Genomic DNA, 44,188 nt, shown 5'->3' with positions numbered 1-44,188 from the left:
GAGGCCGCCTTTAGCGGGAATCCGATAGAGAGGTTCGTAGTTAACCCAGTACGGGTCAAAGCGTACAAAGCTAATTCTAGATGCAATATTTGCGTACAGAATTAGTAACTATTTTACCCCTACCGTCACATTCGTAAACTTACCATTTTTGGCTCGGCACGCATCAAACCCCACAGCAGTGAATACCGTCTGGCAGTGGACTTCGCACGCTGTATCAGTCAATACGGTTTTATGGTGTTAACTGGCGCTGGGGGTGGCATCATGCAAGCAGGGAATGAAGATGCTGGACGGGAAAATTCCTTCGGATTAAATATTCAGCTACCCTTTGAACAGGGGGCTAACCCCTAGATCATAAATGATGCCAAATTAATCGATTTTAAATATTTCTTTACCAGAAAACTATTTTTTCTGCGGGAAAGTGACGCAGCAGCTTTATTCCCTCGAAGAGCATCCCGAGAGAAAATAAACCCTAGGCCAGAGTTTCCGGACAGTATCCTAAACCCTTAGTAAATTGTTGACGAAAAGCCTCTATATCTTGCTGATCCGGGGTACCATGGGACACGATCGCCACTTGATAACGACGCATGACATCAATAGGAGATTGTCCCGTTTCCAAACTCCAAAAAACCATCTGGAGACGCATTTCCGGTTGATAGGTAATCCCTAACTCATTCATGTAGGCGCGAAAATCACCGTGTTGGCAAGGAGTGAGCATTTGATTAAACTTTACCTTGACCACCCAACCGTTAATCTGATGGATAACCGTCATCACGGAGGAAGGCAGATGAGTCATCGATCGCAGGTATTCGGTGACTCGTAGCGTTAAACTAGCATTAGCAAGAAAATAGAGATAGTCCATAGTGGCCGCCGGGCTATTGGCTAATAGTCACGATTAGTGTTATATCTCTAAGTCTGACGATAAACCGTTCTCGATACCAAGGGGAGAAATCCCCGATTCAGTGAAGTTCGCCTGGGTAGAATTACCCAACTTTTGCGAAGATTTTTATGATGACAATGACGATGACCCCCGATCAATTACTCTCCAGCTACGATTATCACCTTCCTCCGGAGTTAATTGCCCAAAATCCCGCAGAAACCCGAGACAGTTCCCGTCTTTTGGTGGTAGATTCTCCCAATAGTCATAATGTGGCTATTTTTCGGGATTTACCCACTTGGTTAGAGTCGGGGGATTTGCTGGTTTTCAACGATACTCGCGTGATTCCGGCCCGTTTATTTGGACGTAAAACCACGGGCGCCCCCGTAGAAATATTACTATTAGAAGAACAAGATGACCATCTTTGGTTATCTCTGGTGAAACCGGGAAAACGCTTTAAAGTCGGTTCAGAAGTCCTTTTTTATCCGAAAACAGGGCCGACGGAAGACAAAGAAAAATTATGGTTAGCGAAAGTAATCGACCGAGATCTGAACACTGCTGGTCGTCTGCTGCAATTTCAACGTCATCCCGGACGCAGTTTTTGGGATATGTTGGAGGAGTACGGTCATATTCCTTTCCCCCCCTACGTCACCGAATCGGAGGCGGAAGAAGACCGTTATCAAACAGTTTACGCTGATAAACAGGGTTCTGTGGCCGCTCCCACGGCCGGATTACATTTTACTCCCGAATTATTCCATAAGCTCGCCCAGAAGGGTATAGATACCACCTATATCACCCTTCATGTGGGAGTGGGAACCTTTCGCCCCGTGGAAGTGGAAAATATTACAGAACACCTAATGCACCAAGAATTTTTGCAGATTTCCGCCGAAACTGCCGAAAAAATCGCCCAAACAAAGGCTAGAGGTGGCCGGGTTATCGCCGTGGGGACCACGGTAGCTCGCGCCTTGGAAGGGGCAATTAAAGAAACTAAGAGCGAGAAATTAACCGCTTTTCAGGGAAAAACGAATTTATTTGTCTATCCGGGTTATCAATGGCGAGTTATCGACGGCATGATCACTAATTTTCACCTACCCAAGTCCAGTTTGATGATGTTAGTCAGTGCCTTAGTCGGACGGGAAAGACTATTGGCATTGTATCAAGCAGCTATCCAAGAGCGTTTCCGTTTCTATTCCTTCGGTGACGCTATGTTAATCCTACCCAGCGCTTGCAGCAGTAATCGGTAAGTAGTTGGACAAAATTACATCCACACCCCAGAAAGAAGGAGGGCTAGAACTGCGGAAAGGGCAACAGGAAAGGGGAAAAATATGTATAAGCGGCCCGCGCATCTAAATTGGTCTAGGTCGATTATCGAACCACCTCTGGCCTGTTGTCTATCCTAACCAAGAAATGAAAAGAAAAGATATTAAAATCGGTCGCCGCTATTCTGGCAAATCCTGGCAAATATTTGTAATTATTGCCTTTATCGCTGGCACTCCCTTTGCTATTTTTTATCTTATTGCCTTGGCTTATCTCTGGCAAGGAGATCAACTTTTGGCCGCGGGGGAGAAGGAATCGGCTCTGTCTGCCTACCGAACAGTTTTATCTTTTCACGAAAATTCAGTCCAAGCCCATATAAAAATCGCTCAGGTCTTACAAAGTCAAAAACGCTATTCTGAAGCCTTACAAGCATATAATCGTGGCTTTATAGTTAACGATAAACCACCGATGGAACCCTCCCTAAGTAATCATTTAGTAGCTTTGGGAGATATCTTCGCGCAAGAGGAAAAATGGTCGGAGGCGATCGATGCTTACCAAAAAGCAATTATGATTAAACCAACTTTTAAAGGGCAATTTCAGCTAGGAAAAGCCCTCTATAGCTTACAACGTTGGGATGAGGCGGCGAAAGCTCTGCAAGCAGCGGTTTTTCTCGATCCTAGTCAGGGAAAAGCCTATTTTTATCTGGGAAAGGCCTACAGTGAACAGCAACTCTGGCAAGAGGCCAGTTATGCCTATGAGCAAGCTCTAGAATTGATACCTAGTCAGGGTGAAATCTACAAAAAATTAGGAGAAGCCCTAGGAAAACAGGGAAAATGGCAGCAAGCAGAGCAAATATATCGACAGGCTTTAATTTACGCCCCTAAAGATGGGGATATTTATAATTATCTAGGCAAAGCTTTAGCGGAACAGGGAAAACTAGGGGAAGCGATGGCAGTTTTTCAACAGGCACGCCAAATTAGCCCCAAAAATGCTAATATTTACGAAAATCTTTGTTATACCTATATCAATAGCGGTCAGATCGATGAGGGTTTAAATTGGTGTCGGCAAGCCGTAGAAATCGATCCCAATTTATCAGAAGCTAGATTTATTTTACAGGAAATCCAACGGGGGCGATTAATTCACGACAATCCCGAATTATTAAAAATGCCAGAGATAATTCCCAGTGTTAAGAGTGATCCTCTGGTGAATTTAAAACGCTCAATTGTTAAAATTGTCGTGCGCGGCAAAAATAACAATGGGATCGGCACTGGTTGGTTATTAAAACGAGATCAAGATAGAGCTTGGATCGTGACTAACCGTCATGTGGTGACGAATTCCCGTCAAGAAGTCGATGCAGGGGCCCGCATTTTTGTCGAGTATTATAGTCAACCACCCCAGGGAAAAATACGCAAGCGTTCAAAAGCTAAAATTCTCCACATTACCCCCCCTAACGACTGGCTCGATTTAGCAGTATTAGAGGTAAAAAATCCTCCCCCAGATTTAAAACCTTTAGCTTTAGCGCCCCTACCAATTGCCCCTAATCAACCGGTAATCTCGATCGGTAATCCTTTTAATCAAAAAGATTGGACTGTCAGCAAAGGCACGGTTAATGATAATAACGAAAAATCCTTAAGTTTGTCCATGTTTGTCGTTTCTGGACAGTCGGGAAGTCCAGTTTTAAACGATAAAAATCAAGTGGTGGGAGTGATTTCTCAAGCGAGTTTATTTTGTGATAATCCCTCCACTCCTAAACCCCTAGAAAATGCCGTTAGATTGGGCTGCGGTTTCGCAATTCCCATTGACAGAGTGCGAGAAAGGTTAAGGGAGTGGGAATTATGAATTATCAATTATGAATTATGAAGTGGGGAACTTTTTCAGTTATCAGTGAACAGTAATCAGTAATCAGCTTCTGAAAGCAAGGGGCAAAAGAAAGAATCTGGCAATTCTCCTACCTAAAAAGAAGGTTATAAACTAAGTAGATCAAAGCTTTTAGCTTAACAAATTAGGTTTTAGTTTCGGCCTTTGTTATCAGTTATCAGTGGATAGTGATACTAAATCCAGTTATTAAAAACTGATTATTTATTCCCCTTTGCATGAGTGCCTCTTGCATGACTGCTTCTCCGCATAACTAGCCTGTACTCAACGGATTTAGTATGATTGATCACTGTTTACTGTTTACTAAGTAGCTGGTTATAATTAAATTAAAAATGGATTTTAGGTTCGATCCCCCCTTAGTCCTAGGCTTGATTCATAGTAGGGTTGATTCATGAATCAACCCTACCCTTAGTCCCCCTTGATAAGGGTGGTGTCTGATAATTTTTAACGCCTACCTACTTATTTACTGTTTACTGGTTACTGATAACTGATAACTGATCACTGATAACTGATAACTGCTATGCTACTCTAGGCAGAAAACCATTCGATCGAGATCACCGTGGCTAACCAAGAAGCAACTTCCCCCGCTATTCGTACCCCTTTATACGACCTAATTGCCCAACAAACCAGCAAATTTACCCCTTTTGCGGGTTGGGAGATGCCGATACAGTTTAGCGGCTTAAAAATCGAACATAATGCTGTCCGCAATGGTGTGGGGATGTTTGACATTTCCCACATGGGCAAATTTATCTTAACTGGCGATAATCTGGTTCAATCTCTCCAAACCCTAGTTCCCTCTAATTTAGCCCGTTTAAGAGCAGGAAAAGCACAATATAGCGTTTTACTTAACCCAGACGGTGGCATAATCGATGATATTATCTTTTACTACCAAAGCGAAAGCCAAGGCGTATTAATTGTTAATGCCTCAACCACCGATAAAGATCGAGAATGGATTTTAGGCAATTTAGAGGGTTCGGGGGTCAAATTAAAGGATTTATCGCGAGAAAGGGTCTTAATTGCCCTGCAAGGACCAAAGGCAGCGACAATTTTACAGCCCTTGATCGGGGAAAAATTAAGCGATTTTGGCCTATTTAATCACTGGGAAAGCCAGCTTTTCGGGGAAAAAGTTTTTATCGCTAGGACCGGTTACACAGGAGAAGATGGGTTTGAAATTATGGCCCCTCCTGAAATCGGACAGCAACTTTGGACAGAATTCTTAAATTTAGGGGTGACTCCCTGCGGTTTGGGGGCCCGGGATACCCTGCGTTTAGAGGCAGCTTTAGCCCTTTATGGACAGGATATCGACGATAGCACGAGTCCCCTAGAGGCTGGCTTAAATTGGTTGGTTCATCTGCCAGAAAAAGGCGATTTTATCGGTCGCAATGTCCTCGAAGACCAAAAACTTAATGGTGTCAATCGGCGCTTGGTGGGATTGCAGATGTCCGGCAAACATATCGCGCGTCACGATTATCCAGTAGTATTCGCTGGGGAAGTGGTGGGTAAAGTCACCAGTGGCACTTTATCACCAACTTTAAACACAGCGATCGCTTTAGCCTATCTTCCCACACCTTTCGCCTCGATCGGACAGGCGATCAAAGTGGAAATCCGCGGCAGCAACCACCCCGCTACCGTAGTCAAAAAACCCTTTTATAAAAGTAAAAAGTAACGTAACTACCGAGGTCTTGACAAATTAGGAAAAAACCAGAACTTCCCCCTTGAGAACTTGAGTAAAAACTTGTTTGTTCCTTGTTCCTTCTTAAGTCCGTCTGTTGAGGGGGCTGAGAACTATTCTGAGTATTTAATCCCAGTCTCCTCTCCAGCTCGGCTATCTTTTCCCGCAGAGCTTGATTTTCCTTCTCTAATGCTTTAATTCTGTTGGCTTGTTCTTCGTAAGTCATGGTTGACATTCTAACGCCTTTTTTCTCTACCTCGGCAGTTACGATTTATTCAGCAAACCCTAAATAAGTAGTTGGACAAAAGTAAAGTTAACTGTGGGGTAAGGAGTCAGTAGCCGGTCGTCGGTCGTCAGTAAGAATTGCGGCAATTTACATTTCTTAAGATAGACAACAGAATTTATGTCCGACTACTTAGCAGTAAGGTTCTTGATGAGAGATAACCATTAGAAAGAGGTAAACTCCCAAACGCATCTACTGCTTATCGGCTCTCCTCGTTTCTGTGTGGAAGGAAGAAGAATAGGGATAATTTTCCAGAAATATACTCTTCCAATCTTCAAAGGGAGCATCTCACCTTTGTAACCCCCAAATCAGGTTTTATGTCAAGCTATTTTGAAAGCCTTGCTAGAAACCAGTTTTAGGGACAAGTATAATGACTCACTTGCATAAATGAGATGCTCCCGAATTGACTCTTCAAAGCCTTGCCGTCGCCAAGACTCCTACGAATGATCAGCACTGATGATCACACAAAGTCGAGAAGAGCAGCTTATCTTCTTGCTTAACATCCTAAACTTCGATTGTCACTGCTGAAACTTACCCATATACTTGTGAACCAGAAGTGTTGAATGTTAAGATTTTGAAGATCATGACCAAGTTATGTATTCGCTCTGATAATACCAAAAAGGACTGATTATTGACTCCATTCTCAATAGCGAATCTAATTTAGCACTGTAAAATACTGGTTTTGTGAAGTTTTATTGCAGGATTCAACACTTCTGCTTGTGAACAAGTTACAACTACAGAGTAGATGCTAAAGTTTTCCCTTTAACATTTCTCTGGAAAATCCTTTGAATAACTGAATACCTTGGCTTATATACCGTGATTTTATCAAGGTTATCTTGAGTGCCAATGAGACAGTTGTAACTGCTAAATGACAATAAATCATAAGCTTTCGGGAAATACCGAAAAAAGACCTGGCTGGGTTCCCCCGCTCCTAGGATAACCAGATAGTTATCAAACACAATTATTGTCCTCAAAACAAGGAAAAAAATGCCGAAAACTCAAAGCGATAAAATCGCCATTTCGCCAGTTTCCCGATCAACGTTTACCACTCTCGGAATATTATGATCCCGATCCCGCCACTCCCGATAAAACCTACGGAACACGCGGGGCCTTCATTGATGGCTTTCAATTTTTTTCATAATTAGGGGTTTCAAGACCCCCCTAGCTGGTGCCGAGAAAACCTTCACCAGCTAAGTATTTTTACTCAAGTCTCTGGAGGGGTACAGCTTATGTGACAGTTGAGGGTGCGGAATGTGTGATTTTATACAAAAGAACGTGCGATTACCCTGTAAATTGGCTCATATACCAGGGTGAGAGCATCTCAAACGCCATTAACAATTGGCCAATTTTGTGACAAACTCGCTGTGTATGCATTTCAATTGATACCAATCAATCAGAATAGTTACGAACTCGACCCATTTGTCCGAGTTTGGCTTAACACTTGAGATGGCAAATTCTACTCAAATATTGTCCTCAAAACAAGGAAAAAAATGCCATTTCGCCAGTTTCCCGATCAACGTTTACCACTCTCGGAATATTATGATCCCGATCCCGCCACTCCCGATAAAACCTACGGAACACGCGGGGCCTTCATTGATGGCTTTCAATTCGACTGGATTAATCGTCGAGTTCCCAAAAAAACGGTCGATGGAACCGACATCGTGCATTGGTTAGCCTTAGAAATAGCCGACAAAGCGCTCGAAGATGCTGGGTATCGTCGAGATACCGTTCCCACCCAAAAAACCGGGGTCATTCTCGGCAATTCCTTAACTGGAGAACATACTCGCTCGAATGTGATGCGGTTACGTTGGCCCTACGTACGAAGAGCCTTGCGGGCTGCTGCCGAAGTCAAAGGACTGTCTGGAACAATTGTGGAAGAACTTCTCGAAACAATGGAGAAATTCTATAAATCCGTTTTCCCACCCATTACCGAAGATACCCTAGCTGGGGGACTGTCCAACACCATAGCCGGACGAATCTGTAACTTTTTTAATTTTGACGGTGGTGGTTATACGGTCGATGGTGCTTGTTCCTCCTCCCTAATCGCCGTTGTCACTGCCGCCAACGCTTTAAGTAATGGCGATTTAGACATGGCCTTAGCCGGTGGCATTGATATCAGTCTCGATACCTTTGAATTAATTGGTTTCGCCAAAACCGGCGCACTGACGGCTCAGGATATGAGGGTTTATGATCGCCGTGCCAGTGGCTTTATCCCTGGGGAGGGAGCTGGTTTTGTCGTTCTCAAACGATTAGCCGACGCACAGGCCAATGGCGACTACATTTATGCCCTGTTGGACGGCTGGGCGTTGTCCTCCGACGGCAAAGGAGGCATTACCGCACCCTCTAAGGTGGGACAGTCCAAAGCCCTATTAAGAGCTTACGAAAAAGCCGGTTATAGTCCCCAGTCTCTTCATTTTATTGAAGGACATGGAACCGGAACCCCCGTAGGCGATCGGGCTGAAATTGAAGGGGTAGCCCTAGCCATGAACGCCTCGAAACCTGCCCCCCCTCGTTCCTGTGGCATGACTTCTTTTAAATCCCTAGTTGGTCATACGAAAGCGGCGGCCGGGATCGGGGGTTTCATTAAAGCGGTCATGGCGGTTAATCAGCGGATCGTTCCCCCTACCGTTAACTGTCAAGAACCGAATCCCGTTTTCGAGGAGAGCGCCCAATGTTTATATCCAGTGCAACTAGGGGAAGTCTACCCAGAAACGGAGATTTTACGGGCGGGAGTGTCGGCGATGGGTTTTGGGGGCATTAACTCCCATGTGACCCTTTCTTCCGGCGATCCGGCGACAACTCGTCTCAAATCTGGCATAGCCGAACGGGCTTTATTCGTGTCCAACCAAGATACAGAGTTATTTGTTTTTGGGGCGAATTCAACGACAGACCTGTTCAAAATCGTCGAAAAGCTGAAACCGCGAGTAGAAGGCATGAGTTTGGCAGAAATGCCCGATTTAGCGGCTAAATTGGCGCAAGAATTACCTGAACACTGCTCTACGAGGGCCGCCCTGATCGCAGCAACTCCCGGGGAATTATCCACGGGACTCGATCGCCTCTCCCTACTGCTCACAGAGTCCCCCCTTAGAAGCGGAGAAATGCGCGTCTCTCCCCAAAAGGATCTTTGGTTAGCCGAAAAGGTGCAACGAACCAAAATCGGCTTTCTCTTCCCCGGCCAAGGTTCGCAACGTTTAAATATGGCGCGGATGTTGGTGGAACGTTACCCCTGGGCGCAGGATTTTCTCTCCCAAGCCGATCAATGGTTGCAAGAAGCGGGATTTGTGCCGATCGGTCCGGTGATCTACCGTCCTCTCGATCGAGCCATCAATCGCGAAGAGGTGGAAAATTGGTTCCAAGCCTTGACCCAAATCGCCCCACAAACGGTTTGTTTTGTGTCCTTACTATGGCAGAAATACTTACAGCGATTAGGAATTAAACCGGTGGCTGTGGGCGGTCATAGTTTAGGAGAATTAACGGCCTTCCAAGCGGCGGATTGCTATGACGAAAAAACTTTACTTTGTTTCGCCGCCCTCCGGGGACAGGTGATGACGGAGAGTAGTTCCACTACAGGGACAATGGCCAGTTTAGCTTGTTCCCGTTCTCAAGCGGAAGAGTTACTACGAGGAGTCGCGGGATATGTGACAATCGCCAATTTAAATAGCCCCAGGCAAACAGTGATTTCGGGTGAGGTCGATAATGTTTTGGCGGTTCTTGAAAGGGCTTTGGTGCGAGGGATTCAAGGAAAAAAATTACCCGTCGCTAACGCTTTTCACTCGCAAATGGTGGCTGCGGCGGCGGAAAAACTTCGCCAAACTTGCTCTTTTGCGGAATATCCAACGCCGAAGTTGTGGTTAGGATCTAGTAAAACAGGACAGCAAGTTTCCCAAGTAATTTCTCTATCAGAACACTTCGCTGACCAAATTACTGCACAAGTTGATTTTATTTCTCTATACCAACAGATTGCTCGTCAATGTGACTTCTTATTGGAGGTGGGTCCAGGAAAAGTTCTTTCGGGATTGACCGCGGAAATCGCTGAAGTTCCCCTCTGTTTGCCCCTAGAATCTCAAGTGGGTAATACACGAGATCTGAATACAGCAATTGCGGCGATATTTGTGCAAGGAACTGGTATTAATTGGAATTTTTTCTACGAAAATCGGTTGATTCGTCCATTTATTCCAGCGTCAGAACGCCTGTTCATTGATAATCCTTGTGAGCGTTCCTTCGATTTCGAGCGTGAGGAACTCGATCAAATCATCCCTTTTCCACTTCAAACCACATCTAAATCAGCTTCTCTAGAGAACTTACCTGCTTTATCCACAGAGGAAATGAGCGACCTTCTCAGTCATTATTTTTCGCAACGAAGCTCATTTTTAGCCGAATTAATTCGGGCTGATTTAGAAAACCTCTCTTTCCTGTAAACCTATTCGCTGGATGATACCATGACTCACGAAAAACTTTCTCCCAACGAACAAATGAATGAGAGAATTTTGACAATTCTCTCAGCTTATTTTCAGCAAAGGGGTTCCTTTCTCGCTCAAGTAATCCGCGCCGATTTACAGTCTCTAGGCAGTAACTTTAAGCCTTCAGATATCCCGAACAATGGGAAAAGTCCGACCCATTCTTTCTCGGCTCCGACCCTAGAGAATCCTACAATAAAACCACCGGTTATGGTCGATGCTGCTCCCGCGAAATCTGTACCCACCGTGGCCAGCCAACCTCCTGCCAATTTAGAAACCCAATTAATTGTTTTAGTAGCGCGGAAAACGGGATTTCCCGAAAATACTATTCACCTAGGAGCAAGACTGCTAGATGATTTAAATTTGGATTCTATTAAGGGAGGGGAATTAATCGCGGATTTTGCCAAGGAGTGCAGCGTAGCGGGAAAAGTGGATCCGACCACTCTAGCGAACGCATCTCTTCAAGAAATTCTCGAAGCCGTGCGAGAAGTGATGCCTACCTCAATGGAGCCTTCTACCCCGAATCCAGTGGTAACTACAGAATCTAGAAAGGATGTGCAAACGATTTCTCGCCTCTTGCTAGAATTAGTTGCCGGAAAAACGGGGTTTCCGATCGATAGTTTGTCCCTACAATCGCGCTTACTGGATGACCTGAACTTAGACTCCATTAAAACCGCAGAATTAGTAGCGGAAGCGGCGAAACAGTTGGGCGTTGCCGGCCAGCTCGACCCCGCTCAGTTTGCGAATGCCCCCTTGAGCGAAATCGCTGAGATTTTAGCCAAACATAGTCAATCGCTCGGGACGGACAATCCTTCACCCGTCCCAACCGCTCCCTCTCTAGCTTCTAGCTCTTCTCCTTGGGTTCGTAACTTCGTAGTAGAATATTCCCCCGAAGAAGCGATCGAGCTGCCGGCAGAGGAAAGAGAAAACTGGGAAACCGCCAATTTATTTGCTTACGACAATTGGCCAGAAGCGCGCATTCTCATCGTCGCGGAATCGGAAGAAACGGATTGGGTGCAGATGCTGGAGAAGCACTGGCAAGACAAGGGTGCGATGGTCGAGAAGATCACCTACGAAGAAATGGCCTGGCAAGGAGGGATTCAAAACCCGAAATATACGCACTTCTTGGGAATTTTGCCGCAAAAAGCGCGAGGGGATGGCGATTCCTCGGCGCGATTACTACGAGCTATGTCTCGCCTTAGAGCGATCGCCACTCCCCTCAGTGCCAAGCAATTAGAACGGGAATATGTCACCGTCGCCTATCTTCAATTCGGGGGAGGTCACTTCGGTCGTTTACCCGGAATGAGCAATCTGGAACAATGCGGTACGATGGGCTTTGCCGCTAGTCTGCATTTAGAGCGGGCAGATCTGAAGGTACGGGTGATCGATTTACCCAACCAAAACCCCTCGCCCGCGTTGACCGAAACCATCATTGGTGAAATCGGACGCAAAGAAGCCTATTTAGCCGTGGGCTACGATGAACAATCGATCCGTCGCCTTCCTCGCCCGAAAGTACAGGATCGCACCCAATACGCTTCCCGTTCCCTATCTTGGTCAACGGAGGACGTGGTATTGATTACCGGTGGTGCGAAGGGAATTACCGCCGAATGTGCCATCGCTTTCGCTCGACTCACTGGAGTCAAAACCGCCCTTGTGGGGCGTTCTCCCCATCCCCAAGATGATCCCCTTGATGCTAGTGCGCGCGAGATCGCCCAAACCCTACGGGCGTTTGCGGAAGAACGGCTGATCTGTCGTTACTATTCCTGTGATGTCACCGATGCGATCGCTGTCCGAGAGCTAGTTACTCGTGTTCGCCAAGAGCTAGGCCCGATCACCGGTGTGATTCATGGTTCGGCGTTAAACAAACCCCGTCGGGTGGAAAATTCCACTCTCGGCGAGGCCAAATCGGAAGTAGCCCCCAAAGTCCTGGGCGTTTTGAACCTAATGGAAGCCTTAGAAGAAATGCCGCCGCGACTTTTTGTCGGATTCTCCTCCATTAGTGCGGTTTTGGGATTACCCGGGAATACTTGGTATGGCTTTTCCAATGAATCCCTCGACCTTCTACTTCGCAACTTTGGCGAAAGACACCCAGAAACGTCGGTTTTGGCGATCGCCTTTAGCGTCTGGTCAGAAGTGGGCATGGGGGCACGCATGGGAACGGTTCGGAATCTCAACCGGATGGGCATTGAGGCCATGCCCACAGAAGATGGAGTCAATCGATTCTTAGAACTGATGTTTAAAGATCCCGGCGATTCTCAAGTAGTGGTCACGTCCAAATTGGGCGGCGTGGAAACCATGCGACGGGGCTTTGATACATGGCGTACCCATCGTTACGAACCCCCCGCCTCTTTCTCATTTATCGAGAATATTCACACCATCGAATTGGGAGTAGAAGTGGGTTTCCGTACCCGTCTTACCCTCACTCAAGACTCCTATGTTCGGGATCATATCTATAACGGTTCCTATCTTTTCCCCACTGTCTTCGGTTTAGAAGCGATGGCTCAGGCCGCCTTCTATGTCAGCCAAAAAACAGCATTTTCTCGGCTTCGTCTGCAAGATATCCGCTTAGAGCGACCGATCGTTGTCGATCCCGAACAGGGAGTAGAGATCGAAATTTGGGCGCGAGTTCTCGAAAAGAAATCTCCTCTTGAGCCGCTACAAGTGCGCGCCGAAATCCGTACGGAACGGACAGGGTTTACCATCGCCCATTTTGCCGCCACCTTGATTCTCGACGATCAAAGCGCCGAAGTTCCCCTCTCCACGGTAACTGTACCCGATCGACCCCTAGATCTTGACCCCAAACAGGATCTTTACGGTTGGTTACTCTTTCAAGGAAGCCGTTTTCAACGACTGAAAAATGTCTATCGTCTCAACTCGAAAGAATTCCTATTCTCCACCCAAGTAGGCGGCGAACGAGCGGAAAAAGAAACCTTCGATCGAGCCGATGGCCCGTTCCTCCTCGGTGATCCCTACTATCGCGACTCTCTTCTGCAATCAGTACAACCGATTATCCCTCAAGATATCTGTTTACCCATCCGCATTGATCGTATTGATCTATACCAAATTCCCCGGAACCAATCCTGTTTTGGACTAGCTATCAATGAAGGACGCGAGGGCAAAGAGTATCGTACCACTGTCACGGCAGTCAACGAGCAGGGGCAGGTTTTGGAAACGTTAGAAGGTTATCAGTTAAGGATTCTAGAACATCGAGGCGACAATCCCACGGCGGAGGAAATCGCCAATCCTGGTCAACGGGACGAACGGCGATTACAAGAACAATTGAAACAGTCGGCCGAAGCCTTCGGGATCGATGCCCCAACCCTAGCGCTCACCTATCAACCCGGTTTACAAAATTTACCCAGCAGTGAGCGCCGACAACAGGAAGTTCCCTTATTCGCCAAAACAGTCGGAAATTTCCTCAATCCTTCCTAATCATTCCGGGAGAATGGTGCGAAAAACGTCTCATTCTCTCCACCTAGTTTCGGAGAATGTTTCAAGATGGGCAAATTCAGACAAGATACGATTACTTCCGCCGTTGATTCTTGGGAACCAGGGAAAACGATGAAAGCACCGCTATATTCGATCACTTCTGGAACAACTCTTCCCCCGGGGATTGATGGTTTACCACTCCCTCAAACTCCTGAAATTCAGTGGTTAACATCAGGTCAACCGATACTGCAAGGAGCGGGAGTGGAAAATGTCGGGGTTTCCCTATCCCATGATGAGCAATTCTGTCTGTGTGTCTCCGGTTATGGTCGGCAAGGGTGCGATATCGCCCCCATTACTCAACGAAGTCCCCAAGATTGGATCGCTTTACTGAGTTTTAAACGAGAACTTCTACTTCAACAATTACTCGCTCGAGGAGTAGAATCGATCGACCAGGCAGCAACTCGCATCTGGGCCGCCCTAGAAGCTCTCCGGAAAGCTACCCAAGCCATGGACATCGACTTAGTTTTAGAACGATCTCTCGGAGAAAATGTTTTATTTCGAGGCCTCGTTGCTGGTCAGTCTTTATCTGTGCTTACCTTTCCGGTGAAACTTACCCGCAATCCTCAAAGAATGGTAGCGGTGGTGGTCAATTCAACTCCCATTTCCTCCCCTCCCCAAACCACCGTTTCCACTCCCTTGCAAAAACTAATCTGGCGCTGGCCTGTGGGTTACAAGGAAACGGCAACCATTAGCCAAAATGTTTATTTTTCCTACTTCTTTCACTGGATGGGACAAGTACGAGACCGGGCAATTCAACCGATCCGTCATACCTTGGGGGAATATCTCAAAACGGGACGGTGGGGAATGGTAACCAATCGTAGCCAAGTAGAGATTTTTGGAGATTTAGGACTACAGGATCAAGTAGAAGTTCATTTTTGGGTGCAGGAAGTTTCTGGATCAACTGTTAATTTTGGTTACGACTGGTTTCGGGTGACAGAGCAAGAGATACGAGCAAAAATTGCCCATAGTACTTTAACCATGACTTGGACAGAAATTTCTCCTAGTCAAGGCTCAAAAATTCACCCCCTGCCCCAGTTTTTAGCGGATTTTATGGCGGGTCTTTATGAACCGATTCAAACTTCGCCAGTTCCTTCTCTTTTCTCCATGGGCAAGGAACTCTACCGCGGCCATTATCCCCGCGAGAAAGGAAAATTACTCCGGCAAGAATCCTTTCTCACCTCGTTAGAAGAAACGGATGCGATCGGAAATATTAACTTCGCCATCTATAGTGATTGGCAAGGTCGTTTACGTGATCGTTTCGGTTACTCCCTAGTCCCCGAATTCTATGGACGTTCTGGCCAACGAGGAGAATTTCGTTGTCTTCGTAGTCAGATTGACTATTTACGAGAAGCTCTCCCTTTTGAAGAAATTCACGTTTCTATGCAACTGAGGGCTGTATTTGAACGGGGAATGACCTTAGGTTTCGAGTATTTCCGTCAGGATGCGGCGGGTAATTTCCAGAAACTTGCCGTGGGAGAACAGGATGTAATTTGGCTTCTTGCCGATCAACAAGGCCAATTTCAACCCAGTTTTTTACCTTCGACTATTCAAGACGCTTTCTGAGCCGATCGCTCAATTTCTTGGCCGAATCTTTCCAGAAAAAAATCTAGCGAAGTTGAAGTATTCCCTAAATCAGTTTTTTCCTATCTCTTGAGCGGCTATATTCAAGCCACCAAAGTTTTTTAAATACTAGGAGTTGTTACCGTGAAAAATATGTCTAATCGCCCTTACGATGTAATTATTATGGGGGCCGGGTTAGCTGGCCTTTGTCAAGCTCGACATCTAATGCTCAAAATTCCTAATATTCGGATCGCTATGATTGATCCTCGTCCCGAAAATCGGACAGAAAAGGATCTCAAATTAGGAGAATCTACAGTTGAAGTAGCGACACTATTTTTTGGCAAAGATTTAGGATTGTACGAATATTTAATTGAAAATCATCCCCCGAAATACGGTCTGAATTTTCACTGGCCCAAGCGCAATGATCAGACAAAAACCATCGATGATTACTTTCATATCTGGGCAAATCGGCAACCGGATTTAGCTTCGACGCAACTAAATCGCCCGAAATTTGAACGCGATCTGCTGAAAATGAATCGGGAAATGGGCGCAGATTTTTATAATGGCCGGGTAGTGGATATCGATTTGACCCCGAATGATCAACTACATACCGTTAAGGTTAAATTACCAAACGAGTCGATCGAGTTACAGGGTAAGCATCTTGTAGATGCGGCCGGAAGAAGATTTTTAATCGGCAAGAAAACTAATAATATTAGTTTCGATTCTAAGGATTTGTATGGGGTAAATACTGGTTCAGCTTGGGTTCGGGTTCAAAATGTCGATCGAACAATTTTTCATTCTGGTTACGACCCCACAGGAGCAAGCTGTAGTCATTACTACGCCACCAATCACTGGTTTGGTAAAGGTCATTGGTTATGGATGATTCCCACTGATATAGAGACAATGGAATTATCGATCGGTGTGATTCACCACCATGATTATATTTCCAGTGAAAGCCTCAATAGTAAGGAAAAATTCTATGAATTTCTCAAGGCAAACCATAATATTCTCTATCAATTGGTCACCAGTGCCGAGAATATTGATTTCCACTACTGGCCGAGGCTCGCTCACACCAGTAAAACCCTATACTCTCCCGATAATTGGTATGTGATTGGCGATTCTGCTTGTATTTTTGATGCTTTTTATTCTCTCGGATCGACGATGATCGTATCAGCGATCGATAGTATTACAGAGATTATTCGCGCCAAGTTAGCCGGAGAAGTCAACGCGGCGGAAAAATGCCAAGCCTACAATCAATTCAATCTGACTCTGATCAACTCGATTAATCTCTTTATGCATAACCATAGTCGTCACTTGGGAGATGCCAGTATTATGAGTTGGCGAATTTACTTTGAAAACATGATTTGGTTTGGCATTTTGATCCCCATTTTTGTGGGCAAATGGCACTTAGACTTAGAGTTTATCCCCCAGTTCGTCCAAACTTTCCAAACAACCCTCAGAAGTCTAGTTTATGAAATTCACGATCAGTTCGATCAACTGGTGGACGAAAAGAAAAATATCGGCTTAATGGATTGTTACCGTAGTGATCAACTGATTTGGAACTATCACACCCCTAAGCGTTATACCCACGCCCTCGAAAATGCCCAATATGAACCAAAACAAACCAGCGTATTTACCAGCATGAAGAAAACCTTCTTCTATCTGACCATTTGGTATCTAAAACTGCAATGGAAAAGTGGCGGTCTGTCCCAAGTTTGCCACCCCCGTTCTCTGGGGACAATGGCAAAATTATTGACCACCTCTATTTACATTGGTCTGGGAGATATCATCTATAGTTTAACTGGGAATCATGGCAGCGAAAGCCGATTGATCGCCGAAATGAGACAGGCTTTTCAAGAGTATCAGTATGGGGATACCCTTCAACCTTGGACAGTCGAGGGAGTAGATACTAAATCTCCCGAAATGGAAGCGGAAAAAGTTCCCTTGCAAGTGTAGATATTTTCTAGGGTAAGTTACCCCGTTCAGACAATGTTTACCCCCCGAGAAAAAGCTGATTTCTTTTCTCTCTCTCTCATCAAAAATATCCCTGCTCTTGTTCAATTATCCAATCTTAGGAGGAATTATGCGACGTATTTTCATCACTGGTGCTTCTAGTGGCATTGGCCAAGCTTTAGCGATTAAATTAGCGCAAGAGGGTCATATTTTAGGATTAGCAGCCCGTCGTCAAGATAAGCTAGAACAGGTTGCCCAACAAGTACAGGCAGCGGGGGGTAAGGCCTACCTTTATCCTCTCGATGTGCGCGACCGTCGCCAACAATTCGAGGCGATCAATCATTTCGCTGGGTTAGGGGGTTTAGATGCCGCCGTAGCCAACGCCGGATTCGGCATTACAAAGCCGATTTTGGCAACCAGCGAGGAGGAAGCCCGAGAATTATTCGATGTGAATCTCTTCGGCTTACTCTACACCTTACAAGCTAGCGCTCCCCATCTTCACGAAGGTGTTTTTGTCGGTGTTTCTTCTGTCGTTGCCTATGCTTTGCCCACGGGTTACGGGGTTTATAGTGCCTCGAAAAGCGCGGTTTCATCCCTACTCACCGTTGCTCGCCGCGAGATGGGCCATCAATTTAAAGTCGTTTTGGTGAGTCCTGGGGAAACTCAGACAGAATTTTGGCAAGTTGCCCAAAAGCGTTCCGGGCATTTAATTGATGGTCGTTCTCCAGTGCCGATGGCTTCAGCCGATACGGTGGCGGCAGTAATTGCCCGAGCGATCGAGCGTCCCCAACCGAATGTTTTTATGAATTGGACAGAGCGTTTATTGCCCATCCTACGGGGTGCTTTTCCGGCGGTTCTGGAACATCATTATCGAGTAGTTGAACAGCATTAAATTTCCTCTGGAAATCAGGGGTACCCCTGATTTCCTCCCTGACTTTTTCGAGTGAAATTTTGAAACTCTGGAGAACATAGAACGATGAATCCCCTGCTCGATCGAGTATGTATTATCGGTGCTGGTGCTTCAGGCATCGCAGCTTGTAAGGTCTTAAAAGAGCGAAGAATTGCCTTTGATTGTTATGAAATGAGTAACCGTGTGGGCGGTCTTTGGGTCTATAACAATGCCAATGGTTTATCCAGTGCCTATCGCTCCCTGCATATTAACACATCCAAACAACTGATGCAATACTCCGATTATCCTTTATCGGAGGAGTATCCTAATTTCCCGCATCACAGTCAAATCGCTCAATACTTTGATGATTATGCCGAGCATTTTGGCCTTAAGCCCCATATTCATTTTCAAACAAAAGTCGTTCAAGCTGAACCCCTAGAATTGGGTGGTTGGCAAATTACTCTCGACGATCAATCTTGCCATAATTATCGGGCCCTAATTGTTGCCAATGGACACCACTGGAATCCTCGTTGGCCTAACCCGTCTTTTCCTGGAGAATTTGAGGGCAAACAAACCCATAGTCATTACTATAAGAGTGGGGAAATTTATCAGGATAAAAATATTGTTGTAGTCGGTTTTGGCAATTCTGCGATGGATATTGCCGTTGAAGTATCTCGGATTGCTCGAAATACTTACTTATCCGTAAGACGCGGCTTTCATATTATTCCTAAACACGTTTTAGGAACCCCGCTTGATCTAGCGCCAATTCCTCGTTTTTTACCGTTCTCCTGGAAATTAAAAATTCAAGCTTTTGCGGTGAAATTGCAGGTGGGAAAATTAAGCCAGTATGGTCTCCCCGATCCCGATCATCCTTATATGCACGCTCATCCTACCATCAGTTCCGATATTTTTTCCGCCCTATCTCACGGACGAGTTAAACCGAAACCCAACATTCAAAAGTTAGATGGAGATGGAGTGATCTTTGTGGACGGAAGCCGAGAAAAAGTGGATGAAATTATCTATTGCACTGGCTATAACGTGAGCTTTCCTTTTTTCCGTTCAGAAGTGATCGAGGTTAAAAATAATGAGGTACAACTATTCCATCATGTTTTTCACCCTGACTATCGCGATTTATTTTTTATTGGCCTATTACAACCGATCGGTCCGGTTATGCCGATCGCTGAATTACAAAGTCAGTGGATTAGTCAATACTTATTAGGAGAGTACAAGTTGCCCGATTCTAGGACAATGAAACGGGAAATCTTCCAAGAAAAAGAACAAGTTTGTCAACGTTACGGTTATTCAGCCCGTCACACAATGCAAGTGGATTATGAGCCTTATATTGCTCGTGTGAAAAAGGAGATGAAAAAGGGTTCCAGGGGAGCGGTACCTCTGCTCCAATCTGAAGCCAATTCTTTGTTACCAGCCCACATTGTTAGCACGATCAGCTAAATTTTCTGTTCCACTGTCTCTATTTACTCCTGTTCTCGGTAATTGTCATGATGAAAACCACTAATTCTGTTCGGCAATTCGTCTATGATGTTGTGATTATGGGTGCTGGTTTTGCGGGCGTTTGCCAAGCCCGTCACCTGATGCTTAAGGTTCCCAATATCAAGATCGCTTTAATCGATCCTCGTCCAGAAAATCGTAGCGATAAGGATCTAAAAATTGGCGAGTCAACGGTAGAAATTGCTAATTTATTTATTTGTAAAGAGTTGGGTCTTTACGAATACATGATTGAAAATCATCCTCCCAAATTTGGCTTAAATTTTCACTGGCCAAAAGATTCTCACAAAACCGATACCATCGAGGATTACTACCATATTTGGACGAATCGACAGCCCCCCCTTGCCTCTAGCCAAATGAATCGAGCTAAATTTGAGCGGGATCTGTTACGAATGAATAAGGAAATGGGAGTTGATTTTTATAATGGTCGTGTCGTTGATGTTACTATTCATCCCGGAAATGATCCCCATCAAGTCAAGGTGAAATTGCACGATGAAGTGATTGAATTAACTGCTAAACATTTAGTAGATGCCGCTGGTCGTCAATTTATTATCGGCAAAAAAACGGATAATGTTATTTTCGATCCGGAGCATCTTTGTGGTGTAAATACGGGTTCGGCATGGGTACGGGTTAAAAATATTGATCGAACTCTTTTTCACTCTGGCTATGATCCAGAAGCCACATCCTGTAGTCACTACTATGCCACCAATCACTGGTTCGGGCAAGGTCATTGGCTATGGATGATTCCCACGGACACAGACACTCAAGAAATTTCGATCGGAGTTATCCATCATCATGAAATTATTCCCGCCGATTATCTAAATCAAGAACAGAAGTTTTACGCATTTCTCAAAGCTAATCACAAACTTCTTTATGATTTATTGAGCAGTGGAGAGAAGATCGATTTTCACTACTGGCCGAGAATCGCTCACACCAGTAAGGAAGTTCTTTCGGCAGATAATTGGTATGTGATTGGGGATGCGGCTTATATTTTCGATGCTTTTTATTCTATGGGTACATCCCTGACCACTTTTGCCATCGAAAGTGTTACTGAAGTCATTCGATCGAAGTTAGCAGGAGAAGCAGATGCCGAGGTTAAACGCGTAGCTTACAACCAATTTAATCTCGCACAAGCGGAAGGAGTGAATCAACTTATGCGCGATCACAAAACTCAACTCGGTCATGCCAGTATCATGAGTTGGCGAATCTATTTCGAGTACATCTGGTGGTTCGGAATTTTGGTACCCCTGTATGTGGGAAAATGGCATCTCAATGTTTCCTTTATTGAGGGATTTGTCAAGATTCATCGTCAGACAGTCAATTCACTTTTTGTCGAGATTTACGAACAATTAAATCAATTAGTTGAACGAAAAGCTAACCTAGGCTTACTGGATTGTTATCGAGGGGATCAGCTACTAGGTGACTATCAACCGCCAGTCCATTTTGATAGCTTCCTAGAAAATGCTCAATATGAGCCTTTTCGTAGTAACATCTTTACGAGCATCAAATACACTCATTTCTATGGAGCGATTTGGTATCTCGTTTTTCAGTGGAAGGGGTTTGGTTTGGGGGGAGTAATAGCTCCTAAACATCTCTATCACTTCCTGCGACTCTTGCTTTTGTCAGGGGTCGCCTCGTTCGGAGAATTTTATCATCGATTAAAGATGAAAAAAATTCCTCATAATCATCAAATTGCTTGCACAACTGAGGAATTTAAACATTATCAATATCAATCTTCTTTAAACCCTTGGATTTAGCCGTGTTTATCAAGGGTGTTTTCTAGGAATAGGTGCGGCTAGGATGATCAAGTAATATGATTAATAGCCACCTATTTCTTTCCTGACAACTCTCCATTCTTGCTCTTAAGAATTACTCGGAAAAAGTCATGTTTACCTATGAAGAAATTCATCAAGGTGTCAAATCGTTAGGGCTAAATCTGACCGAAAAAGAATTAGCATCTCTACAGTCTGGCAATCTAGTTTCGTTAGAGCAAAGACGCTTAAGTGAAATTGGCTCTATTTTTATCCTCGCTGCTGCTCTTTGTCCTCTCAATTCAGACCAAAAAAGAAAAACTCCCCTATTTCTCGATATTTACGCTTCAGAGCAACCCGCATCTAATCAACAAGGTATCCCGGTTTATTGCTGGTCAAAAAAACCATCCGAACGAGCTTGTCTTTATCTATTTTTAGCCAATGGAATTCCTTCTTGTCAGATCGTGGTAACTTTTTGTCAATTGCCAGAGGAAATAACTTCTTAGGGAATTGTTTTGCTCAATTTTAATAGCATTTCTCAGAAAATGTGTTTTTATTTATTTCCGAAAACCTCAAGATATGTCCACAAGTAAAAGGTTATCTGTCTCGCTTATTTTTCCTGAATATTGGTTGAGGACACATCCTCTCCGAACAATAACCTTTCAAGCTTTTGGGATTGGTTCTCTTTCCTTACTCTGTGCAGGAGTAATACAATCTTCGGTTCAAGCGAGTAGCTTTAACATTGATGAAATCTATGTTTTTGGTGACAGCAACGTAGATATAGGTCGAGTGTATCAGGCTACTGGTGGAGCATTTCCACCGGTTCCCCTGTATGCCGAGGGACGTTTTACCAATGGCCCGGTTTGGGTGGAATATCTAGCCCAATCTCTGGGATTAACGGTTAATGCCGCCACCAATTTTGCTTTTGGCGGAGCGAATACGGGGACGCTGAACACGATTAATCCAAGTTGGCCAGGAGTCCTCACGCAAGTCAATCAATATCTTAATAGCGTAACGGTCGCCGATCCTCGGGGATTATATATCATCGCTGCCGGAGCTAATGACTATGTGTTTGGCGGCATCACTGAGCCAGTAGAGGCGGTGAACAATCTAGAAATTTCTATTCGCGCTCTTGTTGGCATGGGGGCCAGCCAAATCATGGTCAGTAATCTTTTCGATTTAGGAAAAGTGCCTCTTGTGCAAGGGACCGGACGAGAAGCGGCTCTCAATCACTTCACCACAGAGCATCGAGAGCTGCTATTTACTCGAATCAACCATTTGCAAACAACCTTTGGATCCCAGGTAAAAATTATGACTCTAGATTTCTGGGATAGTTTCAACCAATTACAAGCCAATCCCGCTCGTTTTGGGTTTAGTAACGTAACAGAACCCTGTCTAGTCACTAATCCGGTTGTGAGTGTTTGTAGTGATCCCGATAGTTACTTTTTTTGGGATCAACTCCATCCCTCGACCGCCGGACAAAGAGCAATCGCCGCCGTTGCTCAATCGAGCTTACAGTCCACCCCCGAACCAGCTACCGGTGGGGCTATATTCTTCGTTTCTGCCCTTGCTTTCATCGGTCGAATGATCCGAAAAAATCCCTAACTCCTTCCCCGTCGGCCTTTGTACAGTCTCGGTAGTTTCCTGTTTTGCCCTTATTTTTTGGTTAGAATCAACTAAACAATGGTTAAATCTGCATTTTTTGTGAAACCTAGAGGCTGGATAACAAGTGTTACTGTCATTACAGTTGCTATATTAACTGGTTCAAGTGCTACCTATTTTCTCTTACGTTTTCGAGGGAATAGCCCCGCTCCGGCGGCGATTTATTCCCCATCGAAGATTAGTCCCACTGCTATCTCCGCCAGAGGCTATCTCGAACCCAAGGGAGAAGTGATTAAAATCTCGGCCCCTGCTTTCATGGAGGGAACGAGGGTAGCCCAACTCCTAGTAAAACAAGGAGATCATCTGAAAAATGGTCAAATTATCGCAATTTTAGACAACCATGAGCGCCTTCAAGCCGCTTTAACCCAAGCCGAAGCCCAGAGGAAAATATCCGAGGCCCGTTTAGCGCAAGTTAAAGCGGGGGCAAAACAGGGAGATGTGGCCGCACAAGATGCTCGTTTCCAAAAAACACGAGCGGAATTAAGGGGACAGATTGCTACCCAACAGGCGACCATTGCCAGTTTAGAAGCGGAGTTACAAGGGGAAACCTCGGCCCGAAAGGCAACTATCGAACGAATTCGGGCCGAATTAATCAACGCACAAACGGATTGCCGCCGTTATCAAACCCTGTACCTAGATGGGGCTGTACCGGAGCAAGAACGGGACCGCTTTTGTCTACAAGCCGAAACCATAGCTAAAAGTTTACAAGAAGCGGAAGCGAATCTGAATCGAATTGAGCGCACCATGAAGCAACGTATTCAGGAGGCCAAAGCCAATCTTGATCGCACCCGAACCACCCTTGCTCAAGAGATCAAAGCCAATCAAGCGGCTTTAGAAGCGGTCGCCGAAGTTCGTCCTGTCGATGTCCAAGTTGCCGAAGCCCAATTAATATCTGATCAAGCCTTGGTAAAACGGGCCCGAGCCGAATTAAACCTAGCCTATGTAAAAGCACCAAAAAGCGGTCAAATTCTGAAAATTCGTACCTGGCCCGGAGAAGTTGTCGGCAATGAGGGGATTGTTGATTTAGGTGAAACTGGGGAAATGTATGTTCGCGCAGAAGTTTACGAAACAGACATTCAACGGGTGCGCGTCGGACAAACCGCTACGATTCGGAGTGATGGTTTAGCCGGAGAATTAACGGGAGTTGTTAGCGAAATTGGTTTACAAGTGGGCCGGCAAAATGTTCTTGGTACTGATCCGGTAGCCGATGCCGATGCCAGGGTAGTGGAAGTGAAAATTCGCCTTACCCCCGAATCGAGCGCCCAAGTATCTGGCTTAAGCAATTTGGAAGTGACGGTGGTAATTGAGGATAGCAATGCCCAAAATCAAGGAGAAACCAAGTGAATAAGCGAAAATTATTCCAGAAACGAGGCACTAAGTTAGCCACGGCTTGGCTACAGCTAAAGCATCAAAAAGTTCGTCTACTGGTGGCTCTTTCAGGCGTAATTTTTTCCGTGGTGATTATTTTTATGCAGTTGGGGATTCGCGATGCTCTCTTCGATAGTGCCGTTCGTTTCCATCAAAGTTTACAAGGAGATATTTTTTTAATCAGTCCTCGCTCGACTGCCTTAATTGCGATGAAAAGTTTCCCAGAACGACGACTTTTACAATCACTTGCTTTTGATGAAGTCGATTACGTTAGCCCGATTTATCTCGATTTTGCTCAATGGAAAAATCCTAATACTCGTAATTATTGGCGTAATATTTTTGTCCTTGGTATTAATCTGAGACACCCCGTACTCAATTTGCCTGGAATTACCGAAAATATCGAGAAATTAAAAATGCCTAATACGGTATTATTTGATCAGGGTTCTCGTAGTGAATTCGGGACAATTGCCCAAGATTTTCGCAGGGATGGAAGCGTAAGCACAGAGTTGGGAAATCCCAACGGAAATCGCAAGGTTAATGTGGTGGGTTTATTTCAGTTTGGGACTTCCTTTGGCTCCGATGGAAATTTAGTGACTAGCCATATAAATTTTTTACGAATTTTTGATAATCGCAAAAAAGGCTTTATTGATGTGGGTTTGATTAAACTAAAACCAGATCAAGATATTCAAAAAACCCTAGAAAAACTCAGAAAATACTTGCCAAAAGATGTTCGAGTTTTGTCGAAAAGCGAATTTGTTAACTTTGAAAAAAAATATTGGCAAACTAGCACGGCGATCGGGTTTATTTTTAACCTGGGAGTTGCTCTAGGAATTATTGTTGGTGTGGTGGTAGTTTATCAAATTCTCTATACAAATGTTTCGGAACATCTTTCAGAATACGCCACCCTAAAAGCGATGGGCTATCGTCATAGCTATCTCTTATCAATGGTTTTACAACAGGCTTTTTTAATTGCTGTTCTCGGATATATTCCAGGTTTTTTGATCGCTAATATTCAATATGAGTTTACTAAAAATGCCACCTTATTACCTGTCAATATGTCGCTTGATCGAGCGGTTTTTGTCTTTATCTTAACCTTAGTCATGGCCTTCGTTTCAGGAGCCACTGCTGTTAAAAAATTGCAAGATGCCGATCCAGCCGATATTTTTTAGAAGAAAGAAACAGATATCCACACCTCATCTCAAGGAAAGAGGCTGTCTATGGACATTATTGATATTCAAAACCTCAATCACTATTTCGGTCAAGGAACGCTGAAAAAACAAGTTCTGTTTCAGATCAACTTAAAAATCAAAGAGGGAGAGATCGTTATTTTAACTGGCCCCTCTGGTTCCGGAAAAACAACCTTACTATCCTTAATCGGTGGCCTACGCTCTGTTCAAGAAGGAAGCTTACAGCATTTTGAAAAAGAATTACGGGGGGCTAGTGAAGAACAATTAGTCCAAACCCGCCGTCAAATTGGTTATATTTTTCAAGCCCATAATTTGTTACCCTTTCTAACCGCAAGACAGAATGTACAAATGTCGATCGAGCTTCAGGAAAATCTCGGCGGGCGGGAAACGGAAGAACGCGCCGCTTTGATATTAGAAGAAGTCGGCTTAGGACATCGGATCGACTATTATCCAGATAGCTTATCTGGGGGACAAAAACAAAGGGTAGCGATCGCGCGAGCTTTGGCCGGTAATCCCCCATTAGTTTTAGCCGATGAACCAACGGCCGCCCTCGATAGTAAAACGGGACGAGACGTGGTGAATTTGATGCAACGTTTAGCCAAAGAACAGAGCCGTACTATTGTACTCGTCACCCACGATAATCGGATTTTAGATATTGCCGATCGCATTGTTCACATGGAAGATGGACGCTTGTGCGGTTGCTAATGATCAACAAGCAATTTAAATGCGCGGGCAGCTGACCAAATCCGTTTTTAATTGAGGAAACAATTTTTTTGTTTTAGCCTTAAGTACCTAAGCAAAATTAATTACACATCTAAGACGTCAGACTTCGGCGTGAGATCAGTAGTTCGACAAGCTCACTAACACGAACGCTTTTTGCTGTGATTAGTAAACAGTAATCATTAATCAGTGAAAAGACAGTAGGAAACTTCTATTCAATGCTGCTCACTTAAAACTCAAATCTGATAACTGATAGCTGTCTCCTGTCTCCTGTCTCCTGTCTCCTATCTCGACTAGGAAATTAATTTTGCACGACTACTTAGTGGGAAGCTATGATATTTTCATGCTTGGCGGTGCCAACTTTGGCATCGAGAATATCTCCTGAATCCTGAAAATGCAATCCGTAGACTTTACCACCCTCAGCGCCACTTGTGCCGAAATTGCCGCCACTTGGCTGCCGGCGAGACTAGAACAAGTGTATCAAATTGATCGCCAAACGATCGCCCTCTATTTACGAACCTTCGATCGCAAGGGATGGTTAATTATTTCTTGGCATCCCCAAGGAGCGCGGCTGCATATTGGTGATCCACCGCCGAAAGTCCCTGATACCTTCACTTTCAGCGATCAATTGCGTCATCAACTCAATGGTTTGGCGCTGACAAAATTAGCATTTGTTGCCCCGTGGGAAAGAGTGATCGATCTGCAATTTGCCCAACGTCCCGATGATCCGGCCCTGGGGCATTTGTATATAGAAATTATGGGCAAATATAGCAATGTTATTTTAACTGCGGCTGACAATCAAATTGTCACCGTTGCCCATCAAGTCAATGCCACCCAGTCCAGTGTTCGCACCGTACAAACGGGACAAATCTATCAACTACCCCCCGTTTTATTGGCAACAAATCCCAGTTTAGAAGAATCCTTGAGCAGTTGGCAAGCCAGAGTTAGTTTAATCCCTAAAACTATCGAAAAACAGTTAGTTAGTACCTATCGTGGTGTTAGTCCGGTCATCGCTCGATCGCTGTTGCAAAAAGCCAATATTAACCCGAAATTAAACACGGATCAGTTAGATAATACTGATTGGGAAAAGCTCTTTTCAGTTTGGCAAGAATGGTTAAAAATCTTGGAAAATAACACCTTTCAACCCGGATGGACAAGAGAAGGTTATACGGTGATCGGTGGGGAGATACTGGCAGCGGCTAAAAATGTTCAAGAATTATTAAACCGTTATTATAGCGACCAAATTAATCAAGAAAGCTTTCGACAACTACAGCAAAAATTAAATCAAAAAGTCATCTCTTTACTGACTAAACTGCAAACTAAAGCGGCGGGATTTCAAACAAGACTAGCAGAATCTGCTCATGCTGATCGCTATAAAGAGCAAGGGGATTTATTAATGGCAAATCTGCAGCAAATACAGCAGGGAATGACTAGCATTAGTTTGGCGGATTTCCAGACAGGAAACCCTGTCATTATTCCTCTCGATCCCGAAAGAAATCCCGTGCAGAATGCCCAATATTTTTATAAACAACATCAGAAATTAAAAAGGGCGCGGTTAGCGGTGGAACCTTTATTAGAGGAAGTGGTCAGTGAAATTAATTATCTCGAACAAGTGCGATCGAGTTTAAGTCAACTAGAAAATTATAGCAGCAGCGAAGATTTACAGGCCCTAGACGAGATACAAGAAGAATTAATTCAACAGAAGTATCTAGAAAGCAATTACCAGCGTAATCGGACGAATAACAAAGAATCCGAACCCATGCGCTTTACTACTCCTTCTGGAGTAGAATTATGGATTGGCAGAAATAACCGTCAAAATGATCGGCTAACTTTTCGTAGCGCCAGCGATTACGATATCTGGTTTCATAGTCAAGAAATCGCTGGTAGTCACGTTTTACTCCGTTTAACCCCCGGTACAGTTCCAGAAGCCGCCGATCTGCAATTTGCCGCCGATTACGCCGCTTATTATAGCCGCGCTCGCCATAGTGAACAGGTTCCCGTCGTCTATACCCGTCCCAAATACGTCTATAAACCCAAGGGCGCCAAGCCAGGTATGGTGGTTTACAAACAGGAAACGGTAATCTGGGGCTGTCCTCAGAGGGTTGAAGATTACCGCAAAAAATAATTTTTTACCAAATTGTTTACTTTTTTTTACACAAAATGGGTATTGTCTGTTACAATTGTTACTAGAGAGACAAATGCAGTTCAGGCGCTTGGGAACGCAAGAACTATATTTCCTCAGATTACAACAACAAACAACAGCAAACCAGTGGTAGCAGCCGATAGTCTCGGGAAAGACACAAAAAACCGACTATTCAGGTGATATTAAAGCGACCACTGGTATTTTATCCTCACCTAACCGGTTCTGTCAGTTTCCTCAACTTTCTTTTCGGTTTCCGAGACTTATTGCCCAGTTGAAAGAGGGATAGTTAGCATCCAGCTTTTTGTAAAGAAATTTAAACTTCACCCATAGTTAAGCCTCTTCGGCCTAAATAAACGACTAGAAACAGTTTTTTTCGGGAGGCCGGGTTTATGGATAGCCCATTAGGGACGATGAACTTTCAACAGACAGAGCTATACAAAAGAATTCAGGCATTTGCCTTGGATCGGCCAGATAGTCAATTATCTTTCAGCCAACGATTAGCAAAAGATAACGGCTGGTCCTTAGGCTATACTCAGAGAGCGATCGAGGAATACAAAAAGTTTATATTTCTAGCCGTTGCAGCAGGACATCCGGTCACGCCATCCGACCAAATCGATCAAGTTTGGCATTTACATCTGACCTATACGCGATTGTACTGGCAAGAGTTCTGTCCCAAAATTTTGCAAACCACATTACATCACGAGCCGACTCGTGGGGGTTCATCCGAGCAATTAAAATTTGGCAGTTGGTATAGCAAGACGCTAGAAAGTTACGAACAGTTTTTTGGACATATTCCCCCAATAGATATTTGGCCTAAACCCAAAGACCGATTCGGGCGAGATTTGCATTTTATCCGGATCAATACTCAACAAAGCTGGGTTTTGTCAAAACCTAATTTCACAGTCTCCGTCAAACCACAACTGCGAAAAATAGGCATCTTTACCTTTTTAGCCTTCCTTTCACTGATGATAACTGGCTGTCAGATAATCTCCCAAATTCCTAACCCAATGAATTTTACAGGTCCGGAATTTTTAACCTTCTATATTTCCCTAGTAGTGATGGGAATCGCTTTGGCAGCCTGGCTACGTTTTTCCCTGTGCCTAGTTAGCACTAATACAAAGCAGCAACCTGATTTAAATACTTACGAGATAGCTTTCTTGGCGGGTGGCAATCATCGCCTGATTATGGCCGCAATCACCAGTTTGGTAAAACAAGGCTATGTGGAGGTATTAAAAGAAAAATCACCATTTGGAAGAACACAAAGCAAACTGGTGGTGACAGGAAAGATCGATGCTATTGCCGATCCTGTAGAAAAGGCGGTCGCCCAAGATATTTTGGCCACTGATGGGGCAATTGAACAGGTTTTCCAGAATTCTACAGGAATGAAAGATAGCATTCGTTCCCGCCTAGAACAGCTTGGTTTGTTTCCGAGCGATGCCCAAGCATTGAAAGCGCAAATTTATCCATCATTGATTGTGGTTATTCTTCTAGGAATAGGCTTGTGCAAAATGGCGGTGGGAATTTCTCGCGATAAGCCCGTTGGTTTACTTCTCATCTGTATATTTGGGCTTCTAGTTTTGGGAGCAAGGTTTTTTGTCAAACCACAGCGCAGCCGTTATGGAGAGATCATTTTTAAGGATTTAAGAAATCGCTTACAACATTTAAAAACAGCCAATAGCAGCGATTCTGAACTTGTACTTGCGGTGGCGTTTTTTGGAGCAACAGTTCTGATGGCGGATATGGCTTTAGCAGACCTGTATCAAATGCTGACTCCCACAGCCGTTGCTAGTAGCGGCGGTGATGGCGGCAGTGGCGGCAGTGATGGCGACAGTGATGGCGGTTGTGGTGGTTGTGCTGGTTGTGGTTGTATGTGATTGAGTTCAAGGCCATTAACAGCCGCTCGATCGTTCTGTTGAACATTCCCGCCACCGTAGCCCTGTTAATTTTTGCCTTAATCTCCTCTCTGGTTTGATTGCTTAAGTAGGGTTGGCTTAATATTACTGGAAGCTTTGCTAGAAAAGGGTTTTGGCACTTTTTGGGCTAAAAAAGTGCCAGAAACAAACGTTGAGAAATTAGGGACTCAAAACCCTGGCACTTTCCGGAGGCGAACCCAAAGCGCTCGCTACGCGAGAACACAAAGGTTTCCGCTTCCAGGCGCGCGAGGTCATTCTGTTTTTCTGACTTCCCCGACCGATTCGGAGACGACCGACTCCTAACCCCACCAACAAACTTTTTGCCGCAGCCCCTAAATATTCTCGTTTTCAAGGTTTAATTGGGCAATAGCTCTATCAATTAAATCACAGCCCTCCCCCAGGGATTCGATCCGCGAAAACCGATCACGCCAAACCGCCGCACCGGTAAAATCCTGACAATACCAAGCCAGATGTTTCCTGGCTTGCCAGATGCCGCGTTGTCCCTTGTATAGCCATAGCCCCTGTAAATGCTCTTTAGCTAGGCTTAACAGGTCAATAGAGGTGGGTTTCGGCAACTTTTTGCCTGTTTTGAGGTAATAATCGATTTCCCCCACCAAACAGGGATAACCGAGGGTTCCCCGTGAACACATCACCCCATCGGCCCGGGTAAATTCCAAACAATTAATCGCCGCTTCCACAGAAACAATATCACCATTAGCGATGACAGGAATCGATAAAACCTCCTTCACCCGTTTAATCCATTGCCAATCGGCCGGCCCGTGATAACCCTGTTCCCTAGTGCGTGCGTGCAGGGTCAACATTTGCGCTCCCGCATCTTCCAAACGACGGGCAAAATCGATAATATTAATCTCTTGGGCGTTCCATCCCAAGCGAGTTTTCACCGTTACCGGCACCGATACCGCTCCCACCACTTCCCTAACAATTTGCTCGGCAATTTCTGGCTGTCGTAAAAGCGAAGAACCGCCGCCTTTTTTAGTAATTTTATTAACAGGACAACCCATATTAATATCGATGGTCATCGCTCCTTCTTTAACCGCTTTTTCCGCCGCTACAGCCATAAAATCGGGACGGCAATCAAATAACTGCATACTAATTGGTTGTTCTTTGTCCCCGATAACCATCAATTGCGGTAACTCTTGCAGCTGGGAGATTTCTGTCGCATTGACCATCTCGGTATAGAGCATGGAATCGGGAGCAAAGCGTCTCACCAAGCGCCGAAAAACTAAATCGGTGACACCGGATAAAGGTGATTGCAAGACGCGGCTATGCACTTCTAAGTTACCGATTTTGAGAGGGGATGAGTAGATAGCCATAGGACCGGTTAAAAAATCAACAGCCAACACCAGCAAACCGAACAATTAGGGGACAGTTCAGTCACTGTTAGTATTTTGCCAACCCCTAATATATGCTTAACCGTCAACTTCTAGCCTAAAACTACCTGTATGATGATTGGAGAGGATAGAATCCTATCTCCCCTAAACGAGTAATTAAACAAAAATTTCGCTTTTTTTTATGGATAATCTGCAACTCTGGCAACGTTACCAAGATTGGTTATACTATCACCCTAACCTAGAACTTTATCTCGATGTCAGTCGGATTCCCTTCGATGAGGCTTTTCTCAAAGGTCTAGAAGCAAAATTTGAGCGTGCTTTCCAAGATATGACAGCTTTAGAACAGGGTGCGATCGCCAATCCCGACGAACAGCGTATGGTCGGCCACTACTGGCTGCGCGCTCCTGAACTCGCTCCTAACCAGGAATTGCGGGACGAAATCACCGAACCCCTAGCACAGATCAAAGAATTTGTCAAGAAAATTCACTCCGGAGCGATTAAGCCGCCCAATCGGGGAAAATTTAGCCATATTCTCTGTGTAGGCATCGGGGGGTCTGCTTTGGGTCCCCAATTCGTTGCCGAGGCTCTATCCCCCCTTAATCCCCCCTTAGAGATTGCTTTTATTGATAATACCGACCCTAAAGGCATCGATCGCACCCTAGCCCATTTACCCCTAGCTACCACCCTGGTTATCGTCACCAGTAAATCCGGCGGCACTCCCGAAGCGAGAAACGGAATGTTAGAAGTCCGCAACGCTTACGAAAAACAAGATTTAGACTTTCCCCAACACGCGGTCGCCGTCACTATGCCTGGTAGCCAACTGGACAAATACGCCCAAGATTGGCTAACTCGTTTCCCCATGCAGGATTGGGTCGGTGGTCGTACATCCGAACTATCCGCCGTCGGTCTTCTCCCGGCCGCTTTGCAGGGTATCGACATCGATGAAATGTTAGCCGGGGCCAAAGAAATGGACATCGCCACCCGCGTCCATAACCTGAAAAAAAACCCTAGCGCCCTACTGGCTCTAGCTTGGTATCATGAGGGCAACGGCAAGGGAGAGAAAGATATGGTGATTCTGCCCTACAAAGACAGTCTCTATCTCTTTAGCCGCTATCTGCAACAATTGGTCATGGAGTCCCTCGGTAAAGAAAAAGACCTCGATGGCAATAAGGTGTACCAAGGCATCGCCGTCTATGGTAACAAAGGTTCTACGGACCAACACGCCTACGTCCAACAATTACGCGAAGGGATTCCCAATTTCTTCGCCACTTTTATTGAAGTGTTAAAAGACCGACAAGGAGACTCCATGGAAGTGGAAACCGGCTCCACTGCTGGCGATTTCCTCTCAGGATTACTGCAAGGTACTCGACAAGCTTTATACGAAAATAGTCGTCACTCTATCACTATCACTATCCCAGAGGTTACTCCCCGTCAGGTAGGAGCTTTAATTGCCCTCTACGAACGGGCCGTTAGTTTCTATGCTAGTTTAGTTAACATTAACGCCTACCATCAACCCGGGGTAGAAGCAGGGAAAAAAGCTGCCGCTTCTATTCTGGATTTACAAAGAAAAATCGTGCAAGTTGTTCGGGAAACGGGGACTGCTCTCGACCTAACCACTCTAGCGGCCAAAATCGGCGCTAGTGACCAAGTTGAAGCTATCTATAAAATTGTCCGTCATCTCAACGCTAATCGGCGCAGTTTAACTATTACTGGCGATTTAAGCAAACCGGAAACTCTCCAAATCTCTACCCGCTAATCAGTTATCAGTTATCAGTTATCAGTTATCAGATGTAAGTTATCAGTTATCAGTTATCAGTTATCAGTCGTCAGGAGATTATTTTTATTTATTCTCCCCACCTCATAATTCATAATTCATAATTCATAATTCATAATTCATAATTCATAATTCATAATTCATAATTCATAATTCCCCACTGATTACTGAATGTAACTAACCATGGAAATGCTCGAAAACCTGAAAATGGCTTTTTCCGCTTTGATGGGCAATAAACTGCGTAGTGGTCTGACTATGCTGGGAATTGCTATCGGTAACGCCTCCGTCATTGCCCTAGTGGGAGTGGGTGAAGGAGCGCAAAAAGTCGCCCTCGAGCAGTTTGAAGCTCTCGGACCGAATGTTTTATTTGTTTCTACTTCCTCGCGCAATGTCCGCCGGACAATTCCTAATCCCCGGCCTCTCACCTACGAAGATGCCCAAGCGATCGCATCTCAAGTTCCCGCCATTACCGCCATTTCTCCCGAATTGAGCGGTAAAAAAATCTTATCCTTCGGTAATAGAACCAGTAATAGTCCCCTGATTGGGGTGGGATCCCAGTACCTAAATGTGCGTAACCGTCAACTATCTAAGGGTAGATTTATTATGGAATCTGACCTGAAACGGGATAATCGGGTGATTGTCTTGGGATCGGAATTAGCCAAAAATCTCTTTGGTAATCGCAATCCCGTCGGCGAAAATCTTCGCATGGGCAATCTTAGTTTTCAAGTCATTGGAGTTTTACAGACGAAAGGCTCCTTATTTGAGACTAATCAGGACGATCGAGCTTTAATTCCCCTAACTACTATGTCTAATCAGGTTTTAGGGCGCAATTCTATCTATGGCATTCCCCTAACTCATATTTCTGTCTTGGCTAAAAACTCCGCCCAAATTAAAGCCGCTCAGTTTCAGATTAGCAACCTGCTGCAAATGCGTCATCAGGTCAGTGACGAGAATTATGTGCAGATTTTCCCCCAAACCACAGTCCTAGAAATGGCCAAAGAGACTAACGATAGTTTAACTAGAATGTTAGCCTCGATCGCCAGTATTTCCCTTTTTGTTGGCGGAATCGGCATAATGAATATTATGCTCGTGTCAGTCACGGAAAGAACCCAAGAAATCGGGTTAAGAAAGGCTTTAGGAGCGAAAGAAGGGGACATAAAAGGTCAATTTCTCATTGAATCGGTGATTTTAGCCACCACTGGCGGAATTATCGGGATTTTTGTCGGCATTCAAGGAATGTATCTAGCGGGAATTTTTGCCGCTTTAACCACCAGTATCTCAATCCCTGCCATAATTCTCGCTTTAGGAGTTTCTAGTGCCATCGGTCTAATTTTCGGTGTTGTTCCCGCTCATCATGCCGCTAAATTAGACCCAATAGTTGCTTTGAGAAGATTATAGTTTCTCTAGTTCTTGTCCTCACCTCGGGATTCTATACCCGCATCCGTTGCCGTAAATCCCTCCGCTTGCGCTAATATTTGCAGATTATGGGCTATGGAGGCGAAGGAATCGGCAGGATATTCGATTAAAGTGGCGGAATTGAGAAAAGTTTCCACTCCCACGGGACAACCCAAATAATCAGCCACCGCTTTTGGAGTAGTAGAACCAAGGAGAATAGTTCCCGATTGTCTCACAGAAGATATCTTTTCCCAAGGCTCATCGATCATTAAGGATAAATGGGTGGGAGCAAAAAGATTCGATAATTCGATCGCTTTCTCCAATGACTCCACCACCACGATTAAACCATAATGAGCGATCGCTTTTTCCGTCAACAATCTCTGGGGATGTATCTGTAACTGTTTTTGTACTTCTTCCTGTACTATTGGGGCCAAAGCCTTATCCGTCGTCAATAAAATCGCTGCCGCTAGGGAATACTGTTCCGCTTGCGCTAATAGATCTAGGGCCAACTGCCTGGGATTGGCTTGACTATCGGCAATAATAACTAGATCAGAAGTAATAGAGAGATAATCGATTTTTACATGGTCAGAAACCAGTTTTTTAGCCAAATTAGTATAAAAATCACCTATTCCAGCAATCATCTCCACGGGGGCGATCGTTTTTGTGCCGTAGGCTAAAGCGGCGATCGCCTGTGGTCCAGCCACCCGATAAATCTCACTAATACCCACCGATTGGGCTGCCACTAAAATCGCCGGATGGATGCGTAAATCCTCATCGGCGGGAGATACCATCACAATCCGTTTAACCCCCGCTATTTTGGCAGGAATCGCCTGTTGTAACAATAAACTGAGATAGGCCCGTTTCCCATCGGGAACGACAATTCCCACACTGTTAACCGGTTGATAACGTTTCCCTCGAACCGTACCATCCTCAGGAAACTGGACCCAGGCTTTGGGAAGACGCTGACGATGAAAAGCTTCCATTTTTGCACAGGCAACAGCGATCGCATTTAATAAATCCTGCGACACCTGTTGATAAGCGGCATCCAGTTCCGAGCCACTCACCTTAAGTTGTTGTAGATTAAGGGACTGTTGGTAGAATTTTTCCGTGTAATCCACCAACGATTGATCGCCAGCAAGTCGCACCTGATCGACAATCTCTCGGACAAGCGATTCTTTTTCCCGAATTTCCGGATCGTCGAACCGTTCCCGAATTCGTCTCAGTTCCGTTCTGGCTGACCATGGCTCTGTGATAATTCGCAACATCGAGCTATTATCCTCTAGGGGCGAAACGAGATTAAAAAGTTTTCACTCCTCACACTCTAGCTTATCGCTTTCAATCTTGACTGGGGAGGGCGACCGAGTCAGTTATTTTAGCCGTCGGTAGGTACGAGTCAGGAGATAGGAGTCAGGAGATAGCAGTCAGGAGATAGGAGATTATTTTATTTATTCTCCCCACACCCCACACCCCACACCCCACTTCCCCAACCCGATTTCCCCAAGGTAACAAAACCAGATATTCTACTAAATAGTCGCCTATCACACCAGCCTGATCTCGTGGTCGTCCAATGCAGTTTGCCAAGATATTAATCGCCAATCGCGGGGAAATCGCCTTAAGAATCCTTCATAGTTGCGAAGAATTGGGCATTAGAACCGTTGCCGTCCACTCTACCATCGATCGCCACGCCCTTCACGTTCAACTGGCCGATGAGAGTGTTTGTATTGGTCCGCCCCCAAGCAGCAAAAGTTACCTAAATATCCCTAATATCATCTCGGCTGCCCTAACACGCAACGCCACGGCCATCCATCCCGGTTACGGTTTTTTGGCAGAAAACGCTCGCTTTGCCGAAATTTGTGCCGATCATCAGTTAACTTTTATCGGTCCGTCTCCCAGTGCTATTCTGGCTATGGGTGATAAATCCACCGCTAAAAAAACCATGCAAAAAGCGGGAGTTCCCACTATCCCCGGCAGTGGTGGTTTAATTACCTCAGAAGCGGAAGCAAAACGTATCGCTGATGACATCGGTTATCCTGTCCTGATTAAAGCCACCGCTGGCGGTGGAGGGCGTGGGATGCGTCTTGTCAAGAGTGCAGATGAACTAGGTAATATGTTAAAAGCCGCCCAAGGGGAAGCAGAGGCGGCTTTTGGCAATTCGGGAGTATATCTAGAAAAATTTATCGAATGTCCCCGACATATCGAGTTTCAGATTTTGGCCGATAGTCACGGTAACGTGATCCATTTAGGAGAAAGAGACTGTTCGATTCAGCGACGACACCAAAAACTGCTAGAAGAGGCACCCAGCCCCTTCTTAACGCCCCATTTACGCTCAAAAATGGGTAATGCCGCCGTTAAAGCCGCTAAATCGATTAATTACGTCGGGGTGGGAACCGTGGAATTTTTAGTCGATAAACACGGTAATTTTTACTTCATGGAAATGAACACCCGTATTCAGGTGGAACACCCCGTCACGGAGATGATCACGGGGATAGACCTGATCCGAGAACAAATTCTGGTGGCACAGGGCGAAAAACTGCAAATTAAGCAAGATCAGGTGATATTTAGAGGACATTCGATCGAGTGTCGCATTAATGCCGAGGATCCCGATCGCAATTTTCGCCCCCACCCCGGCAAAATTAGCGGTTATCTGCCCCCCGGCGGTCCCGGTGTCCGCATGGATTCCCACGTTTACACCGATTACGAAATCCCCCCCTATTACGATTCCCTAATCGGTAAATTAATTGTCTGGGGAGAAAATCGCGAAACTGCGATTAAACGCATGAAACGCGCCCTGCGGGAATGTGCGATCACGGGAGTACCGACGACTATTGATTTCCATCGTAAAATATTGGAAACTCCCGCCTTTTTAGCTGGAGATGTTTACACTAATTTCATCCAGGAACATCTCTTGCCCTAGGGTGTTACCATGAATTTTAGACGAGAGTAGGTTGGGGATAATAATGACAGTAGAAGTTAAATTTGAATCTTGGCAACTCAGCGATGAACAGTTCTTTCAACTTTGTCAGGATAACCGAGATTTACGCTTGGAACGCAACCCAAAAGGAGATTTAATTATTATGCCACCAACGGGGGGAAAAACCAGCAATTCTAACGCTGGAATCACTGCCCAATTATGGTTATGGAATAACCTACATAAATTAGGTGTAGTTTTTGATTCTTCTGGAGGATTTAAACTACCAAATGGGGCCGATCGCTCTCCCGATGCTGCTTGGATACCTTTAGAAAAATGGCAAGCTTTAACCCCGCAACAAAAGGAAAGATTTTTACCTCTATCTCCCGATTTTGTCATTGAATTAATGTCTCCTAGTGACAACTTAGAAACTGCTAGGAAAAAAATGCAGGAATATTTAGATAATGGGACTCGTTTAGGTTGGTTAATCAATAGAAAAACTAGACAAGTAGAAATTTATCGTCAAGGACAGGCAGTAGAAATTTTAACTAATCCAGAGAGTTTATCGGGGGAAAATATTTTATCTCAATTTGTCTTAGAACTTGATAGTATTTGGTAATTATATAATCCTATAAAAGAGAATCTAAACATGATGACAGTAGTAGAAGTTAAATTTGAATCTTGGCAACTCAGCGATGAACAGTTTTTTCAACTTTGTCAGGATAACCGAGATTTGCGCTTGGAACGCAACCCAAAAGGAGATTTAATTATTATGCCACCGACGGGAGGAAAAACGGGCAATAGTAACGGTAGAATCACCCAACAATTATTTAATTGGTCAGATAACAATGGTAAGGGTATCGCTTTTGATTCTTCCACAGGATTTAAACTACCGAATGGGGCCGATCGCTCTCCCGATGCTGCTTGGATACCTTTAGATAAATGGCAAGCTTTAACCCCGCAACAAAAGGAAAAATTTTTACCTCTATCTCCCGATTTTGTCATTGAATTAATGTCCGCTAGTGACAACTTAGAAACTGCTAGAAAAAAAATGCAGGAATATTTAGATAATGGGACTCGTTTAGGTTGGTTAATCAATAGAAAAACTAGAGAAGTGGAAATTTATCGTCAAGGACAGCCAGTAGAAATTTTAACTAATCCGGAGAGTTTATCGGGGGAAAATATTCTGCCAGAATTTAGTTTAAATCTTACTTTGATTTGGTAAATCAGAGGTAGTGATTGCCGTTTAAAGCTTGGCTTTGTTAGGCATTATATTCATCGATAAAATACGAAACTTTAGTTTTAAGGAAGATAGTCATAATCAAGGATTTCTGCAAGGGTAAAGGGTGATTCAATCGGGAATAAATCAGCAGCAAGTTGATACTTTCTGACAGTATCTTCTCTGGCTGCTTGGTAACAATCTATCCAGATTTCAGGAATCAATCTTCTCAGACTTGGACTCTCTTTTAATAAGCGTTGAACTTGTCGGCGTTGTTCAACAACTGTGCTGCGCCACCCTTGAGCATTTGTTTCCTTTTCAGTTAGCCAGTAAGTCAATTTAAGCAGATGTTCAGCAATGACGGTTAAGCGACTTTCTAGTTCTCGTTTTTCACTCCTTCCCATCGTTTCAATTTCTTCGATTAAATTTTCCAAGTCTAATTTTTCAAAACGATGTTCTTTGAGTAAATTAGCGGTTTCTTGTAACCATCGGTAGAAATCTTCTTGATAAAGACTTTTACCTGACGAGACTAACGACTTTTCGATGCTCATTTGATGATGACCTAGAAAAAAGAATTCTTAGATAATTTAAAAGCGACTCCCCGATCTCAAAAAGATTGGCAGAATATCGCAGGATTACTCCTGAAAACATCAGAACTTTAAATTTAAGCTAAAATTGGGTAAAACATCTTCACCCGATAAATCAGTGGGATTTTCTAAGATATCTACTTCCTTTCCTTGACGATAAATTTCAACTTGCCGATTCTGGGGATCGATTAACCAGCCTAACCTTGCGCCATTTTCCCTATATTCGAGCAGTTTTTTCTGTAATTTGTCAAGACTATCAGATTCAGACCGCAATTCCACCACAAAATCGGGACAGAGGGGAATAAATCCTTTTTTCTGCTTAGGGGTTAAAGATTCCCAGCGTTCTCGACTCACCCAAGATAGATCGGGAGAACGAATCGCCCCATTTGGTAGTATAAATCCAGTGGAAGAGTCAAACCCGACTCCTAAAGCTTCATTTTCTTCGCACCAGCGAAACAATTGTCCTGTTATACGAAAATTTCGCTGTCCTGATTCACCACCTGTCGGGGGATTCACGATTAATTCTCCTTGGGCTGTACGTTCTAATTTTAAGTCACGGTTGACCACCGCAAGGGCTTCAAACTGTTCAAGGGTGATAGAGAGAGCGATCGCCCTAGGAATTTCTAAGGAGAGGGTTTCGGGTGAGGTAGTAACTGCTAACATAATCCTTTGATCAGGTGCAACTCATATATACTATTAAAGATTATTTGTCAAGTTTTTGCTCAGACTTCTTGAGCTTACGCTGACCAAATTGCCTAGGTTTTTCGGAAACTTCCACCTCGATCGGGCGGGTTCAGTAAATAACAGGTTACAATGGCGGATAATTAACTAAATTTACCTAAAAACCATCGATCGTGTTCTACGCTATTGATTTCGGAACCAGTAATACCGTCATTACTCGTTGGAATGGGGCAACAAATAGGGCCGAAACCGTGAAATTATCGGAGTTATCCCAACAAATAGCCGACAATCCCCCCCTAATTCCCAGTTTACTCTATATTAAATCAGCCAATCCCCTGCAAGTAATTGCCGGTCAAGCAGTGCGCGATCGGGGTTTAGATATCGATCGAGATCCGCGTTTTTTTCGTCGCTTTAAACGAGGTATCGGCGCAAAAATTCAAGGATTTTTACCGGAATTAGAGGAAACTGTCCTCAGTTTCGAGGGGGTTGGCCAATGGTTTCTCGATAGCATCATCGACCACTTAAAAAACACCACCCCGGAAACCCCCCAATCGCTAGTTTTAACCGTTCCCGTCGATAGTTTTGAAAGTTACCGCAATTGGTTAAGCAATGTTTGTCAGGGTTGGGAAATCGAACAAATTAGACTAATTGATGAACCCACGGCCGCCGCTTTGGGCTATGGAACCACTGGGGATCAAGTGATTTTAGTGGTAGATTTTGGCGGTGGCACCCTCGATCTTTCTTTGGTACAATTAGATTTAGATAATCCTCAAAAAAATCAAGGTTTTATTCTCAAATGGGGAGAAAAACTTTTAGGCAATAATTCCGCCCAAAAAACTAAACTAGCGAGAGTTTTAGCCAAGGCGGGGACAAATTTAGGGGGGTCAGATATAGACGATTGGATTGTCGATTATTTTGCCCAAAAGCAATCTTTAGCGAAAACTTCCTTGACTACTCGTCTAGCAGAAAGATTAAAGATTAAACTTTCTTCCCAATTAACCGCCGAGGAAGTATATTTTGATGAGGAAAATTTCGAGAGTTACGAGTTAAGCTTAGATCGAGAACAATTGACCGATATTCTCCAACAACAAAACTTTTTTAATCAATTAGATGATTTAATGACGGGAGTTTTGCAACAGGGAAGACGCAATGGAATTGAAGTTAGCGATATCGATGCGGTGTTATTAGTCGGGGGAACCGTACAAATTCCGGCGGTAAAAGATTGGGTGCGACAGTATTTTGATAGTAGTAAAATTAAAGAGGATCGACCCTTTGAAGCGATCGCTTTGGGAGCGTTACAATTAGCCCAAGGTTATCAAGTCAAAGATTTTCTTTATCATAGCTACGGGATTCGTTACTGGAATCGTCGCAAAAATGCCCACGCTTGGCATCCGATTATTAACTCCGGACAACCCTATCCTATGGAAAAACCCGTGGAATTAGTCCTAGGTGCTTCCGTGGACAATCAACCCAGCATTGAGTTAATTATCGGCGAATTAGGCACAGAAAGGGGGGCAATGGAGGTCTATTTTGATGGTGATAAATTAATTACTCGTTCCCTCGGTAATGGAGAAACTAGCGTCCAACCCTTAAATGATCGCGAGGGGGCCCGATCAATCGCTAAACTCGATCCTTTAGGTTTTCGGGGTAAAGATCGCATTAAAGTGCAGTTCTGGATTGATGATCAGTGTTTTCTGCGGATTAATGTGGAAGATTTACTCAGTCAAGAATTGTTACTAAATAATCAAATCGTCACCAAATTAAGCTAGACTTGGCTTCAGTCAAAAATCAAGTGCAGACTCATAGTAAGTTTGCACTGATATTATCGCAGTATTCTGTTTTACCGGTGGCTTTATCGACTGTGATCGCGCACGGGGATCGGGATCAGTTCGGGTTCGGGTTCGGGTTCCGGACCAAAAACACTCTCAATCAGTTTGCGCGCCCATTCTCTCAACTTGTCTATCACTTCATCTAAATAGTCCATTGACCAAATGGCTCCTTTGAGATACTAGCTATGAGTTTTCGTCGATTGATCCCCGCAACAGCTTGATTCTAGAGAATTTTAACTAATTTTCATCGTTTGGCTGTTAAATCTGACGAGCGGGGGAATCTATATCTTGTATTTATATTAAGCTTAACATAGGTTTTTAGTCTGAGTATATATTCTTGGCAATTCTTTTTTAAGATATTGTTAATAAGTTCCGTCGTAGGCGATCGAGGGCGGTATAAGCACTAATCTGGCGAATTGTCAAGCGATCTCGATTTTCTCCGAAACGATGCTCTGATACGGTGACATTTCCCTGAGGATCGGCTAAACCGATATAAACTAGGCCCACGGGTTTTGTCTCGCTGCCTCCTCCCGGTCCAGCAATACCCGTGATACTGATCCCCCAATCCGTAGCGAGGCGTTTTCGCACCCCTAGGGCCATCTGTTGGGCAACAATGGCACTGACAGCCCCGACATTATTTAAATCCCGCTCATTTACGTCTAAGAGGGCAACTTTTACCCGATTATCGTAGGAAATAACCCCACCCCAAAAATAATCGGAACTGCCGGCGATTTGGGTGATAATTTCCCCTAATCCTCCTCCAGTACAGGATTCTGCCACACTCAAAGTTTGTTTTTGTCGCCGCAACAGTTCCCCCACTACCGAGGGTAAAGTATCATCATCGGCCCCAAAATAATCTAATCCGGCGATTTCCTTAATTTCCGTCGCTACCGGTTCAATTACCTGCAAAGCAGCCTCTAAAGAAGGGGCTTTCGTCGCAATTCGCAAACGCACTTCGCCTAAACCAGCATAGGGGGCAACGGTGGGGTTAGTCAGATCAAATAAATGGGCTACTTTTTCCGCTAAAGCTGACTCACCGATACCGCGAAATTTCAGAGAACGACTATAAATCCTCTCTTTGCCCCATCCTTGACTTTCTAGGTAAGGAATCGCCGTTTCTACCCACATTCTCTTCATTTCTGAGGGTACTCCGGGGAAAGTGAGAATAGTCAGGTTAGTCTGTGGTTGCCAGATCATGCCGGGGGCGGTTCCCGTCGGATTTGGCAAAAAATCGGCTCCCACGGGTATTAAAGCCTGTTTACTGTTACTAGGAGGCATTTCTCGCCCTAAAATCGTAAATTTAGCCTCGATTTCTGCTAAAATCTCTTTATCTTCTCTAAGGGGCGTTTGGAAAAAATCGGCGATTGTTTCTGTGGTTAAATCGTCAGGAGTAGGTCCCAGTCCCCCGGTAAAAATTAAAATTGAGGAACGTTCTCGGGCAATAGCGATCGCTTTTTTCAGTCTTTCTACATTATCCCCCACCACCGTTTGATAATAATGGGGAATGCCTAATTTTGCCAATTCTAGGGCTAAATATTGGGCGTTAGTATTAACTATATCCCCTAATAATAATTCCGTTCCTACACAAATAATTTCAGCGGCCATAATTTTTAGCAATTAGCTTAAGATTTTCAATTTTGATCATTAACTGATCTCCTGTCACCATCGTTCGATCGGGTTTAGGTAACGATGGTACTGGAAGTTAACCCTACCAGTGCGCTCCAGTATTATACCAGTAAGCTATCAACAATCAAAGTCTTGTATATTAAATGCAGCAATTCTCATTTTGAAAACAAAAGAAGATAAAGTTCTCTTGTTCACATAGAGAACTTCTGTCTAATTATCATTTTTTTTCAAGATAATCATCATAATTAGCTTCAAGAG

The 44,188-nt window shown here is 44.5% G+C and carries 32 protein-coding genes and 1 pseudogene; 25 read left to right on the top strand and 8 right to left on the bottom strand.

The features are described from left to right. Positions 1–108 precede the first annotated feature (108 nt). Positions 109–441, top strand: a pseudogene (locus LW728_RS08285) (LOG family protein); the annotation flags it as partial. 28 nt (positions 442–469) lie between these two features. Here LW728_RS08285 and LW728_RS08280 read toward each other — a convergent pair. Then, positions 470–859, bottom strand: coding sequence for a hypothetical protein (locus tag LW728_RS08280; protein WP_002796539.1), 390 nt, complete (start codon positions 857–859; stop codon positions 470–472). Positions 860–1,020: 161 nt separating this feature from the next. On the opposite strand from LW728_RS08280, the gene queA reads away from it, so the two are divergent. From queA to gcvT, 3 genes are all read left to right on the top strand, one after another. Further along, positions 1,021–2,118 carry a tRNA preQ1(34) S-adenosylmethionine ribosyltransferase-isomerase QueA gene (gene queA / locus LW728_RS08275; RefSeq protein ID WP_287766203.1) on the top strand — a complete coding sequence of 366 codons (1,098 nt, stop codon included), beginning with the start codon at positions 1,021–1,023 and terminating at the stop codon, positions 2,116–2,118. Positions 2,119–2,281: 163 nt separating this feature from the next. Then, complete coding sequence (locus tag LW728_RS08270; protein WP_287766201.1) at positions 2,282–3,970, top strand: serine protease; 1,689 nt, start codon at positions 2,282–2,284, stop codon at positions 3,968–3,970. 595 nt (positions 3,971–4,565) lie between these two features. Then, positions 4,566–5,672 (top strand): glycine cleavage system aminomethyltransferase GcvT, encoded by a 1,107-nt coding sequence (gene gcvT / locus LW728_RS08265; protein WP_287766198.1) that lies wholly within the window; start codon positions 4,566–4,568, stop codon positions 5,670–5,672. Here gcvT and LW728_RS23160 read toward each other — a convergent pair. Next, positions 5,641–5,904, bottom strand: coding sequence for a DUF6444 domain-containing protein (locus LW728_RS23160; protein WP_016517242.1), 264 nt, complete (start codon positions 5,902–5,904; stop codon positions 5,641–5,643). The two genes, gcvT and LW728_RS23160, sit on opposite strands and share 32 nt — an antisense overlap. A gap of 1,021 nt (positions 5,905–6,925) precedes the next feature. Here LW728_RS23160 and LW728_RS08260 point away from each other — a divergent pair. From LW728_RS08260 to LW728_RS08190, 15 genes are all read left to right on the top strand, one after another. After that, on the top strand, positions 6,926–7,102 hold the full coding sequence (locus LW728_RS08260) for a hypothetical protein (RefSeq protein WP_287766195.1): 177 nt from the start codon (positions 6,926–6,928) through the stop codon (positions 7,100–7,102). 349 nt (positions 7,103–7,451) lie between these two features. After that, positions 7,452–10,379 carry a type I polyketide synthase gene (locus tag LW728_RS08255; RefSeq protein WP_287766192.1) on the top strand — a complete coding sequence of 976 codons (2,928 nt, stop codon included), beginning with the start codon at positions 7,452–7,454 and terminating at the stop codon, positions 10,377–10,379. Between the two features lie 21 nt (positions 10,380–10,400). Beyond that, the gene (locus LW728_RS08250) at positions 10,401–13,850 is read left to right on the top strand and encodes an SDR family NAD(P)-dependent oxidoreductase (protein WP_287694445.1); all 3,450 of its coding nucleotides are present in this window, start codon (positions 10,401–10,403) and stop codon (positions 13,848–13,850) included. 66 nt (positions 13,851–13,916) lie between these two features. Then, a complete protein-coding gene (locus tag LW728_RS08245) occupies positions 13,917–15,470 on the top strand; it encodes a thioesterase family protein (RefSeq protein ID WP_103112243.1) in 1,554 nt (517 codons plus the stop codon). 141 nt (positions 15,471–15,611) lie between these two features. Next, positions 15,612–17,423, top strand: a complete 1,812-nt coding sequence (locus tag LW728_RS08240; protein WP_287694443.1) for an NAD(P)/FAD-dependent oxidoreductase — start codon at positions 15,612–15,614, stop codon at positions 17,421–17,423. Between the two features lie 127 nt (positions 17,424–17,550). Beyond that, positions 17,551–18,312 carry an SDR family NAD(P)-dependent oxidoreductase gene (locus LW728_RS08235; protein WP_016517237.1) on the top strand — a complete coding sequence of 254 codons (762 nt, stop codon included), beginning with the start codon at positions 17,551–17,553 and terminating at the stop codon, positions 18,310–18,312. Positions 18,313–18,396: 84 nt separating this feature from the next. Next, positions 18,397–19,761: a flavin-containing monooxygenase gene (locus LW728_RS08230; protein WP_287694440.1), complete on the top strand. Its 1,365-nt coding sequence runs from the start codon at positions 18,397–18,399 to the stop codon at positions 19,759–19,761. 47 nt (positions 19,762–19,808) lie between these two features. Further along, positions 19,809–21,572, top strand: a complete 1,764-nt coding sequence (locus tag LW728_RS08225) for an NAD(P)/FAD-dependent oxidoreductase (protein WP_080694103.1) — start codon at positions 19,809–19,811, stop codon at positions 21,570–21,572. Positions 21,573–21,700: 128 nt separating this feature from the next. Then, positions 21,701–22,072 (top strand): hypothetical protein, encoded by a 372-nt coding sequence (locus tag LW728_RS08220; RefSeq protein ID WP_002753524.1) that lies wholly within the window; start codon positions 21,701–21,703, stop codon positions 22,070–22,072. Positions 22,073–22,145: 73 nt separating this feature from the next. Continuing rightward, complete coding sequence (locus tag LW728_RS08215; protein ID WP_272105020.1) at positions 22,146–23,171, top strand: SGNH/GDSL hydrolase family protein; 1,026 nt, start codon at positions 22,146–22,148, stop codon at positions 23,169–23,171. A 78-nt stretch (positions 23,172–23,249) separates the two neighbouring features. Then, positions 23,250–24,572 (top strand): ABC exporter membrane fusion protein, encoded by a 1,323-nt coding sequence (locus tag LW728_RS08210; RefSeq protein WP_287694433.1) that lies wholly within the window; start codon positions 23,250–23,252, stop codon positions 24,570–24,572. Next, a complete protein-coding gene (gene devC / locus LW728_RS08205) occupies positions 24,569–25,765 on the top strand; it encodes an ABC transporter permease DevC (protein ID WP_287694431.1) in 1,197 nt (398 codons plus the stop codon). The genes LW728_RS08210 and devC overlap by 4 nt, the downstream gene beginning before the upstream one ends. Positions 25,766–25,813: 48 nt before the next feature. After that, positions 25,814–26,488, top strand: a complete 675-nt coding sequence (locus LW728_RS08200; protein ID WP_287766169.1) for a DevA family ABC transporter ATP-binding protein — start codon at positions 25,814–25,816, stop codon at positions 26,486–26,488. A gap of 409 nt (positions 26,489–26,897) precedes the next feature. Then, on the top strand, positions 26,898–28,628 hold the full coding sequence (locus LW728_RS08195; RefSeq protein ID WP_287766167.1) for an Rqc2 family fibronectin-binding protein: 1,731 nt from the start codon (positions 26,898–26,900) through the stop codon (positions 28,626–28,628). Between the two features lie 407 nt (positions 28,629–29,035). Then, positions 29,036–30,520 (top strand): TIGR04222 domain-containing membrane protein, encoded by a 1,485-nt coding sequence (locus tag LW728_RS08190; protein WP_287766165.1) that lies wholly within the window; start codon positions 29,036–29,038, stop codon positions 30,518–30,520. Between the two features lie 371 nt (positions 30,521–30,891). Here LW728_RS08190 and dusB read toward each other — a convergent pair whose 3' ends face one another. Further along, positions 30,892–31,893, bottom strand: coding sequence for a tRNA dihydrouridine synthase DusB (dusB, locus tag LW728_RS08185; protein ID WP_043997859.1), 1,002 nt, complete (start codon positions 31,891–31,893; stop codon positions 30,892–30,894). 199 nt (positions 31,894–32,092) lie between these two features. Between dusB and LW728_RS08180 the strand changes: the two genes are divergently transcribed. Both LW728_RS08180 and LW728_RS08175 read left to right on the top strand, forming a co-directional pair. Further along, on the top strand, positions 32,093–33,667 hold the full coding sequence (locus LW728_RS08180; protein WP_002802157.1) for a glucose-6-phosphate isomerase: 1,575 nt from the start codon (positions 32,093–32,095) through the stop codon (positions 33,665–33,667). 201 nt (positions 33,668–33,868) lie between these two features. After that, positions 33,869–35,083 (top strand): ABC transporter permease, encoded by a 1,215-nt coding sequence (locus tag LW728_RS08175; protein ID WP_002802158.1) that lies wholly within the window; start codon positions 33,869–33,871, stop codon positions 35,081–35,083. A 5-nt stretch (positions 35,084–35,088) separates the two neighbouring features. On the opposite strand, the gene hisD is transcribed toward LW728_RS08175, so the two are convergent. Beyond that, on the bottom strand, positions 35,089–36,345 hold the full coding sequence (gene hisD / locus LW728_RS08170) for a histidinol dehydrogenase (protein WP_002802159.1): 1,257 nt from the start codon (positions 36,343–36,345) through the stop codon (positions 35,089–35,091). Positions 36,346–36,647: 302 nt separating this feature from the next. Between hisD and accC the strand changes: the two genes are divergently transcribed. Genes accC through LW728_RS08155 form a run of 3 tightly spaced genes read left to right on the top strand, consistent with a single transcriptional unit; the run spans position 36,648 to position 39,213 of the window. Further along, a complete protein-coding gene (gene accC, locus LW728_RS08165; RefSeq protein ID WP_002802160.1) occupies positions 36,648–37,994 on the top strand; it encodes an acetyl-CoA carboxylase biotin carboxylase subunit in 1,347 nt (448 codons plus the stop codon). Between the two features lie 43 nt (positions 37,995–38,037). Beyond that, complete coding sequence (locus LW728_RS08160) at positions 38,038–38,607, top strand: Uma2 family endonuclease (protein WP_287766164.1); 570 nt, start codon at positions 38,038–38,040, stop codon at positions 38,605–38,607. 30 nt (positions 38,608–38,637) lie between these two features. Further along, on the top strand, positions 38,638–39,213 hold the full coding sequence (locus LW728_RS08155; RefSeq protein WP_287766162.1) for a Uma2 family endonuclease: 576 nt from the start codon (positions 38,638–38,640) through the stop codon (positions 39,211–39,213). A gap of 77 nt (positions 39,214–39,290) precedes the next feature. Here the strand turns inward: LW728_RS08155 and LW728_RS08150 are convergent, their stop codons facing one another. Further along, positions 39,291–39,758, bottom strand: coding sequence for a DUF29 domain-containing protein (locus LW728_RS08150; protein WP_287669366.1), 468 nt, complete (start codon positions 39,756–39,758; stop codon positions 39,291–39,293). Between the two features lie 99 nt (positions 39,759–39,857). Continuing rightward, positions 39,858–40,457 (bottom strand): Uma2 family endonuclease, encoded by a 600-nt coding sequence (locus LW728_RS08145; RefSeq protein WP_002802165.1) that lies wholly within the window; start codon positions 40,455–40,457, stop codon positions 39,858–39,860. A gap of 191 nt (positions 40,458–40,648) precedes the next feature. On the opposite strand from LW728_RS08145, the gene LW728_RS08140 reads away from it, so the two are divergent. Further along, positions 40,649–42,244: an Hsp70 family protein gene (locus LW728_RS08140; protein WP_002802166.1), complete on the top strand. Its 1,596-nt coding sequence runs from the start codon at positions 40,649–40,651 to the stop codon at positions 42,242–42,244. A gap of 83 nt (positions 42,245–42,327) precedes the next feature. Here LW728_RS08140 and LW728_RS08135 read toward each other — a convergent pair whose 3' ends face one another. Then, complete coding sequence (locus LW728_RS08135; RefSeq protein WP_002757361.1) at positions 42,328–42,459, bottom strand: hypothetical protein; 132 nt, start codon at positions 42,457–42,459, stop codon at positions 42,328–42,330. Between the two features lie 196 nt (positions 42,460–42,655). Continuing rightward, positions 42,656–43,909, bottom strand: a complete 1,254-nt coding sequence (locus LW728_RS08130; protein ID WP_287669363.1) for a competence/damage-inducible protein A — start codon at positions 43,907–43,909, stop codon at positions 42,656–42,658. Positions 43,910–44,188 lie beyond the last annotated feature (279 nt).

The sequence above is a fragment of the Microcystis sp. 49638_E5 genome (assembly GCF_021300285.1).
GTDB classification, from domain to species: domain Bacteria; phylum Cyanobacteriota; class Cyanobacteriia; order Cyanobacteriales; family Microcystaceae; genus Microcystis; species Microcystis aeruginosa_C.
The sequence above is the reverse complement of the archived record's forward strand: the minus strand, read 5'-3'. Positions and strand labels throughout refer to the sequence as shown.

Bases quoted from the DNA above. Each gene is read 5' to 3' on its own strand.
- LW728_RS08175 (WP_002802158.1), top strand. From the start codon at position 33,869: ATGGAAATGCTCGAAAACCTGAAAATGGCTTTTTCCGCTTTGATGGGC.
- LW728_RS08200 (WP_287766169.1), top strand. From the start codon at position 25,814: ATGGACATTATTGATATTCAAAACCTCAATCACTATTTCGGTCAAGGA.
- LW728_RS23160 (WP_016517242.1), bottom strand. From the start codon at position 5,904: ATGACTTACGAAGAACAAGCCAACAGAATTAAAGCATTAGAGAAGGAA.
- LW728_RS08155 (WP_287766162.1), top strand. From the start codon at position 38,638: ATGATGACAGTAGTAGAAGTTAAATTTGAATCTTGGCAACTCAGCGAT.
- LW728_RS08135 (WP_002757361.1), bottom strand. From the start codon at position 42,459: ATGGACTATTTAGATGAAGTGATAGACAAGTTGAGAGAATGGGCGCGC.
- LW728_RS08190 (WP_287766165.1), top strand. From the start codon at position 29,036: ATGGATAGCCCATTAGGGACGATGAACTTTCAACAGACAGAGCTATAC.
- LW728_RS08245 (WP_103112243.1), top strand. From the start codon at position 13,917: ATGGGCAAATTCAGACAAGATACGATTACTTCCGCCGTTGATTCTTGG.
- hisD (WP_002802159.1), bottom strand. From the start codon at position 36,345: ATGTTGCGAATTATCACAGAGCCATGGTCAGCCAGAACGGAACTGAGA.
- LW728_RS08160 (WP_287766164.1), top strand. From the start codon at position 38,038: ATGACAGTAGAAGTTAAATTTGAATCTTGGCAACTCAGCGATGAACAG.
- LW728_RS08150 (WP_287669366.1), bottom strand. From the start codon at position 39,758: ATGAGCATCGAAAAGTCGTTAGTCTCGTCAGGTAAAAGTCTTTATCAA.
- LW728_RS08195 (WP_287766167.1), top strand. From the start codon at position 26,898: ATGCAATCCGTAGACTTTACCACCCTCAGCGCCACTTGTGCCGAAATT.
- LW728_RS08210 (WP_287694433.1), top strand. From the start codon at position 23,250: ATGGTTAAATCTGCATTTTTTGTGAAACCTAGAGGCTGGATAACAAGT.
- LW728_RS08215 (WP_272105020.1), top strand. From the start codon at position 22,146: ATGTCCACAAGTAAAAGGTTATCTGTCTCGCTTATTTTTCCTGAATAT.
- queA (WP_287766203.1), top strand. From the start codon at position 1,021: ATGACCCCCGATCAATTACTCTCCAGCTACGATTATCACCTTCCTCCG.
- LW728_RS08180 (WP_002802157.1), top strand. From the start codon at position 32,093: ATGGATAATCTGCAACTCTGGCAACGTTACCAAGATTGGTTATACTAT.
- accC (WP_002802160.1), top strand. From the start codon at position 36,648: ATGCAGTTTGCCAAGATATTAATCGCCAATCGCGGGGAAATCGCCTTA.
- dusB (WP_043997859.1), bottom strand. From the start codon at position 31,893: ATGGCTATCTACTCATCCCCTCTCAAAATCGGTAACTTAGAAGTGCAT.
- LW728_RS08235 (WP_016517237.1), top strand. From the start codon at position 17,551: ATGCGACGTATTTTCATCACTGGTGCTTCTAGTGGCATTGGCCAAGCT.
- LW728_RS08230 (WP_287694440.1), top strand. From the start codon at position 18,397: ATGAATCCCCTGCTCGATCGAGTATGTATTATCGGTGCTGGTGCTTCA.
- LW728_RS08225 (WP_080694103.1), top strand. From the start codon at position 19,809: ATGATGAAAACCACTAATTCTGTTCGGCAATTCGTCTATGATGTTGTG.
- LW728_RS08250 (WP_287694445.1), top strand. From the start codon at position 10,401: ATGACTCACGAAAAACTTTCTCCCAACGAACAAATGAATGAGAGAATT.
- LW728_RS08255 (WP_287766192.1), top strand. From the start codon at position 7,452: ATGCCATTTCGCCAGTTTCCCGATCAACGTTTACCACTCTCGGAATAT.
- LW728_RS08270 (WP_287766201.1), top strand. From the start codon at position 2,282: ATGAAAAGAAAAGATATTAAAATCGGTCGCCGCTATTCTGGCAAATCC.
- LW728_RS08130 (WP_287669363.1), bottom strand. From the start codon at position 43,909: ATGGCCGCTGAAATTATTTGTGTAGGAACGGAATTATTATTAGGGGAT.
- LW728_RS08145 (WP_002802165.1), bottom strand. From the start codon at position 40,457: ATGTTAGCAGTTACTACCTCACCCGAAACCCTCTCCTTAGAAATTCCT.
- LW728_RS08220 (WP_002753524.1), top strand. From the start codon at position 21,701: ATGTTTACCTATGAAGAAATTCATCAAGGTGTCAAATCGTTAGGGCTA.
- LW728_RS08280 (WP_002796539.1), bottom strand. From the start codon at position 859: ATGGACTATCTCTATTTTCTTGCTAATGCTAGTTTAACGCTACGAGTC.